Annotated in this window: 47 protein-coding genes (2 of these 47 running past the window's edge); 22 read left to right on the forward strand and 25 right to left on the reverse strand. The window is 73.9% G+C overall.

Annotated elements, in window-relative coordinates; translation table 11 throughout:
- The 4 genes from H505_RS0134110 to H505_RS0134125 all read right to left on the reverse strand — a co-directional run.
- Positions 1–940: the 5' portion of a glycoside hydrolase family 3 protein gene (locus tag H505_RS0134110; RefSeq protein WP_026405522.1), read on the reverse strand. It extends 542 nt beyond the left edge of the window; only the first 940 of its 1,482 coding nucleotides appear in the window; its start codon is at positions 938–940; the stop codon falls past the left edge of the window.
- Complete coding sequence (locus H505_RS0134115) at positions 937–1,854, reverse strand: carbohydrate ABC transporter permease (protein WP_064743769.1); 918 nt, start codon at positions 1,852–1,854, stop codon at positions 937–939. Before H505_RS0134115 ends, H505_RS0134110 begins: the two co-directional genes overlap by 4 nt.
- Entirely contained in the window at positions 1,851–2,822 is a 972-nt protein-coding gene (locus tag H505_RS0134120; RefSeq protein WP_026405524.1) for a carbohydrate ABC transporter permease, read from the reverse strand. The genes H505_RS0134115 and H505_RS0134120 overlap by 4 nt, the downstream gene beginning before the upstream one ends.
- Positions 2,823–2,959: 137 nt before the next feature.
- Positions 2,960–4,207, reverse strand: a complete 1,248-nt coding sequence (locus H505_RS0134125; RefSeq protein ID WP_026405525.1) for an extracellular solute-binding protein — start codon at positions 4,205–4,207, stop codon at positions 2,960–2,962.
- A gap of 255 nt (positions 4,208–4,462) precedes the next feature.
- Between H505_RS0134125 and H505_RS0134130 the strand changes: the two genes are divergently transcribed.
- On the forward strand, positions 4,463–5,683 hold the full coding sequence (locus H505_RS0134130; RefSeq protein WP_026405526.1) for an ROK family transcriptional regulator: 1,221 nt from the start codon (positions 4,463–4,465) through the stop codon (positions 5,681–5,683).
- A 100-nt stretch (positions 5,684–5,783) separates the two neighbouring features.
- Here the strand turns inward: H505_RS0134130 and H505_RS50400 are convergent, their stop codons facing one another.
- Both H505_RS50400 and H505_RS0134140 read right to left on the reverse strand, forming a co-directional pair.
- Positions 5,784–5,921: a hypothetical protein gene (locus H505_RS50400; RefSeq protein WP_157433243.1), complete on the reverse strand. Its 138-nt coding sequence runs from the start codon at positions 5,919–5,921 to the stop codon at positions 5,784–5,786.
- Positions 5,922–6,031: 110 nt separating this feature from the next.
- Positions 6,032–6,670 carry a TetR/AcrR family transcriptional regulator gene (locus H505_RS0134140; protein ID WP_051301483.1) on the reverse strand — a complete coding sequence of 213 codons (639 nt, stop codon included), beginning with the start codon at positions 6,668–6,670 and terminating at the stop codon, positions 6,032–6,034.
- A gap of 105 nt (positions 6,671–6,775) precedes the next feature.
- Here H505_RS0134140 and H505_RS46250 point away from each other — a divergent pair, with 105 nt between their 5' ends.
- Complete coding sequence (locus tag H505_RS46250; protein WP_051301484.1) at positions 6,776–7,753, forward strand: DMT family transporter; 978 nt, start codon at positions 6,776–6,778, stop codon at positions 7,751–7,753.
- On the opposite strand, the gene H505_RS0134150 is transcribed toward H505_RS46250, so the two are convergent.
- Positions 7,742–12,325 carry an ATP-dependent helicase gene (locus tag H505_RS0134150; protein ID WP_026405528.1) on the reverse strand — a complete coding sequence of 1,528 codons (4,584 nt, stop codon included), beginning with the start codon at positions 12,323–12,325 and terminating at the stop codon, positions 7,742–7,744. The two genes, H505_RS46250 and H505_RS0134150, sit on opposite strands and share 12 nt — an antisense overlap.
- A gap of 113 nt (positions 12,326–12,438) precedes the next feature.
- Between H505_RS0134150 and H505_RS46255 the strand changes: the two genes are divergently transcribed.
- Both H505_RS46255 and H505_RS0134160 read left to right on the forward strand, forming a co-directional pair.
- On the forward strand, positions 12,439–13,746 hold the full coding sequence (locus H505_RS46255; RefSeq protein WP_051301485.1) for an alpha/beta hydrolase: 1,308 nt from the start codon (positions 12,439–12,441) through the stop codon (positions 13,744–13,746).
- A 10-nt stretch (positions 13,747–13,756) separates the two neighbouring features.
- The gene (locus tag H505_RS0134160; RefSeq protein ID WP_026405529.1) at positions 13,757–13,951 is read left to right on the forward strand and encodes a DUF3046 domain-containing protein; all 195 of its coding nucleotides are present in this window, start codon (positions 13,757–13,759) and stop codon (positions 13,949–13,951) included.
- 50 nt (positions 13,952–14,001) lie between these two features.
- On the opposite strand, the gene H505_RS46260 is transcribed toward H505_RS0134160, so the two are convergent.
- The 3 genes from H505_RS46260 to H505_RS0134175 all read right to left on the reverse strand — a co-directional run bounded on the left by H505_RS46260 (position 14,002) and on the right by H505_RS0134175 (position 16,521).
- Positions 14,002–15,207: a glutathionylspermidine synthase family protein gene (locus H505_RS46260; RefSeq protein ID WP_199748181.1), complete on the reverse strand. Its 1,206-nt coding sequence runs from the start codon at positions 15,205–15,207 to the stop codon at positions 14,002–14,004.
- Positions 15,208–15,211: 4 nt separating this feature from the next.
- Positions 15,212–15,520 (reverse strand): hypothetical protein, encoded by a 309-nt coding sequence (locus tag H505_RS0134170; protein ID WP_245592707.1) that lies wholly within the window; start codon positions 15,518–15,520, stop codon positions 15,212–15,214.
- Positions 15,521–15,651: 131 nt separating this feature from the next.
- Complete coding sequence (locus tag H505_RS0134175; RefSeq protein ID WP_026405531.1) at positions 15,652–16,521, reverse strand: ATP-grasp domain-containing protein; 870 nt, start codon at positions 16,519–16,521, stop codon at positions 15,652–15,654.
- A 245-nt stretch (positions 16,522–16,766) separates the two neighbouring features.
- Between H505_RS0134175 and recA the strand changes: the two genes are divergently transcribed.
- From recA to H505_RS48345, 4 genes are all read left to right on the forward strand, one after another.
- Positions 16,767–17,885 carry a recombinase RecA gene (recA, locus tag H505_RS0134185; protein WP_026405532.1) on the forward strand — a complete coding sequence of 373 codons (1,119 nt, stop codon included), beginning with the start codon at positions 16,767–16,769 and terminating at the stop codon, positions 17,883–17,885.
- Positions 17,886–18,018: 133 nt separating this feature from the next.
- The gene (gene recX / locus H505_RS0134190; RefSeq protein WP_051301487.1) at positions 18,019–18,564 is read left to right on the forward strand and encodes a recombination regulator RecX; all 546 of its coding nucleotides are present in this window, start codon (positions 18,019–18,021) and stop codon (positions 18,562–18,564) included.
- Positions 18,565–19,284: 720 nt separating this feature from the next.
- Entirely contained in the window at positions 19,285–20,844 is a 1,560-nt protein-coding gene (gene rny, locus H505_RS0134195; RefSeq protein WP_425248282.1) for a ribonuclease Y, read from the forward strand.
- Positions 20,845–20,943: 99 nt separating this feature from the next.
- Complete coding sequence (locus tag H505_RS48345; protein ID WP_051301488.1) at positions 20,944–22,185, forward strand: glycerophosphodiester phosphodiesterase family protein; 1,242 nt, start codon at positions 20,944–20,946, stop codon at positions 22,183–22,185.
- On the opposite strand, the gene H505_RS46270 is transcribed toward H505_RS48345, so the two are convergent.
- The 5 genes from H505_RS46270 to H505_RS0134225 form a co-directional block, all read right to left on the reverse strand.
- The gene (locus tag H505_RS46270) at positions 22,153–24,240 is read right to left on the reverse strand and encodes a S9 family peptidase (protein WP_084551145.1); all 2,088 of its coding nucleotides are present in this window, start codon (positions 24,238–24,240) and stop codon (positions 22,153–22,155) included. The genes H505_RS48345 and H505_RS46270 overlap by 33 nt on opposite strands.
- Before the next feature lie 189 nt (positions 24,241–24,429).
- On the reverse strand, positions 24,430–25,416 hold the full coding sequence (locus H505_RS0134210) for an amino acid ABC transporter permease (protein WP_026405535.1): 987 nt from the start codon (positions 25,414–25,416) through the stop codon (positions 24,430–24,432).
- The gene (locus H505_RS0134215) at positions 25,413–26,114 is read right to left on the reverse strand and encodes an amino acid ABC transporter permease (RefSeq protein WP_051301489.1); all 702 of its coding nucleotides are present in this window, start codon (positions 26,112–26,114) and stop codon (positions 25,413–25,415) included. The genes H505_RS0134210 and H505_RS0134215 overlap by 4 nt, the downstream gene beginning before the upstream one ends.
- 77 nt (positions 26,115–26,191) lie before the next feature.
- Positions 26,192–27,058, reverse strand: coding sequence for a glutamate ABC transporter substrate-binding protein (locus H505_RS0134220; RefSeq protein ID WP_026405537.1), 867 nt, complete (start codon positions 27,056–27,058; stop codon positions 26,192–26,194).
- 62 nt (positions 27,059–27,120) lie between these two features.
- The gene (locus tag H505_RS0134225) at positions 27,121–27,840 is read right to left on the reverse strand and encodes an amino acid ABC transporter ATP-binding protein (protein WP_064743780.1); all 720 of its coding nucleotides are present in this window, start codon (positions 27,838–27,840) and stop codon (positions 27,121–27,123) included.
- A 311-nt stretch (positions 27,841–28,151) separates the two neighbouring features.
- On the opposite strand from H505_RS0134225, the gene miaB reads away from it, so the two are divergent.
- Positions 28,152–29,696, forward strand: coding sequence for a tRNA (N6-isopentenyl adenosine(37)-C2)-methylthiotransferase MiaB (gene miaB, locus H505_RS0134230; RefSeq protein WP_157433244.1), 1,545 nt, complete (start codon positions 28,152–28,154; stop codon positions 29,694–29,696).
- 14 nt (positions 29,697–29,710) lie between these two features.
- Entirely contained in the window at positions 29,711–30,439 is a 729-nt protein-coding gene (locus tag H505_RS0134235; RefSeq protein WP_026405540.1) for a class III extradiol ring-cleavage dioxygenase family protein, read from the forward strand.
- A 16-nt stretch (positions 30,440–30,455) separates the two neighbouring features.
- Here H505_RS0134235 and H505_RS46275 read toward each other — a convergent pair whose 3' ends face one another.
- Complete coding sequence (locus H505_RS46275; RefSeq protein ID WP_034521261.1) at positions 30,456–30,764, reverse strand: antitoxin; 309 nt, start codon at positions 30,762–30,764, stop codon at positions 30,456–30,458.
- Between the two features lie 119 nt (positions 30,765–30,883).
- Here H505_RS46275 and miaA point away from each other — a divergent pair, with 119 nt between their 5' ends.
- Positions 30,884–31,777, forward strand: a complete 894-nt coding sequence (gene miaA / locus H505_RS0134245) for a tRNA (adenosine(37)-N6)-dimethylallyltransferase MiaA (RefSeq protein ID WP_026405541.1) — start codon at positions 30,884–30,886, stop codon at positions 31,775–31,777.
- Between the two features lie 249 nt (positions 31,778–32,026).
- Here the strand turns inward: miaA and H505_RS0134250 are convergent, their stop codons facing one another.
- On the reverse strand, positions 32,027–34,003 hold the full coding sequence (locus tag H505_RS0134250; protein ID WP_026405542.1) for a sensor histidine kinase: 1,977 nt from the start codon (positions 34,001–34,003) through the stop codon (positions 32,027–32,029).
- Positions 34,004–34,344: 341 nt separating this feature from the next.
- On the reverse strand, positions 34,345–34,962 hold the full coding sequence (locus tag H505_RS0134255; RefSeq protein WP_026405543.1) for a TetR/AcrR family transcriptional regulator: 618 nt from the start codon (positions 34,960–34,962) through the stop codon (positions 34,345–34,347).
- Between the two features lie 99 nt (positions 34,963–35,061).
- Between H505_RS0134255 and H505_RS0134260 the strand changes: the two genes are divergently transcribed.
- From H505_RS0134260 to H505_RS0134280, 5 genes are all read left to right on the forward strand, one after another.
- Positions 35,062–36,036, forward strand: a complete 975-nt coding sequence (locus H505_RS0134260; protein WP_026405544.1) for a hypothetical protein — start codon at positions 35,062–35,064, stop codon at positions 36,034–36,036.
- An 86-nt stretch (positions 36,037–36,122) separates the two neighbouring features.
- Positions 36,123–37,055, forward strand: a complete 933-nt coding sequence (locus H505_RS0134265; protein ID WP_026405545.1) for an ABC transporter permease subunit — start codon at positions 36,123–36,125, stop codon at positions 37,053–37,055.
- Positions 37,052–37,837 carry an ABC transporter permease gene (locus tag H505_RS0134270; RefSeq protein WP_026405546.1) on the forward strand — a complete coding sequence of 262 codons (786 nt, stop codon included), beginning with the start codon at positions 37,052–37,054 and terminating at the stop codon, positions 37,835–37,837. Before H505_RS0134265 ends, H505_RS0134270 begins: the two co-directional genes overlap by 4 nt.
- Positions 37,834–39,612 (forward strand): dipeptide ABC transporter ATP-binding protein, encoded by a 1,779-nt coding sequence (locus tag H505_RS46280; protein ID WP_064743770.1) that lies wholly within the window; start codon positions 37,834–37,836, stop codon positions 39,610–39,612. Before H505_RS0134270 ends, H505_RS46280 begins: the two co-directional genes overlap by 4 nt.
- Positions 39,613–40,322: 710 nt before the next feature.
- Positions 40,323–41,726, forward strand: coding sequence for an ABC transporter family substrate-binding protein (locus H505_RS0134280; protein WP_245592708.1), 1,404 nt, complete (start codon positions 40,323–40,325; stop codon positions 41,724–41,726).
- On the opposite strand, the gene H505_RS0134285 is transcribed toward H505_RS0134280, so the two are convergent.
- The 5 genes from H505_RS0134285 to aceB form a co-directional block, all read right to left on the reverse strand.
- A complete protein-coding gene (locus H505_RS0134285; protein WP_026405548.1) occupies positions 41,702–42,445 on the reverse strand; it encodes a hypothetical protein in 744 nt (247 codons plus the stop codon). The two genes, H505_RS0134280 and H505_RS0134285, sit on opposite strands and share 25 nt — an antisense overlap.
- 145 nt (positions 42,446–42,590) lie before the next feature.
- A complete protein-coding gene (locus tag H505_RS0134290) occupies positions 42,591–43,934 on the reverse strand; it encodes a (Fe-S)-binding protein (protein ID WP_084551153.1) in 1,344 nt (447 codons plus the stop codon).
- Positions 43,934–45,169, reverse strand: a complete 1,236-nt coding sequence (locus tag H505_RS0134295; RefSeq protein ID WP_026405550.1) for an FAD-binding oxidoreductase — start codon at positions 45,167–45,169, stop codon at positions 43,934–43,936. The genes H505_RS0134290 and H505_RS0134295 overlap by 1 nt, the downstream gene beginning before the upstream one ends.
- A complete protein-coding gene (locus H505_RS0134300; protein ID WP_026405551.1) occupies positions 45,169–46,617 on the reverse strand; it encodes an FAD-linked oxidase C-terminal domain-containing protein in 1,449 nt (482 codons plus the stop codon). The genes H505_RS0134295 and H505_RS0134300 overlap by 1 nt, the downstream gene beginning before the upstream one ends.
- Positions 46,618–46,721: 104 nt before the next feature.
- Positions 46,722–48,329, reverse strand: coding sequence for a malate synthase A (gene aceB, locus H505_RS0134305; protein ID WP_026405552.1), 1,608 nt, complete (start codon positions 48,327–48,329; stop codon positions 46,722–46,724).
- Between the two features lie 246 nt (positions 48,330–48,575).
- Here aceB and hflX point away from each other — a divergent pair, with 246 nt between their 5' ends.
- The 6 genes from hflX (at position 48,576) to H505_RS46285 (ending at position 57,105) form a co-directional block, all read left to right on the forward strand.
- Positions 48,576–49,994: a GTPase HflX gene (gene hflX, locus H505_RS0134315; RefSeq protein WP_026405553.1), complete on the forward strand. Its 1,419-nt coding sequence runs from the start codon at positions 48,576–48,578 to the stop codon at positions 49,992–49,994.
- A 389-nt stretch (positions 49,995–50,383) separates the two neighbouring features.
- The gene (gene hutI / locus H505_RS0134320) at positions 50,384–51,598 is read left to right on the forward strand and encodes an imidazolonepropionase (RefSeq protein ID WP_026405554.1); all 1,215 of its coding nucleotides are present in this window, start codon (positions 50,384–50,386) and stop codon (positions 51,596–51,598) included.
- A 71-nt stretch (positions 51,599–51,669) separates the two neighbouring features.
- On the forward strand, positions 51,670–52,410 hold the full coding sequence (locus tag H505_RS0134325; RefSeq protein WP_026405555.1) for a ComEA family DNA-binding protein: 741 nt from the start codon (positions 51,670–51,672) through the stop codon (positions 52,408–52,410).
- 354 nt (positions 52,411–52,764) lie between these two features.
- Positions 52,765–55,023 carry a ComEC/Rec2 family competence protein gene (locus tag H505_RS0134330; protein WP_026405556.1) on the forward strand — a complete coding sequence of 753 codons (2,259 nt, stop codon included), beginning with the start codon at positions 52,765–52,767 and terminating at the stop codon, positions 55,021–55,023.
- A gap of 53 nt (positions 55,024–55,076) precedes the next feature.
- Positions 55,077–56,030, forward strand: a complete 954-nt coding sequence (gene holA, locus H505_RS0134335; protein ID WP_026405557.1) for a DNA polymerase III subunit delta — start codon at positions 55,077–55,079, stop codon at positions 56,028–56,030.
- 328 nt (positions 56,031–56,358) lie between these two features.
- Positions 56,359–57,105, forward strand: coding sequence for a carotenoid oxygenase family protein (locus tag H505_RS46285; RefSeq protein WP_084551156.1), 747 nt, complete (start codon positions 56,359–56,361; stop codon positions 57,103–57,105).
- Here H505_RS46285 and H505_RS0134345 read toward each other — a convergent pair.
- Positions 57,102–57,518 (reverse strand): SRPBCC family protein, encoded by a 417-nt coding sequence (locus H505_RS0134345; protein WP_026405558.1) that lies wholly within the window; start codon positions 57,516–57,518, stop codon positions 57,102–57,104. The genes H505_RS46285 and H505_RS0134345 overlap by 4 nt on opposite strands.
- A protein-coding gene (locus tag H505_RS0134350) for a LysR family transcriptional regulator (protein WP_026405559.1) crosses the window boundary here: on the reverse strand, positions 57,518–57,671 show its final stretch. It continues 701 nt past the right edge of the window; only the last 154 of its 855 coding nucleotides appear in the window; its start codon lies beyond the right edge, outside the window — the gene reads right to left on this strand; the stop codon is at positions 57,518–57,520. The genes H505_RS0134345 and H505_RS0134350 overlap by 1 nt, the downstream gene beginning before the upstream one ends.

Consider the following 57,671-nt stretch of genomic DNA (forward strand, 5'->3'; position numbering starts at 1 on the left):
GGACCGCCGCCTCCACGGCCGCGAGCGTCGCGCGCACCGTGTCGGCGTGCTCGTTCGGCCCGAGGCACAGCAGGTCGGCGCCCGCGATGAGGGCCCGCACGGACGCCTCGGGGATGCCGATCGCGCCGCTCGCGCCCCGCATGTCGAGCGCGTCGGTGACGATCACGCCGTCGTAGCCGAGCCGCTCGCGCAGCAGGCCGGTGATCGCGGCGGGGGACAGGGTGGCGGGCAGCCCCTCGGTGATGTCCGGCACGTTGAGGTGCCCGGTCATCACCGCGCGGGCGCCGGCGTCGATCGCCGCCCGGAACGGGACGAGCTCGCGGCGGTCCAGCAGCGCGAGGTCGGCGTCCACCAGCGGGATCGTCAGGTGCGAGTCGACGACGGTCGCGCCGTGCCCGGGGAAGTGCTTGGCGCACGCGGCGACGCCCGCCTCCTGCAGCCCGGCGACGGCCGCGGCGGCGTGCCGCGCGACCAGCGCGGCGTCCGCCCCGAACGAGCGGGTGCCGATCACCGGGTTGTCGTCGGCGGTGTTGACGTCCACGGACGGCGCGAAGTCGAGGTTGACGCCCACCTCGGCCAGCTCGGCGCCCATCGACCGGTAGATCCGGCGGGTCAGCTCCGGGTCGTCGACGGCGCCGAGCGCGGCGTTGCCCGGGTACGGGCTGCCGGTCGCGTGCCCGCCGAGGCGGGTGACGTCCCCGCCCTCCTCGTCGATGCTGATCAGGGGGGCGCCGGCGGCGCGCATCCGCGCGGTGAGCGCGGCCAGCGACTCGGGGCTCGGCACGTTGCCGGTGAGGGCGAACAGGGTGACCCCGCCGAGCCCCCGCTCCAGCTCGTCCAGCAGCCAGCCCGGCGCGGTGGGCCCGGGGAAGGACGGGGAGAGCGCCGCGCGCGCGAGCCGGGTGATCTCCCCGGTGGTGGCGATGTCGTCGGTCGTCACCCCTTCACCGCCCCGGCGGTCAGCCCGGTCACCATGCGGCGCTGGACGATGAGGAAGAAGATGATGACGGGAATCGTGAGCAGCGTCGACGCCGCCATGATGGGCCCCCAGGAGTTGCCGCTGCGGCCGAAGAAGAACTGCAGCATGATCGGCAGGGTGTACTTGTCCTGGTCGTCCAGGAAAGTGAAAGCGAAGATGAACTCGTTCCACGCGGTGATGAACGAGAAGATGCTGGTCGCGACCAGTCCGGGCGCGACGAGCGGGAGCATGACCGTGAAGAACGTCCGGACCGGTCCGGCGCCGTCGATGGCCGCGGCCTCCTCCAGCTCGCGCGGCACCGCGGCGACGAAGCCCCGCAGCATCCAGATCGCGAACGGCACCGCGAACCCGATGTAGACGACGAGCAGGCCCCACATGCTGTTCAGCATGTTGAGCTGCTTGAGGTCCAGGAACAGCGGGATGACCAGGGCCTCCAGCGGGACCATCTGGACGATCAGCAGCATCACCAGGAAGGTCGTGCGGAACCGGAAGCGGAACCGCGCGACGGCGGTGGCCGCCAGCAGCGCCAGCAGCCCGGAGACCAGGACGGTGCCGAGCGCGAGGAGCGCGCTGTTGGAGAAGTACTTCCAGAACGAGACCTCGGCGACCGAGCCGTTGACGATGACGTCGAAGTGCTCCAGCGTCGGGTCGGTCGGCAGCGGCTTCGGCGTCGAGCTGAAGATGTCCTCGTTCGGCTTGAACGCGGTGGACGCCATCCAGAACACGGGGAAGACCGCCAGGACGAACACCGCCACGCCGACGGTGTTCCAGGTGATCTTCGACAGCAGCTTCTTGCGGCCGGGCCGGCGGGCGCGCGCGGAAGCCCCCGCGGTGCCGCGCTCGCGGAGGGACGGCGCGTTGAGCGGCGCGGTCATCGTGTCTCCCCCTGACGCACCATGACCCGCACGTACAGGGCCGTGACGATGAGCAGGATCAGCGTGAGCACCAGCGCGATCGCCGAGCCGTCGCCGAGTTTCGGATTCATCGAGCCGAACGCCTCCGAGTACGCGTACAGCGAGAGGTTGAAGGCGTCCCGGTTGGCCATCCCGGCCATGATGAACAGCTGGGTGAACACCTTGAAGTCCCAGATGATCGACATGACCAGCACGACCAGGAAGATCGGCTTGAGCATCGGGTAGGTGATGCTCCAGAACGTCCGCCACGGGCCGGAGCCGTCGACGCGGGCGGCCTCGTACAGCTCGCGCGGGACGCTCTTGAGCCCGGCGAGCACGGACACGGCCACGAACGGGCACGCCTGCCACACCACGCAGATGGTGAGGACGGTGTAGGTGGGCAGCGGCTTGGAGAACCAGTTGTAGCCGAGCCAGTCGCCCCCGACGAGGAAGTCGGGGAGCAGGTCCAGGGTCCAGTTGACCAGGCCGCCGGTCGTCCCGAACAGCCAGGTGAAGATGATCGCCGCGGTGACCGGCGGGGTCGCCCAGGCGACCATGACGCCGCCCGCGACGAGGTTCGACATCTTCTTGCCGAGCTTGTTGAGCAGGAGCCCCACCAGGGTCCCGACCACCATGGTCAGCGTCACGGCCACGACGGCGAACAGCACCGTGTGCCGGAGGGTCGTCCAGAAGAACGGGTCCCCGAGGATGTCCTTGAAGTTCTGGAGCCCGACCGATTCGGCCGGCTCGCCGCGCAACTGGCGGTTGCCGACCTTCTGGAACGACATGATCCCGATCTGGATCATCGGCCAGAACATCAGCAGAGCGATCACGACCACGGTGGGCGCGATCAGCAGGTACGGCCCGAAGCGGGGCCGGCGGCGCGGGCGCCCGCGGCCGGCGGATCTGCGGCCGGGCGGCGTGCGCACCGCGGGGGCGGTGTCGAGCATGGGCGGTTCCGTTCAGGAGGGACGGGCGGCCGTGTGTCGTCCGGAGGGAGCCTCGCGGGCGCGCCGGGACGGGCGCGCCCCGAGCGCGGCCCCCCGCCGCCGCGGCGCCGGGCGCGCGGCGGCGGGGAGCCCCGGTGTCACGGGTTGAGCAGCGTGTTGGCCTGCTCGTTGGCCTTCTTCATCTCGGCCGCGGCGTCGCCGCCCTGCATGATCGCCTTCAGCGTGTTCGGCAGCACCTTCTTGGCCTGCTCGAACTCGGCCCAGCCGGCGGTCATCGGCGGGAACTTGGTGTTCGTGGCGATGTCGGTGAAGACGGCGAGCTTCGGGTCGGAGAACGACACGTCCGAGCGCATGGACGAGAAGCCGCTGTAGTCGGCCCACGCCTTGGCGTTCTTCGCGTTGTTCAGGACCTTGATGTAGTCGAACGAGACCTTCTTGTTCGCGGTGTCGCGCCAGACGGCGACGTCCGAGCCGCCCGCCATGACCGGGGCGTTGCCGCCGCTCTTGGCCGGGATCGGGAAGACGGCCCACGTGTCGGCGTTGTCGGGCGCGATCTCCTTGAGCTGCTTCAGCGCCCAGCTGCCGTCGAAGTACATGCCCAGCTTGCCGAGCGCGAAGTCGCGCTGCGGGCCCTCCAGCTCGTTCTTGCCGACGTACTTACCGGAGTCGTCCAGGCTCGCGTAGAACTCGGCGGCCTCGACCGCCTGCGGCTGGTCGAGCCTGCCGGTCCACTTCTCGCCCTCCTGGGCCGCGACCTCGCCGCCGTTGCCCCAGACGAAGCTGATGATCGCGTTGGTGTGGTCGCTCGCGACGCCGATGCCGGGGACGTCCTTCTCCTCCTCGACCTTCTTGGCGGCGGCGGACAGCTCGGCCCAGTTCTTGGGCACGGCGATGTCGAGCTCCTCGAACCAGTCCTGGCGGTACCAGACGCCCCGGACGCCGCCGTACCACGGCACCGCGTAGGTCTTGCCGTCCGCCTGGTCGTTCCCGAGCGCGGTCTTGTTGAGGGTCTTGGCGTCGGCCCAGTCGCCGAACAGGTCGCTGATGTCCGCGAGGTTGCCCTGCTCGATGTGGGACTGGACGTCGGTGTTGCCGAGCTCGGTGACGTCCGGGCCCTCGCCGCTCGCGGCGGCCTTCTGGAACTGGGTGGCGACCTGCGGCCACGGGACGTACTTGATCTTGACGTCGGTGTCGGGATGGGTCTTCTTGAACTCGGTCTCGACGCCGTCCAGGAACTTCGTCTGCTCGGGCGTGCCCTCGCCCATCATCCAGACCTCGAGCTCGGCGGGGACCTCGTCGCTCCCGCCGTCGCCGTCGCCGCCGCCGCAGGCCGATGCGGCCAGGGCGATCGCGGCCGCCGCGGCCGCCATCTTGATGTACTTCACTGGGGGGATCCTTTCCGGCATCGCCTCGCGCGGCCTTGTGGCCTGCGGTGTGAGCCGGGCACCCGGACCCTTTAAGGTCCGGTCATGCCCCGCTCGCAGTCGCATGGTTCGCGGGCGCCCTGCTCGCCGCTCGGCGCTCTGCGCGCGTCCACCGGTCCCGGGTAGGGGCCGGTCGGCGCTTGCGCGTAAACTAACAAGAAACTTTCCTAAACAAAACCGCCCGTTAGCGGATTGAGACATCGAGGGGTGCCAAGCATGGCCAGACGCCCGGGAACGCCGCGGCTGCTGCGTGAGCTGAACGACCGCGCGGCGCTGGACCTGCTCGTGGAGCAGGGGCCGCTGACCCGCGCGCAGATCGGCGAGCACACCGGGCTGTCGAAGGTCACCGCCTCCCAACTGCTGTCCAGGCTCGAGGAGCGGGGGCTGGTGGCGGTGGTCGGGGAGCAGGCCGGGGGGCGCGGCCCGAACGCCGCCCTGTACGCCGTGGTGCCGTCGAGCGCCTACGTCGCGGGCCTCGAAGTGGGGCCGTCCAGCGTCACCGCGGGCGTCGCCGACATCACCGGCCGGATGGTCGCCCAGGTTACCGTCGACCCGAACGGAGCGGACGATCCGGTCAAAACCGTACATAGTGCCGTAGTGAAGGCGTGCCGGTCGGCGAAGGTGGCCCTCGGACGGCTGAGCGCGTTCGTCATCGGCACCCCCGGCGTCGTCGACCCCCGCTCCGGCGACGTCCAGTTCTCCTTCGACCTGCCGTCGTGGCACGAGGGCGTCCTCGCGGGGCTGCGCACCGACCTGCGCCGCCCGGTGACGATCGAGAACGACGTCAACCTCGCCGCGCTGGCCGAGCGCGCGTACGGCGCCGCGCGCGACGCGGACGACTTCGCGCTCATGTGGTTCGACCGCGGCATGGGCCTGTCGGTGATGCTGGGCGGGCGGCTGCACCGCGGCCGCTCCGGCGGCGCGGGCGAGATCGGCTACCTGCCCGTCCCGGGCGTGCCGCTCCCGCTCGGCGCGGCGCGCCGCCTGGAGGGCGAGGGCGTCACCGAGTCGACCACCTGGGGCAAGGCGGCCCTCGCCGGCGGCTACGGGTCGCTCGTCGGGGCGGACGCGGTGCGGGCGCTCGCCCACGAGCACGGGATCACCGAGCCGACCGCCCTGGAGTGCGTGCGCGCCGCCGTCGCCGACGAGGAGCGCGGCGGGCGGTTCCTGGACGAGCTGGCCGTCCGCATCTCCTACGGCGTCACGTCGGTGAACATCGTGCTCGACCCCGGTCTGGTCGTGCTGTCCGGGTACCTCGGGCAGGCGGGCGGCGCGCCGCTGGCCGCCCGCATCGAGCGGGCGGTGGGCCGGCTGAGCCCGACCCGCCCCACGGTCGCGGTGACCGAGGTGGAGGGCAACCCGGTGCTGCGCGGCGCGGTGCACGCGGCCCTGGAGCAGGCGCGCGACGACGTGTTCTCCGCCGAGACCGAAGACTGAGCGCGTGCCGCGCCGGCCCCGGAGACGCCGACGCCCCCGCCGACCGTCCGGCGGGGGCGTTCGCGTGTTCCGGTGCGCGGCGCGCCGCGCGGGCGCGCCGCTACTTGGCCGTGGCGACCGGCGCGTCGGCCGGTTCCTCGTGGCGCCGCGGGTCGTTCAGCGCGCGGTCGATGACCGTCTGGCTGATGATCTGGCGCCTGCGCCGCAGCGCGGCGGCCCTCCGAGCGGTAGGTGTCATGCGATTCCCCGTTCCGCGGCGAGCCCTTCCCCGACTCCCCGCATCCCCGTACCCCTTCATCATCCCAGAGAAAGGGGCCCGGGGTATCCGCCGGAAGGAGGAATCCGCCATCAGACTTCCCGCGTAGGCGGGGTCGAACGGGAAAGGATCGCGTCCGCCGCGGCGCGCGCGAGAGAGGCCGCGTCCCGTACGCCGCCGACGCTGTAGGCGACGTTCGCGCCCTCGTGGACGATCGCGAGCTGCTCGGCCAGTGTGCCCGCGGCGTCCTCCCCGGGGAGGGCCCGGACGAGCCGGGCGTACAGCTCGCGCGTCCACGCCTTCTGCTCGGCGGCGAGCCCGTGCACGGGGTGGGACGGGTCGGGCAGCTCGGCGCAGGCGTTGACCATCGAGCAGCCGCGCTCCGCCCCCGCGGCGAGCCATTCGCCGAGGACGTCGAACGAGGCGAGGACGCGCTCGCGCGGGTCGGCGACGGCCGCGAGCCGCTCGTCCACGAAGGCGCGCCAGCGCTCGTCCCGGCGGCGCAGGTACGCCATGACCAGCGCGTCCTTCGAGCCGAACCGGTCGTAGACGGTCTTCTTCGTGACGCCGGCCTCGGCCGCGACGAGCTCCATCCCGACGGCGGTGATGCCGCGCTCGTAGAAGAGGTCGCTCGCGACCTCGAGCACCCGGCGGGCGGCGGGCGTCAGGGGGCGGTCCCGGGCTGTGGCCTGCGGCGTGGCGGGTGGTGTGGCGGGTGGTGTGGCGGGCATCGCGGCGGCTCCTTCGCGTGACGTACACCACGAGTATACCCACCGGTATGGGTAGTGTAGCTATACCGGTATGTATACCTCGATCGTCCGAGGAAGGACCCCCGCATGGCACCGCACCGCACGGACGCCCTGCTCGGCGCCGGATTCGTCGTCCTGTGGAGCTCGGGCTTCATCGGCGCCGAACTCGGCGCGCAGAGCGCGCCCACGAGCACCCTGCTCGCCTGGCGGTTCATCACCGCGCTCCCGGTCCTCGCGCTGTGGTTCGCCTGGCGGCGGCCGCGCATCCCGCGCCGCGACCTCGCCCTGCACGTGCTGATCGGCCTCCTCGGGCAGGTCGGCTACCTGTACGGCGTCTTCGAGGCGTCCCAGCAGGGGGTCGACGCGGGCGTCAGCAGCCTGGTCGCCGCGTTGCAGCCGCTCGTCGCGGTCGCCCTCGCCGTCCCGCTGCTCGGCGAGACGATCGGCCGGTGGCAGGCCGCCGGGTTCGTCGGCGGGCTCGGCGGCGTCGCGCTCGTGGTCGGCGGGGAGCTGGGCGGCGGCGCGCCCGCCTGGGCGTACCTGCTGCCGTTCGGCGCGATGCTGAGCCTGGTCGCCGCCACCCTCGTCGAGCGCCGCGCCCGCCCGGCCGCCGGCGTCATGGAGGCGCTGACGATCCAGGCCGCGGTGAGCGCCGTCCTGTTCTCGGGCCTCGCGGCGGCCGAAGGCGCGCTCGTCCCGCCCGCCGAGCCGGACTTCTGGGGCGCCGTCGCCGTCCTGGTGGTGCTCGCGATGTTCGGCGGCTACGGCCTGTACTGGGTCAACGTCCGCCGGACGGGCGTGGCCCGGGTGTCGGCGCTGCTCTACCTGACGCCGCCCACCACGATGATCGGCGGCTGGGCGCTGTTCGGCAGCACCCTGCCGCCGCTCTCGCTGCTGGGCGTCCTGGTGTGCGCCGCCGCCGTGACCGTGGCGCTCCGCGGAGCCCCGCTGCGCCGACGGGATCAGGCGGCTCCTCGTGGGGAGACGACCCCCCGCACCCCCCGGACCGACCCCGTGGGCTCCGCTCCGCGGAGCTCCGCTGCGCGAACGGGATCAGGCGCGTAGCCGCAGGCCCTTGGGCGTCGGGTGGAAACCGGCCGACTCCAGCGCGGCGGCGAGCGGCGACCCGGCGATCGCGGCGCCGTCCGCCCGTTCCACGGTGAGCTTGCCGAGCGCGCCCTCCCGGACGGCGAGCGCCAGCGCGTCCACCGCCGGCTGCAGGACTTCGGCGTCGCCGTCCCAGGTCAGCAGCGTGCGCCCGCCGCGCTCCACGTAGAGGACCAGCCGGCCCTCGACCAGCACGACCAGCGCCCCGGCCTTGCGGCCCGGCTTGTGCCCGCTGATCGCCTCGTCGTCGCGCGGCGGCCACGGCAGCGCGGCGCCGTACGGGTTGGCGGGGTCGGCGGCGGCCAGGACGAGCGCCCGGTCGGCCCGCTCCCGCCGGGAGCCCGGATGCGGAGCGGGCGCCTCCCACAGCGCGGACAGGTCGTCCGGCGCCGCGGGCGCGGCGGGGCGCAGCGCGCGGAGCCGGTCGACGGCGCCCGGCAGCGCGAACTGCGCGGCGCCGAGCCCCTCGACGAAGTAGCCCCGGCGGCACCGCCCGCTCTCCTCGAACGCGCGCAGCACCGGGTAGACGCCGGCGAACCCGCCGGGCGTCCGCTCCGCCGCCACCGCGCCCCGGATGACGATGCCGTACCGCTCCAGCAGCGCCTCCGCCAGCGCGGTCGACCGCAGCGTCGCGGTCCCCTCCCGGTCCGGCAGCGGCCACCAGCGGCCCGCGACCGTCGGCGGGCCGGTCCGCGACGGGAGCACCGGACGGCCCCGCCGCGCCGTCCGCGACCGGTGCGTCGGCCGTCCCGACCCGAGCGCGGCGCGCAGCGGAGCCAGCGTGTCGTTGGTGAGCACCCCCGCCCACACGAGGTCCCAGACGGCGGTGACCAGGTCGGCGTCGGCGGCGGTGACGTCACGGTTCACCCGGTCGGACAGCGTGCGGAAGAACAGCGCGCCGCCGTCGCCGAGCGCCGCCAGCACCGCCTCGTGCACCGGCGTGATCGTGATCTCCGCCGGCTCCGGCATGAGCAGCGGCGCCGTGTCGGCCAGGTACAGCGCGATCCAGCCGTCCCCGCCGGGCAGGCCGCCCTGCCCCGCCCAGACGACCTCGCCCGCCGACGTCAGCTCGTCCAGCATGGCGGGGGAGTAGCCGGGCACCCGCGCCGGCAGGACGAGCGTCTCCAGCGCGGACGCCGGGACGGCCGCGCCCTGCAGCTGCTCGATCGCCTGGACGAGCGCGTCGACGCCGCGCAGCCGCGACCCGCCGGTCACGCCGTGCCACGCGGGCAGGAACCTCCCCAGCGACTCGGGCGGGGACGGCTCGACCTCCGCGCGCAGCCGCGCGAGGGAGCGGCGCCGCAGCGTCCGCAGCACCCCGGCGTCGCACCACTCGTTCGTCAGCGGCCCGGACACCGCCCCGACCGGCAGGAACTCGCCCTCCGCGACGCGGCCGGCGGCGGCGAGCCGCCGCAGGGTCTCCACGACCACGGCGGGGCCGAGCCCGAACCGCGCCGCGGCGTCGCCCGCCCGGAACGGGCCGTGCGTCCGCGCGTACCGGGAGACCAGGTCGCCGAGGGGGTCGTCCACCGGCTCCAGGAACGCCTCCGGCACCCCGACGGGCAGCGGCGCGCCGAGCGCGTCGCGGAGCCGCCCCGCGTCCTCGATCGCGGCCCAGTGCTCGGTGCCCGCGACGCGCACCCGGATCGTCCGCCGGGTCGCCTCCAGCTCCGCCAGCCAGTGCGCCGACCCGGTGCCGAGTGACCGGTCGGCGACCTCGGCGGTCGTCAGCGGGCCGAGCGCGCGCAGCAGGTCGGCGACGCCCTCCAGGTCGCGGGCGCGCCGGTCCTCGGCGAGGCGCTGCAGCTCGCGTTCGGTGTCGGCGACGACCTCCGGGTCGAGCAGCTCGCGCAGGTCGGCCTGGCCCAGCAGCTCCGCCAGCAGCGAGGTGTCGAGCGCGAGCGCCTGCGCGCGGCGCTCCGCGAGCGGCGAGTCGCCCTCGTACATGAACGCGCCGACGTAGTGGAAGAGCAGGGACCGCGCGTACGGGGACGGCTGCGGCGTCTCGACCTCCACGAGCCGGACCCGCCGCCCCGACACGTCCCGCATGAGCTGGACGAACCCGGGGACGTCGAACACGTCCTGCAGGCACTCGCGCATCGTCTCCAGGACGATCGGGAACGACGGGTACTTGCTCGCCACCGACAGCAGCTGCGCCGCCCGCTGCCGCTGCTGCCACAGCGGCATCCGCTTGCCGGGCCGGTTGCGGGGCAGCAGCAGCGAGCGCGCCGCGCACTCCCGGAACCGGGCCGCGAACAGCGCCGACCCGCCCAGCTCGTCGACGACGATCCGCTCGACGTCGTCCGGGTCGAACACGGCGACGTCCAGGCCGGGCGGGTCCTCCATGTCGGGGACGCGGATGACGATGCCGTCGTCGGCGTGCATCGCCTGCGCGTCGACCCCGTACCGCTCGCGCAGCCGCCCCGCGATGGCGAGCGCCCACGGCGCGTGGACGCGCGCGCCCAGCGGCGAGTGCACCACCATCCGCCAGTCGCCCAGCTCGTCGCGGAACCGCTCCACGACCATCGTCCGGTCGTCGGGCAGGTGGCCGGTCGACTCCCGCTGCTCCGCGAGGTACGACACGAGGTTCGCGGCGGCGAACCCGTCCAGCCCGGCGGCCGACACCCGCCCGCGCGCGTCGTCCTCGGGCAGCCCGGACAGCTCGCGGGTGAACGAGCCGAGAGCGCGGCCCAGCTCGGCGGGGCGGCCGAGCGCGTCGCCGTGCCAGAACGGCAGCTTGCCCGGCTGCCCCGGCGCCGGCGACACCAGCACCCGGTCGGGCGTGATGTCCTCGATGCGCCACGAGCTGGCGCCGAGCACGAACACGTCGCCGACGCGCGACTCGTAGACCATCTCCTCGTCCAGTTCCCCGACCCGCGACGCCTTCTCGCCGACGAGGAACACGCCGAACAGGCCGCGGTCGGGGATCGTCCCGCCGCTGGTCACCGCGAGCCGCTGCGCGCCGGGACGGGCGTTGAGCGTGCCGTTCACCCGGTCCCACACGAGGCGGGGCCGCAGCTCGCCGAACTCGTCGCCCGGGTAGCGGCCCGCGAGCATGTCGAGGGTCGCCTCGAGCGCCGAGCGCGGCAGCGTCGCGTACGGGGCGGCCCGCTTGACCAGCGCCTCCAAATCGTCGACCGGCCACTCGTCCATCGCCGTCATCGCGACGACCTGCTGCGCCAGGACGTCCAGGGGGTTGCGGGGGTACCGCAGCTCCTCGATCTCGCCGCCGCGCATCCGCTCGGCCACCACGGCCGTCTGCACCAGGTCGCCGCGGTACTTCGGGAAGATCACGCCTTTGGAGACGGCGCCGACCTGGTGGCCGGCGCGCCCGACGCGCTGCAGCCCGTTCGCCACCGACGGCGGCGACTCGACCTGGACGACCAGGTCGACCGAGCCCATGTCGATGCCCAGCTCCAGGCTGGACGTCGCCACGACCGCGGGCAGCCGCCCCTCCTTCAGCGCGTTCTCGATCGCGGCCCGCTCCTCCTTCGACACCGACCCGTGGTGCGCGCGGGCGATCTCCCCGGGGGCGCCCTTCGCGGCCCCGGCCTGCGCCATCGCCTCGGCGGGGGTGTGGTCCCCGGGGAGCGCCTCGCCGGTCGCGCGCTCGTACGCCAGCTCGTTGAGCCGCCCGCAGAGCCGTTCGGCGAGCCGCCGCGAGTTGGCGAAGACGAGCGTCGAGCGGTGCGCCTCGATCAGGTCGAGGAGGCGGTCCTCCACGTGGGGCCAGATGCTCCGCTGCCGCGGGTCGGCGGCGCCCGCGTCGTCGACGAACCGGCCGACCTCGCCCATGTCCTCGACGGGGACGACGATGTCGAGGTCGAAGACCTTGTCGGACGGGGGCTGCACGACCCGCGCGGGCCGCGTCCCGCCGAGGAACGCCGCGATCTCCTCGGCCGGGCGGACGGTCGCCGACAGCCCGATCCGCTGCGCGGGCCGCTCCAGCAGCGCGTCCAGGCGCTCCAGCGACAGCGCCAGGTGCGCGCCGCGCTTGGTGCCCGCCACCGCGTGCACCTCGTCGACGATGACGGTCTCGACGCCGCGCAGCGACTCGCGCGCCTGCGAGGTGAGCAGGAGGAACAGCGACTCGGGCGTGGTGATCAGGATGTCGGGCGGCTTCGCGGCCAGCCGCCGCCGCTCGTCGGCCGGGGTGTCGCCCGACCGCATGCCGACCCGGACGTCCGGTTCGGGGAGGCCGAGGCGGCGCGCGGCGTGCCGGATGCCGGTCAGCGGCGCCCGCAGGTTGCGCTCCACGTCCACGGCCAGGGCCTTCAGCGGCGACACGTACAGCACGCGGCAGCGGCGCAGCGGGTCGGTGTCGGGCGGGGGACCGGCGGTGAGCCGGTCGAGCGACCACAGGAACGCCGCGAGCGTCTTGCCGGACCCGGTCGGCGCCACCACGAGCGTGTTGTCGCCCCCGGAGACGGAGTCCCAGGCGCCGGCCTGCGCGGCGGTGGGTGCGGCGAACGCCCCCGAGAACCACTCGCGGGTCGCCGGGGAGAAGCGTTCGAGCACGTCACCGCCCATGGCGCCATCTTGCCTCGCGGGTCCGACAGAACGGGAAGCGGGTGGCGCGCGTCACATTGTAAGCAAGCGCTTGTCAGGGCAGTGTGGGCGGCGACCGCCCTCAGGGAGCCGCCATGCCGTACGCCCTCCTGGCCCTCGGGATCCTGTTCGCCGCGCTCGCCGTCAACGCGCACCGCCCCGCCAAGAACCCCGTGCTGCTCGCGCCGAGCTTCTTCGCGGGCTGGTGGGCGATCGAGCTCGCGCCCCACCTGCTCGCCGCCGAGGCCGCCGCGCTCGCCCTCGCGGCATGGAACGGCGGCCTGGCCGGCCGGGCCGGTTGGGCCGGCCTCCTCCTCGGCGTCGCCGGGGCCGCCGGCCTCGCCGGGACCATCGCCGTCTCCCGCCGGACGACCGTCACCCTGCGGGAGAGCGGCGTCCCGTTCGAACTCGACCCCGGGCCCGCGCCCCGCTACCCGCGCTCCCACCTGGTCGTCCCGCCGCTCTGCCTCGTCCCGCGCAAGGGAGTGCGGGTGACGCGCGACATCGCCTTCCACGAGGACGGACGGCTCCGCCTGAAGCTCGACGTGTACCGGCCCTCCGCCCCGAAGGACGAGGGAGACGGGGGAGACGGGGGAGCGCTGCGCCCGGGGCTCATGCAGATCCACGGCGGAGCATGGATCATCGGCGACAAGCGCGAGCAAGGCCTGCCCCTGCTCAACCACATGGCCGTCCAAGGCTGGGTGGGGTTCAACGTCAACTACCGGCTCAGCCCCCGCGCCACCTGGCCCGACCACCTCGTCGACCTGAAACGCTTCCTCGCCTGGTACCGCGAGCACGCGGCGGACTACGGCGCCGATCCCGACTTCCTCTGCGTGACCGGCGGTTCCGCCGGAGGGCACCTCGCCGCCATGGTCGCGCTCACCGCGAACGACCCCGACTTCCAGCCCGGCTTCGAGGACGCGGACACGTCCGTCCAGGGCGCCGTCCCCTTCTACGGCGTGTACGACTTCTGCGAGCCCGGACCCTGGCCCGTCCCCTTCGGCTCCACCAGGCTCGTGGAGCGGTGGATCGTGAAACTGCCGTTCGCCGAGAACCGCGACGTGTACGCGAAGGCGTCACCGGTCACCCATGTCCGCGAGGACGCGCCGCCGTTCCTCGTCGTCCACGGCAGCCACGACTCGCTCATCCCCGCCCCCGAGGCCCGCCGGTTCGTCGAACGGCTCCGCGCGGTCTCGCGCGCGCCCGTCCTGTACGCGGAGATGAAGGGCGGCCAGCACGGGTTCGACGTGTTCCCCTCCTACCGGACCGCGCGCGTCGTCGAAGGCGTCGAGCGGTACCTCACCGGCCTGCACCGCCAGTACCGGCAGGGGACGGGACCGGCCGTGCCCGGCGAGGTCGCCGAGTCCCTCGACAGGTCCGCGCAGGACGGTCCCGTCGGATAGCGTGGGAGGCGTGCGGCTCACGGTGTTCTGGGAACGGATGAACGAACAGTTCGGCAAGGGCTACGCCGAGAGCGTCGCCAAGGACTACGTCATCGCCGACCTGGGCGGACGCACCATCGAGCAGGCGCTCGCCGACGGCGAGTCCGCGAAGCGGGTCTGGCAGGCCGTCGTCGCCACGTTCGACGTCCCCTCCCGGCTCCAGTAGACCCCGGCTTCAGCAGGCCCCGGCTCCGGCGGGCCGCGGCTTCGGGGAGGTCACCCCTTCCGGAGCGACGTCCTCTCCTTCACCAGCGACGTCTTCGCCGGAGCCACGACCCGGTGCGGGACGAACGACGACGTGTCGTCGGTGATGAGCCCCGACGTCTCCCGGATGCCGATCCCGGCCGCCGCGTCCTGCACGACCCACGCGCCCAGCACCGGACGCTCGCCGTCGAAGTCCGGCAGCGGGCAGAACTCCTGGAACACGAACCCCTCCGCGCCGTAGTCGCCCTGCGTGCGCTGCTCGCCGCCGTCCGGCGTCACGATCCGCATGCTCGCGCCCTCCCGGCCCAGCAGCGGCTTCTGCACGTACGACGTCAGGTTCGACGGGGTGTTCAGATACGTCGGCAGCAGGTTCGGGTGGTCGGGGAAGAGCTCCCACAGCAGCACCAAGAGCGCCTTGTTGGACAGCACCATCTTCCAGATGGGCTCGATCCAGGACGTGGACGCGAACCGGATGTTGCGGCCGAACGGCTCGGCGACGATCCACTCCCACGGGTACAGCTTGCAGAGCGTCCGGATCTCCCGCTCGTCGAGGTCGACGAACCGGCGGTTCGCCGCGTCCCAGCCGACGTCCTCCATGGCGATCGCCGTGCCCGGGAGCCCCGCCTCCTCGGCGGTCTCCTGCATGTAGGCGATCGTCATGACCTCCTCGCCGCTCTCGTCGTCCGTCGTCCAGGCGAAGTGCGCCATGTCCCCGTCGACGCTCGGCGCGATGTCCTTCCAGCGCGCGACGAGACGCTCGTGGATCGAGTTCCACTGGTCGTCGTCCGGATAGACGTCCTGCAGCCAGAACCACTGGACGACCGAGCTCTCGACGAGCGCCGTCGGGGTGTCGGCGTTGTACTCCAGCAGCTTCGCGGGGCCCCGCCCGTCGTAGCGCAGGTCGAACCGCCCGTACAGGTGCGGGTCGCGGCGCCGCCAGGACGCCTCGATGAGCGGCGCGACCCACTCGGGGATGCCCAGCACGTGGTAGCGGCCGGTGGACACCACGTGCTCCACCACCTGGAGGCACATGTCGTGCAGTTCCTCGACGACCCGCTCCAGTTCGAGGACCTCGTCCAGATCGAAGACGTAGTGCACCGACTCGTCCCAGTAGGGACGGCTCAGGTGCTCGGGGTGCGCGGTGCGGTGGAACGCGAGCCCGTGCGACTCGACCTTCTCCGCCCAGCCGTCCCGCGGCGTCGAACGCATGCGGCGCACCGGATCAGCCCCCGCCCCCGCCGCGGCCGCCGAACCCGCCCCGGCTCAGCGTCGTCCCGTTCCTGGACTTGATCGTGCCCTTCGGCCGGACCGACGAGCCGCCCGACGCGTAGCCGTTGCGGACGCTGCCGCCGTAGTACCAGTAGTACTGGCCGTACGAGGTGCCGCCGTCGATGTCGTCGCGGTCGCAGTTGAAGTCGGACACCACCTTGCGCCCGCCCGGGTCGTCGCGGTCGACGCAGCGGGCGACCGTCGACTTCGACCCGCAGGCGACCAGGGTCACCGAGAGCGCGCTCACCATCCCGACCTTCACGGCACGGGATCTGAGCCGGCGGGCGGGCTCCTGAGGCGGCATGAAGAGCACATCCCTTCGGTGTACGGAGGTTTTGAGAGAGTGAGACGCGGCGAAACGGAGCCTGGTTCCCGCTGGAGCGAAACAAAGGACTAATCGGGCACCGGGAGGTGGGCGAAAAGGTCCATCGCGTCCACCGTGGAGGGCAGGTCGCTGACCTGGCCGTCGCCGACCTCCACCACGCGCCACCGGCCGTCCGACCGGCGCGCCAGGTCGGTGGTGATGAACCGGCAGCCGAGCGCCCGCACGGCGGGCGCCACGTCCGCGACCTCCGGGACGGGCTCCACGTCGGGGCTGTCGGGATGCGGCCCCACCAGCACCGGCTCGCCGTCCACCCACCACACGCGCGCCTCGCCCGCGCCGGCGTACTCCTCGAACTCCCGCACGACCAGCCCGCCCGCGAGGAAGTCGCCGCGCAGGGCGATCATCTTCGCGGCGACGTCGCGGAGCCGGGCCGCGTTGTGCACGTCGGGCACGAAGCACGCCTCGTCCCACTCGTGCTTGCACGACTTCACGTAGTCCTTCACGACGCCCGGGCCGGGGCTCAGCGGGCGCACCAGCTCCGCCAGCTCGGCCGCCCCGCCCGGGTCGCCGCCCGGCGGCAGCGGCCGCCACACGCTGGGCGGCGTCAGCCCGGCGAACGTGTCGTGCCACCCCGGCAGCTCGTGGGCGCGCCGGTAGTCGTCCGGATGCGTCAGCAGCGTCGCCCCGCGCGCCTTCAGCGCGGCCGCCAGCGCCGCGTACTCGCCGGCCGACAGCATCCAGCCCCGGTACCAGACGGCGCCCAGGCCGTCCGGCACCCGGCGCACCGCCTCGGCGGCGTCGCCGCGCTGCGCCGCGTCGTGGTCGATCAGGGCGATCTCGCCGTAGTGGTCCCGCACGGCCGCGGCCTCGCGGGTGAAATGGGGGTCAACGCGCCGGGGGTGCAGCGGATCGACGCAGAAGAGGACGGTCAGCGTCATGATGGGATACCCCTCCGTGGACGGAGCCAGCGTACGGGGGCCGACCCCGGGCGCGCACGGAGATTCCGGCCGAAACGGCGCACCGGACGATGATCGAACGAGTGTTCGGTAAGCTGGTCCCCGCCCGCGCCGTCGTCCACAGGCGCGCCGGGCGGTCGAAAATGTCGGTGGCCCGCCGTAACGTCGCCCTCGACATCGCAAGCAGCGGCCAGAGAGCCGACAGTCACGACGAATAAGGACATCTCATGGCAGCGAACGACAGGGAGAAGGCTCTCGAGACCGCCCTCGCGCAGATCGAGCGGCAGTTCGGCAAGGGCTCGGTCATGCGGATGGGCGAGGAGGCCCGGGCGCCGGTCGAGGTGATCCCGACCGGCGCGATCTCCCTCGACATCGCGCTCGGCATCGGCGGGCTGCCCCGCGGCCGCGTCGTCGAGGTCTACGGGCCGGAAGGCTCCGGCAAGACCTCGATCGCGCTGCACGCCGTGGCCAGCGTCCAGAAGAAGGGCGGCATCGCCGCGTTCGTGGACGCCGAGCACGCCCTCGACCCCGAGTACGCCAAGAAGCTCGGCGTCGACATCGACGCCCTGCTGGTCTCCCAGCCCGACACCGGCGAGCAGGCCCTCGAGATCACCGACATGCTGATCCGCTCCGGCGCGATCGACATCGTCGTCATCGACTCCGTCGCGGCGCTCGTCCCGCGCGCCGAGATCGAGGGCGAGATGGGCGACAGCCACGTCGGCCTCCAGGCCCGCCTGATGTCGCAGGCGCTGCGCAAGCTCACCGGCGCGATCAACCAGACCAAGACCACCGCGATCTTCATCAACCAGCTCCGCGAGAAGGTCGGCGTCATGTTCGGCTCCCCGGAGACCACCACCGGCGGCCGGGCGCTGAAGTTCTACGCGTCCGTCCGGCTGGACGTGCGCCGCATCGAGACGCTCAAGGACGGCACCGAGGCCGTCGGCAACCGCGTCCGGGTCAAGGTCGTCAAGAACAAGATGGCCCCGCCCTTCCGGGTCGCCGACTTCGACCTGCTGTACGGCCAGGGCATCAGCCGCGAGGGCGGCCTCATCGACCTCGGCGTCGAGCACGGGTTCGTCCGCAAGTCCGGCGCCTGGTACACCTACGACGGCGACCAGCTCGGCCAGGGCAAGGAGAACGCCCGCAACTTCCTCAAGGCCAACCCGGACATGGCCGACGGGATCGAGAAGAAGATCAAGGAGAAGCTCGGCATCGGCCCGAAGGTCGACAAGGAGGCCGAGCCCGTCCCGGCGGACGCCGCCGCGGCGCCCCCGGCCCCCGCCGCCGCGCCCGCCAAGACGACGGCCGCGAAGAAGACCGCCAAGGCCAAGGCCGGTGATTCCTGACGGTGAATCCCGCGATATGGGTGACTCCTGACGAAGAGTAAGCGATGATCTCGTATGTAGGGCGGCGGCGCCTGACCCGGCACCGGCGCGCCGGTGTCCGGACCTTCCCCGGTGGCGCCGCCGCTCGCGCGGCATGAACGGCGACCCGAACGGCGACGCCCCGGCGGCCGAGGCGCGTGACCCGGAGTCCCGGGCCCGCGACATCTGCCTGCGGCTGCTGACCGGCTCCCCGCGGACCCGCGCGCAGCTCGCCGACGCCCTCCGCCGCAAGGACGTCCCGGACGACGTCGCCGAGCGCGTCCTGTCCCGGTTCACCGACGTCGGGCTCATCGACGACGAGGCGTTCGCCCAGGCGTGGGTGCGGTCCCGGCACGCCGGCCGGGGCCTCGCCAAGCGCGCCCTCGCCGCCGAGCTGCGCCGCCGCGGCGTCGCCGACGAGACCGTCAACGACGCCGTGGAGGCCCTCGACCCCGCCCGCGAGGAGGAGACCGCCCGCGCCCTCGTCGCCCGCCGCCTCCCCGCGACCCGCGGCGTCGACCCCGCCAAGCGGATGCGCCGCCTCGTCGGCATGCTCGCCCGCAAGGGCTACCCGCCCGGCCTCGCCTACCGCGTCGTCAAGGACGCCCTCGCCGCCGAAGGCGCCGACCTGGACGACGCGGAAGACCCTCCCTTCGACTGACCCGCCCGCCCCGGGCCCGGCCCCGGCGCCCCGTGCCCGGCTCCGGCTCTGACTCCCGGCCCCGCGCCCTGCGCCCGGTGCTCCGGCGCCGGGCCCCGGGTCCCGGCGCCCGGCCCCGGAGCCGGTCCGGGCGACCGGCAAGGGTGTTTCGCCCGGCGCCCGACTCCGGGTGCCCGGCCGCGGAGTCCTCGCCCGGCGTTCGGTCGTTCGACGGTCCGGGGGTTCGGGCGGGGTTTTGGACTTGGGGGAAGCGGGGCGGGGGTGACCGCAAATGGGGGACGGCGGGGGAATCCGAGGGGCGTTCGGTTTTCCGTCGGGGGCGCCCTCGGGCGGGCCGGCGGCGGGCGCGGCGGCGCTGCCTGCGGTGATGCGGGACACGGGGCGGTAAGGAAGGCATCACGTTCGCGTGCGGTTAGTCCGGATTGCCCCGTGTTTGCTTGCTCATTACCTCCATGCCGCTTACCGTTACGGCAGTGAGGAGTTACTCCGCCTAGTGCGGATTGCCATAGGACCGAACACGTTCGAGCAGCTGAGAGGCATCAGGGACACGTTCGCCGATCTGGACTCGGCCGGATCTCCGGGACGCGCGCGGCGCGGCCCGGTGATGGCGTCGCCGTGTCCTCGGCCGTCCAAAGGGCGCGAGTAAATCCTCGCTAGGCAGGGTTCCGAACTCCGGACGGGACCCGACGGCGAGGAAGGATCTGCCTCATGGAGAGCGTCCTGCTGGGTGCAGCGCTGCTGGTGACCCTGGTCGCTCTCGTCATCGTGATCCTGTGGCGCCCCGGCGCGCCGGGGAAGGCCGCGGCGGAGCTGGCGCTCGCGCGGAGCGAGGCCGACGAGGTGCGGGCAAGCGCCGAGCGGCAGGGCCGCGAGCTCCTGGACCGGGCCGAGGGCGAGGCGCGGCGGCTCGAGTCGGAGTCCCGCGCGGCGGCCGAGCGGGAGGCCGCGGCCGTCCGGGACGAGCTGCGCGCCCTCCGCGAGGACCTCGAGCGCCGCGAGGCGCGGCTGGCCGAGCGGGAGCGGCGGCTGGACGGCGAGGCGCGGCGGCTGGAGACGTGGTCGGGCCGGCTCACCGTCACCGAGCGGACCCTCGAGGAGCGCGGGCGGGAGCTGGACGGCGTCGAGGAGGCGCGGCGGCTGGTCCTGGAGCGGGCGGCGGGGCTCACCGCCGAGCAGGCCAAGGCCGAGCTGGTCGCGACCATGAAGAACCAGGCCAAGCGCGAGGCCGTCCCCCTCACCCGGGAGATCGAGAACGCGGCGCGGCAGGAGGGCGAGAAGCGCGCCCGCAAGATCGTCACGCTGGCGATCCAGCGGATCGCGAGCGAGCAGACCGCCGAGTCGGTCGTGTCGGTCCTGCACCTGCCCGGCGACGAGATGAAGGGCCGGATCATCGGCCGCGAGGGCCGCAACATCCGGGCGTTCGAGACGACCACCGGCGTGAACCTCATCATCGACGACACCCCCGAGGCCGTCCTGCTGAGCTGCTTCGACCCCGTGCGCCGCGAGGTCGGGCGGCTGACGCTGGAGAAGCTCGTCCTGGACGGGCGGATCCACCCGCAGCGCATCGAGGAGGTCTACGAGCGCAGCAAGCGGGACGTCGAGCAGCTGTGCGTGCGGGCCGGCGAGGACGCCCTGGTCGACGTGGGCATCGCCGACATGCATCCGGAGCTGATCGCGCTGCTCGGCCGGCTGCGGTACCGGACGTCCTACGGCCAGAACGTCCTCAAGCACCTGATCGAGTCGGCGCACATCGCCGGGATCATGGCGGGCGAGCTGCGGCTGCCGGTGGACATCGCCAAGCGCGGCACGCTGCTGCACGACATCGGCAAGGCCCTCACGCACGAGGTCGAGGGCAGCCACGCGCTGATCGGCGCGGAGATCGCCCGCCGGTACGGCGAGCCCGAGGACGTGGTGCACGCGATCGAGGCGCACCACAACGAGGTCGAGGTGCGGACGGTGGAGGCGGTCCTCACGCAGGCCGCGGACGCCGTCAGCGGCAGCCGTCCGGGCGCGCGGCGGGAGTCGCTGGAGGCGTACGTCAAGCGGCTGGAGCGGCTCGAGGAGATCGCCCGGGACAAGCACGAGGGCGTGGAGAAGGTGTTCGCGATGCAGGCGGGCCGCGAGGTCCGGGTGATGGTCAAGCCGGACGCGGTCGACGACATCCAGGCGCAGGTGATCGCCCGCGACATCGCCAAGCAGGTCGAGGACGAGCTGACCTACCCGGGGCAGATCCGCGTGACCGTCGTGCGGGAGTCGCGCGCCACCGAGTTCGCCCGCTGACCCGCCCGCCGACTACTTGGGCGGAAGTTCAGATGTAAGACGGATGTCCGCAAGCTCCCGCGATGATCATCGCAGGGTCGGCTCACCGGAAGGACATTCGTGTACAGGGTCTCCATACTCGCGGGCGGCGCCGTGCTCGCCGCCGCACTCGCCGCCACCGGCATCGCCCAGGCCGCCCCCGACCGCCCCGGCGCGGGCGGGAAGACGGACGCGCTGATCCTCGGCCATCGCGGCTCGCCGGGCCAGGCGCCGGAGGAGACGCTCGCCTCCTACCGCGACGCGCTGCGCGAGGGCGCGGACGTCCTGGAGGGCGACGTCCAGCTCACCGCGGACCGCGAGCTCGTGCTCGTGCACGACGACACGCTCGCCCGGACCACGGACGTGGAGGAGGTCTACCCCGACCGGGCGCCCTGGAAGGTCGGCCAGTTCACGCTCGCCGAGATCAAGAGGCTGGACGCCGGGTCGTGGTTCGACCCGCGGTACAAGGGCCAGCGGGTGCCGACCGTCCGGGAGCTGCTGGACGTCGCGGACCGGCGGACCGGCCTCACGCTGGAGCTGAAGTCGCCCGCGAACAGCCCGGGGGTGGCGACGCTGCTCGCCCGCGAGCTGACCGCCGCCGGCCTCGCCGACGGCGCGACGCTGCGGTCGGGGGCCTACCGGGTGCACGTCCACTCGCGGGACAAGGCGGCCCTCGCGGAGTTCCACGCGGCCGCGCCCGAGGTGCAGCTCTCCTACCTGACCGGCGGGAAGATGCTGTCCGACGCCGAACTCGCCGAGCTGGCGGGCTGGACCGTCGGGGTCTACGCGCACCCGCGGGCGACCGGCGCCTCCGATGTGCGGCGCGCGCACGGCGCGGGCCTGAAGGTGATCAGCGACCCGGTGGACTCGCCGGCCGAGGTCTCCATGGCCGCGAACCAGGGGTACGACTGGGTCACGTCGAACTTCCCCGGCACGGCCCGCCGCGTCCTGGAGGGCGCGAAGCGGACGTTCCCCCGCGCGAACGGCGTCGTGGTGGACAGCGTCTTCCCGAACCCGAGCGGGGACGACGTCCAGCCCGAGAACAGCGAGCACGTGGTCCTGCGCAACACCACGTCCCGGCCCGTGGACGTCGGCGGCGGCCGCCTGCGCGACCAGGCCGGCAACCTGCTCAGGATCGGCCCCGGGTACGTGATCCCGCCCGGCAGCCTGCTGCGCGTGCACGTCGGCCCGGGCACCGACCGGGCCGACGCCTACTACAACGGCCTGACCACCGGCTTCCTGAACAACACCGGCGGTGACACGGTGTCGTTCTTCGGGGCCGACCACGCGCTACTCGACATCGCCTCCTACATCGTTCCCTGACCCGGCGGCGTCCCCGGAGCCGTCGCCGGGTCCCGCCTCCTTCGCCGGCGCGGCGCCCATCGTCAGCTCGATCGGCGTCACGCCGTGCGGCTCGAAGCCGAGGACCTGGCCGTAGAAGGCCAGCTCCGACTCCAGGCACGTGACGATCGTGGCGCTCCGGCGGAAGCCGTGCGCCTCGCCCTCGAACGTCAGGTACGCGTACGGCGTCTCGCCGGCGCCGAGTTCCATCGCGAACCGCTCGGACTGGTCGGGCGGGACGATCGGGTCGTCGAGCCCCTGCAGCAGCAGGACGGGGCACGCGGCGTCGCGGGCCCGGTTCAGCGGCGAGCGCTCCTCGTAGGCGCGCTCGAAGCCGGGCAGCGGCCCGATCAGGCCGAACAGGTAGCGCGACTCGAAGTCGTGGGTGCCCTCGGCGAAGCTCTGCAGGTCGGTGACGCCGAAGTAGGACGTGGCGGCGCTGAACACCCGCGTCTGCGTGACGGCCGCGAGCGTCGTCCAGCCGCCCGCGGAGCCGCCGCGGATGGCGAGCCGCTCGGGGTCGGCCTCGCCGCGCTCCACGAGCGCCTGGGCGGCCGCCACGGCGTCCTCCACGTCGACGACCCCCCACTGGCGGCTGAGCCGCTCGCGGTAGGTGCGGCCGTAGCCGGTGGACCCGCCGTAGTTGACGTCGACGACGCCGACGCCGCGGCTGGTGAAGTACGCCCGCTCCAGGTCGAGCGCCGTGGAGACGCGGCTGGTCGGGCCGCCGTGGACGAACACGACGTACGGCGCGCGCTCGTCCGCGGGCCCGCCCGCCAGCGGGTTCGCGGGCGGGAACACGTACGCGTGGACGGGCCGTCCGAACGGGCCCTCGAGCCGCTCGGCGCGCGGCGCCGGCAGGTACGCGGCGTCCGGGACGTTCTCCAGTTCGGCCCGCAGCTCCTCGGCGCGGCCCGTCGCGGTGTCGATCCGCACGACGGTGCGGGGGGTGTCGGGGGCGCCGCCGATGCCGACGACCGCGGTGCCGTCCGCGGAGAGCTGCGGCAGCCAGTCCGTGTAGGGGAGGTCGAGGTCCTCGAGGTCGAGGGTCTCGGGGTCGTAGATCCCGAGGCGCAGGTCGCCCTCGCCGTGCAGGACGGCCAGGCGCCCGTCGCCCAGCAGCGCGTACGGCATGCCGCCGAGCTGCCACAGGGGGCCCGCGAACTCCTCCTCGGCGGGGTAGAGCGCCTGGGCGGACTCCCCGTGCAGGCCCACCTGGTAGATGTTCCACCAGCCGGGCCAGTCCGAGACGACGTACAGGGTCTCGTCGTCCGCCCACAGCGGCGCCAGGACCGACTCCTTGAGCCCGCCCTTGACCGTGCGGGGCGACACCGCGGCGCCGTCCTCGATCGCCGCGACGCGCAGCTCCGTCCCGTCCCAGGGCATGCGGGGGTGGTTCCACTGGACCCAGGCGAGATGACCGCCGCCGGGGGAGGGGGAGGGCGAGGCGTAGAAGTCCGCGCCGGACACCAGCTCGCGGATCGCGCCGGGGTCGTCCGCGGCGCTCCCGTCGAGCGGCACGGCGACGATGGCGCGCCGGATGCCGGGGCCGGGCTCGTCCGCGCCGTCCCCGTCGCCGCCCTGGCCGGCGATGTGGCCCTCGCAGACGCACCAGACCTCGGCGCCGTCGGGGGAGAGCACGTAGTCGGCGTAGCGCAGCCCGCCCGGGACGGCCGGTTCCGGGGTGAGCGGGTACGGCTTCGCGTCGCCCTCGTCGAGGCGGTGCAGCCGCTGGTCCTCGTAGTTGGAGAACACGATCGAGGTGCCCTCGGCGGTCGGTACCGGCAGGTAGGACCGCCCGCCGTACTCGTGGACGCGCGTGCGCGCGTCCCACGGCGCGTGCAGCAGTTCCGTGCGGCGTCCGTCCTTCAGGCGGACCACCGTGTTCCGCCCGCCCTCCTCGGGGCGGGTCTCCTGCCACCACACGTCGTCGCCCGCGACGGAGGGGTAGGCGAGACGCAGCCGAGCGCGGGCGACGTCGGCCGCGGAGATGGGAGACGGCCAGGAGCCGTGGGGAAGGGTCGCACGAGCGGTCATACCCGAATCGTCCCGCATACGGGGATGCGGTGGGGCCATGACGGTCGGTTTGACTTCGGAAAGATACGCACCGTCGACCGGGTGATCACACCCCGGAACCCGGCCCCACGTGCGAAGGGGCGCCGTCGGACGGGCCGGCGGCGCCCCTTCGGCCGCGCGCGGAGCTTTCGCGGACGCGCGCGGGGGACGCTACTTCTTCTCGACGTCCTCCGGTTCCATCCCGGGCGCCGCGGGGACCCCCGCGGTGGGCGCGACCGAGTGCCCGGACGTCCGGCGGTTGCGCCGCAGCCGCCCCTCCAGCCAGGTCGCGACCGCGCTCAGCGACATGTTGATCCCGATGTAGATCACCGAGACGACGATCGCGGCGGCGAGCAGGTTCTGGTAGTTCGGGCCGACCACCTTGAAGCCAGCGTGCAGCAGGTCCTCGAAGGCGATGATGAACCCGAGCGCGGTGTCCTTCAGCAGCACGACGAGCTGGCTGACGATCGCGGGCATCATCGCCGTGACCGCCTGGGGGAGCAGCACCAGCCGCATGACCCCGTTCTTGCGCAGCCCGATCGAGTAGGCGGCCTCGGACTGCCCCTTGGGGATGGACAGCACGCCGGCGCGGATCACCTCGGCCAGGACGGACCCGTTGTACATCGTCAGCCCGAACACCAGCGCGGCGAACGCCGGGACGGTCACCACGCCGTAGTTGATCTCGACGCCGAAGAGGAACAGGAAGTTGTCCACCACGACCCGCTGCGCCTGCCCGAGCGGCGACTCGGCGATGACCGGGCTGACCAGCGGCGGCGCGAAGAACGCCAGGAAGATCAGGATCAGCAGCGGGATGGCGCGGAAGAACTCCACCACCGCCCCCGCCGGACCGCGGATCCACCAGTGGTCCGACAGGCGGGCGAGGCCGAAGACCGCGCCGAACAGCAGCGCGAGCACCGAGGCCACCGCGGCGGCCTTCAGGGTGTTCCACAGCCCCGGCAGGATCAGGTTCGTCCAGACGTCGCCCCGCAGGAACGGCTCCCACAGCGCGGACCGGAACTGCTCGCGGTCGTTGAGCTTCCAGACGACCGCGGCGAGGACGCCCAGCAGGAGGACGACCGAGACGACCGTCAGGATCCGGTTGCGCGCCTCGGCCCTGGGGCCGGGTGCGTCGAAGAGGACGTTCGCCTCCCGGCTCATCGCGCCACCGCCATTCGCTTGGCCAGCCAGCCGAAGAAGAACCCGGTCGGCAGGGTGAGGACCATGAAGCCCGCCGCGATCGCGATGAACAGGGGGATCGCGGGCGGCTGGCTGTTCGGGTCGTCGAACAGTTCGTACATCGCCAGTGCGGCCTCGGCGTACCCGGCCGCCATCACCACGGTCGTGTTCTTGATCATGGCGATGAGCGTGCTGCCGAGCGGTGCGATCACCGTCCGGAACGCCTGCGGCAGGATGATCATCCGCAGCGACTGGGTGAAGGTCAGCCCGATCGACCGGGCGGCCTCCGCCTGCCCGAGCGGCACCGTGTTGATCCCCGAGCGCAGCACCTCGCAGACGAACGCCCCGGTGTAGAACGAGAGCCCGATGACCGCCCACCAGTAGGCGTCCACGGTGTTCGTATCGGAGAACTTGAGCTGCAGGGTTGTGGAGATGCCCAGGCTGCACAGCAGCAGGACCAGTGTCAGCGGCGTGTTGCGCACCACGTTGACGTAGACGGTCCCCACCACCCGCAGCAGCGGGATGGGCGCGACCCGGAACGACACGGCGATCGTCCCGATGACCATCGACAGCAGCGCCGACATCAGCGCCAGCCGGATGGTCCCCCAGAAGCCTTCGAGGATGCGGTCGCCGTTCTCGAAGACCGGGCCGAAGTCGAGGAGGCCGAGCAGGTCTTCCATGACACTCCAGCGTGTTCAGGGCCGCGCCGGCGCCCCGAGCGGACGGGACGCCGGCGCGACGCGGCCGGTCGGAACGGTCAGGCGCAGCCCTCGAACTGCGGAACCGTCGTCGTCGGCTTCAGGCCGGTGCCCGAGAACCACTTGTCCAGCAGCTTGGCGGCGGTGCCGTCCTCGTACATCTTCGTGACGGCGGCGTTGACGGCCTCGCACGTCTCGGTGTCGCCCTTGCGCATGCCGACGCCGTACTTCTCGTCGGTGAAGGGGTCGTTGATGACCGAGAACTCGCCCTCCTGCTGCTTCGCGAAGCCCGCGAGGATCAGGTCGTCGGTGGTCACCGCGTCCAGGTCGCCGGCCTTCAGCTTCGCCACGCACTCGGAGTAGCTGGAGGCGGGGACCGGGGTCGCGTCGATGTCGAGCTGGCCGTCCGGCGGCGGGTCGATCACGCGCTTGTAGGAGTTCGAGCCCGCGGCCTGGCAGAGCTTCTTGCCCTTGAGGTCCGTGGTCTTCTTGATCGACTTGTCGTCGGCGCGGATCATCGTGTCCTGGTGCGCGACGTAGTACGGGCCGCCGAAGGTGACCTGCTTCTTGCGGGAGTCCGTGATCGAGTAGGTGGCGAAGATCAGGTCGACCTGGCCGCCGGTGATGAAGGTCTCCCGGTTGGCGGACCGGGTCTCCTTGAACGTGATGCCGTCCTCGGGGACGCCCAGCTCCTTGGCGACGTACTTGGCGACGTCGACGTCGAAGCCCTCGACGCCGCCGCTCGGCGTCTTCAGGCCCAGCGCCGGCTGGTCGTACTTGACGCCGATCGTGATCTTCTTGCTCTCCTTGACCCGCTCCACGATGCTCTGCGCATCGGTGGCCTCGGTGTCGCTGCCGCAGGCGCTCAGCACCAGCGAGAGCGCGGCCGCCGCGCCGATGGCGCCGCTGAAACGACGTACTCGCATGTCTCTTCCTCTGCTTCTTTCGGGGCCGGTGGGCTCGGTGCTTGCTGTTCGCGGAGCCGGACTCAGTGGGTCAGGATCTTGGACAGGAAGTCCTTCGCGCGGTCGGTTCGCGCGTTGGTGAAGAACTCGTCCGGGGTGTTCTCCTCCACGATCTGGCCGTCCGCCATGAACACGACCTTGCGCGCGGCCTTGCGGGCGAACCCCATCTCGTGGGTGACGACGATCATCGTCATCCCCTCGCGGGCCAGGCCCGTCATGACGTCGAGGACCTCGTTGACCATCTCCGGGTCGAGCGCCGAGGTCGGCTCGTCGAAGAGCATCACCTTCGGCTTCATCGCGAGGGAGCGCGCGATCGCCGCGCGCTGCTGCTGCCCGCCGGAGAGCTGCGCCGGGTACTTGTGGGCCTGGTTGGCGATGCCGACCCGGTCCAGCAGTTCCAGCGCGTGCTTCTCGGACTCCTGCTTGCCCTGCTTGCGGACCTTGAGCGGTCCGAGCGTGACGTTCTCCAGGATGGTCTTGTGGGCGAACAGGTTGAACGACTGGAACACCATGCCGACGTCCGAGCGGAGCTTCGCCAGCTCCTTGCCCTCCTTCGGCAGCTCCTTGCCGTCCACCTTGATCGTGCCGCCGTCGATGGGCTCCAGCCGGTTGATGGACCGGCACAGGGTCGACTTGCCGCCGCCGGACGGGCCGATGACGACGACGACCTCGCCGCGGTCCACGGTGAGGTTGATGTCGCGGAGAACGTGCAGATCGCCGAAGTGCTTGTTGACGTTCTCCATCACGACGAGGGGCCCGCCGCCCTGGGTCTTCCCCTGCGGGGCGGAGTCGTCCGGCCCGTCGCCCTTGGTGAGCTCGGGCCCGCCTTCGCTGTCCGTCATGGGCTCGGACTTTACGACATGGAATTCGCAGAGCAAGTTTCCGCGTGGTACCGATACGATCACGAAAACCCATGTCCGCGTAGGGTTGCGGGCCAGTCGGGTGTAACCGGTGAGATGCGCGTGACCACGGCGGCGTCCCGTTCCGTGATGCGACGGTTACCGCCATGAGACCCGGGGCGGCGCGTACCCTTGGGGACGTCATGAGTGCGCCTATGGAGACAGGCCCCCGCACGTACGAGATCCGTACCTACGGGTGCCAGATGAACGTCCACGACTCCGAGCGGCTGTCCGGCCTTCTGGAGGACGCCGGATATGTCCGTGCCGGCGATTCCGAGCCCGACGTGGTCGTGTTCAACACCTGCGCCGTCCGGGAGAACGCCGACAACCGCCTGTACGGCAACCTGGGCCATTTGCGCCCGGTGAAGGACGGCCACCCGGGCATGCAGATCGCCGTGGGCGGCTGCCTCGCCCAGAAGGACCGCGACACGATCGTCAAGCGCGCCCCCTGGGTGGACGTCGTGTTCGGCACCCACAACATCGGGTCGCTTCCCGCGCTGCTGGAACGGTCGCGCGTGCAGAGCGAGGCGCAGGTCGAGATCGAAGAGTCCCTGGTGACGTTCCCGTCGACGCTGCCGACGCGCCGGGAGTCCCCCTACGCCGCCTGGGTGTCGATCTCCGTGGGCTGCAACAACACGTGCACGTTCTGCATCGTGCCGTCCCTGCGCGGCAAGGAGAAGGACCGCCGGCCCGGCGAGATCCTCGCCGAGGTCGAGGCGCTGGTCGGCGAGGGCGTCCTGGAGGTCACCCTCCTCGGGCAGAACGTCAACGCCTACGGCTCGGGCTTCGGCGCGCCGGCGGCCGTCGCGGGCGACGTCCGCGACGAGGTGGGCGCGCTGACGTCCGGCGGCGGTTCGGCGTTCGCGGGGCTGCTGCGCGCCGCCGGACGGGTCGAGGGCCTGGAGCGCGTCCGGTTCACCTCGCCGCACCCCAAGGACTTCACCGACGACGTCATCGCCGCGATGGCCGAGACCCCGAACGTGATGCCGTCGCTGCACATGCCTTTGCAGTCCGGTTCGGACGCGGTGCTGCGCGCCATGCGCCGCTCCTACCGGCAGGAGCGCTTCCTGAAGATCATCGACAAGGTCCGGGCGGCGATCCCCGACGCGGCGATCACCACCGACATCATCGTGGGCTTCCCCGGCGAGACCGACGCCGACTTCGAGGAGACGCTCCACGTCGTCCGCGAGGCCCGGTTCGCGTCGGCGTTCACGTTCCAGTACTCCAAGCGGCCCGGCACCCCGGCGGCCACCATGGACGGCCAGCTCCCGAAGGAGGTCGTGCAGGAGCGGTACGAGCGGCTCGTCGCCCTCCAGGAGGAGGTCTCCTGGGCGGAGAACAAGAAGCAGCTCGGCCGCACGCTCGAGGTCCTGGTCGCCGAGGGGGAGGGCCGCAAGGACGGCGAGACGCGCCGGCTGTCCGGCCGCGCCCCCGACAACCGCCTCGTGCACTTCCGGGCGCCCGGCGAGCGCGTCCGTCCCGGCGACATGGTCACCGTCGAGGTCACCTACGCCGCGCCGCACCACCTCGTCGCCGACGGCGACGTCCGCTCCGTGCGGCGCACCCGCGCGGGCGACGCGTGGGAGGCGCGGCAGGACGGCGGCGACGCGCCCAAGGGCGTCGTGCTCGGAATGCCGTCCATCGGCCGTCCCGCCCCGGCCGCCGCGCCGTCCGGGCCCGGCTGCGCCACCCGCCCCTGAGGAGGCCCGGCGACGTGCTCATCTCGGCGGCGGTGTGCCCGCACCCGCCTCTCCTGGTGCCCGCCATGGCGGGGGGAGCGGCACCGGAACTCGACGGTCTCCGCGCGGCCTGCGACGAGGCCGTCGGCCGCCTGGCCGCCGCCCGTCCGGACGTCCTGGCCGTCGTGGGCGGCGCCCCGGACGGCGTCGCGTACGGGGACGGCGCCTACGCGACGCTCCGCCCGTACGGGCTGCCGTGGACGAGCCCCGAGGTCCCGGACGACGGCGCGGCGCCGCTGCCGCTGTCGCTGACGATCGGGCGGTGGCTGGTCGAGCGCGCCGCCGCCCCGGACGCGCGGGGGACGGGCGTGCGGGTGCGGTACCGCTCGGTGGCGTTCGACGCGCCGCCCGCGGAGTGCCTGGCCCTGGGGCGCGAACTCGCCGGGTCCGCCGAACGTGTCGCCCTGCTGGTGATGGGCGACGGTTCGGCGTGCCGTTCCGAGAAGGCCCCGGGGTATCTCGACGAACGCGCGGGGCCGTACGACGAGGCCGTGGGCCGCGCGCTGGGGGCGGCCGACGCCGCCGCCCTGGCCGCGCTCGATCCCGGGACGTCCGGGGAACTGCGGGCGGCCGGGCGCGCGGCGTGGCAGGTGCTCGCGGGCGCCGCCGCCGCGGGCCGGTTCGCCGGCGAGCTCCTCGCCGACGAGGCCCCTTACGGAGTCGGCTACCTCGTCGCGTCGTGGGCGGCGGCCCCCGGCCGGTAGCCGGCGCGGGCGCCGGTCAGGCGCGGCCTCCGGGCTCGCCCGGACCGGGCTCGTCCATGCCGTGGCGCTGCGACTCGCCCTGACCCATGTCGCCCTGACGCATGTCGCCCTGGTTCATGTCGGGCTGTCCCATGTCGCGCTGTCCCATGTCGCCCTGGCCCTGCCGGTCGACGTAGTCGCCGGCCTTGCTCTGGGCCTTGTCGACCTTGTCGGCGTACTTGCCGCCGGTGCGCTGGTCGAACGCGTCCCCGGCCTTCTCCACGCCCTGCTTCACCTTGTCGGGGTTCTGCCCGAGCATCTGCTTGAACCTGTCGACGATGGACATTGGAAAATCCCCCCGGATCCCTCGTCCCGGACGGCGCCGCACGATGTTCCGGCGCGGCACCCGTACAACCCGGCTATACCCGTTCTCTTGCCACAATTAAGCCCGTGACCTCTCCTGATGTGATCGCGGTCGTGGGCGCGACCGCCGCCGGCAAGAGCGACCTCGCCGTGGAACTGGCCCTGCGGCTCGGCGGCGAGGCGGTCAACGCCGACTCGATGCAGCTCTACCGGGGCATGGACATCGGTACCGCCAAGCTCGCGCGCGCCGAGATGCGCGGCGTCCCGCACCACCTCCTGGACGTCTGGGACGTGACCGCCACCGCGAGCGTCGCCGAGTACCAGCGGCTCGGCGCCGAGGCGATCGCCGAGATCCGGGGGCGCGGCCGCGTGCCGATCCTCGTCGGCGGGTCCGGCCTGTACGTGCGGGCCGCCGTCGACGAGATGGAGTTCCCGGGGACGGACCCGGCCGTCCGGGCGCGCCTCGAGGACGAGCTCGCGCGCGTGGGCTCCGCCGTCCTGCACGAACGCCTCCGCGAGGTCGACCCGGCGGCGGCGGAGGCGATCCTGCCGAGCAACGGGCGCCGCATAGTCCGGGCCCTGGAGGTCATCGAGATCTCGGGGCGCCCGTTCACCGCCACCCTGCCCGAGCACCGGTACCGCTACGGCGCGGTCGTGCAGATAGGTCTGAGCGTGCCCAGGGACGAGCTGGACGAGCGCATCGCCGTACGGGTGCAGCGGATGTGGGACGCGGGCCTGGTCGACGAGGTGCGGGCTCTGGAGAAGCGCGGGCTGCGCGACGGACTGACCGCCGGGCGCGCGCTCGGGTACGCGCAGGTGCTGCGTTACCTGGCGGGGGAGTGGACCGAAGAGCAGGCCAAGGAGGACACGATCCGCACCACGCGGCGGTTCGCGCGCAGGCAGGAGTCGTGGTTCCGCCGCGACCCGCGCGTCCAGTGGCTCCCTTACGACGCGCCGGACCTCGTGGCGCGCGCGCTTGCGCTCGTCCAAGGCTGAGCACCTGCGTCTCGTCCCGGATCGATCGGGACAACTGTCCCTCTGCACCGGGACCGGTTGCGGCGTAATTTCTTTCTTGCACACCCTCTGGTGAATGGCCCGTACGGACCGAGATGGGAGCCTCGGTCCAGTGCGGTGCCAGAGGGCCGGTGGCGACCTTCTTGGCGGGGGGCGGTCACCGGCCCTCCCACCGGGTGCGGCGCCCCTCGAACAGACCTCCGGACGACCGGGGCCGATCGCGTGCCGGGATCAGGCCGCGTCGAGGGGCTGGACCCCGTTGACCGGGAGGCGGGCGCGGACGAGCGTGCCGCCCTTCGGGCCCGGCCCGACGGTGCAGGAGCCGCCGAGTTCCGTCGCGCGCTCGCGCATCGAGGCCATGCCGATCCCCGACCGCATCCGCTCGGGCAGCCCGACGCCGTCGTCGTCCACCGTGACGTGCAGATCCCCGTTCAGGCACAGCCGCACCTCGGCCGACCGCGCGCGGGCGTGCCGGTGCACGTTGGTGAGGGCCTCCTGGACGATCCGGTACGCGGCGACCTCGGCGGCGGCGGGCAGGCACTCGACCTTCCCCTCGACGTGCACGTCCACCTTGGGGCCGTCCCCGGAGGCGACGACGCCGCCGAGCGCGCGGATCGCCTCGGCCAGGCCCAGGTCGTCCAGCGCGGGCGGCCGCAGGCCCTGCACGAGCTCGCGGATGTCGCCGATCGTGCGGCCCATGGTCGTCCGCAGGTCCTCCAGCAGCGCGTCCGCGGCCTCCGGGTCGGTCCTGAGCGTGATGCGGGCGGCGTCCACGGTCATCGCGAGGCTGGCCAGCGTCGGCCCGAGCCCGTCGTGCAGGTCGCGCCGCAGCCGGCGCCGCTCGTCCTCCCGCGCCCGCAGGATGCGCTCCTTGGAGCGTTGCACGTCGGCGGCCAGCCGCGCCGCGTTCGCCAGCTCCGCGAGGTTGCGCGCCAGGATGCCGGACAGGCGGGCGTCCGGCATCCGGGTGACGCCGAACCGCAGCCGCCCGACCGGCTCCCCGTGCCACACCAGCGGGATCAGGTGCGGGCGCTCGCCGGGCACGCCGTCCTCCGCCGAGATCGTCCGGCCGTCGCGGTCCAGGACCTCGATGACCACGCCCGTCGCGTGCAGCGCCGCCCGCGCCACCTCGGCGCCGACGGCCAGCGCCGCGCCGGGGTCGGCGGCGGTCTGCAGCCGCCGGTTGAGCCGGTCGGCGATCCGGTACGGGTCGCGCTCGCCGTGCACCACCCGGTCCACCGTCCGCTGGAGGCGCCGCCGCGCCGGCTCGAACAGCGCGCCCGCCGCGATCGCGCCCACCAGCCCGGCGAGGGCGCCGTGCCCCGCGACGAGCACGCTCGTCATGCCGAGCAGCGCGAAGTACACGCCCGTGATGAGCACGGCGAGCCCCGCGTACACCAGCGTCCGGCTGACCACGAGGTCGATGTCGTACAGGCGGTACCGGGTGATGGCGATCGCGATGCAGATCGGGACGGCCACGATCGTCAGGTTGCGCAGCGGGTCGCCGATCGCCGTGTTCTCCCCGGCGTAGATGACCGCCTCGGCCAGCAGGCCCGGGTACACGACCCACGCGATCTGCCGCCGCACGTCCGGCGCCGACCGGGCGAACCGGACCCCCACCGACAGCAGCGACCCCGCCAGCGTCGCGAGGATCAGCACGGCGATGGGCGGCGGGATGTCCGTGAACGGGTAGATCGACACACCGTTGTGGAAGCGGCGCGCGTCCGGATCGAGCGTCAGGTGCGCGCAGACGACGGCCGGGACCAGCAACGCCATGGCCAGGACCGGCCGGAACCGCGCCGAGACCAGCCGCCCGTCCGGGAAGATCAGCGGCAGCACCAGCGTGAGGACGAACGTGTCGACCGCCCACAGCCAGGTGCCGAGCCACAGGAAGAACCCGGCGAGGGCCCATCCCCGCAGCTCCAGCCACGGCCCGAGGTTCAGCGCCAGCACGTACACGGCCGCGCTGACCCCCGCGCCCATCATCAGCCAGCCGACCCGCAGGCGGGGCCGGTGCTGGAGCAGGACCGCGGCCACGGCCGTCCAGCACAGCGCCACGAGGATCTCCGGGTGCCACCAGACCATCCGCGCGTCGGCGGGCAGCAGGCCGCCCACGGCGAGCGAGGCGACGACCAGCAGGACCGCCCCGCAGGCGAGCAGGCCCGCCGTGCGCCCCGCACCGCGGCCCGTCCCGTGACTCTGGGCCACCGTCACCATCCTGGGCTCCCGGGTCAGAAAAGTAATGGAATGTTAAAGCGTCCGAGTCTCGGTCCTGCACTCATCAGGGCGTCCGCGTGCGGACAGCGTGGCCGGAACCGGCCGTGACCGGTCGGCGGGCACCGGGTGTGCGGAGATATTAACCAGGCAAAACGGAAACTGGCCAAGAAAAGGCATGTCAGGGGCTCATCCGGAACCTGACGGACATCCGTGAGAGAGCGCCCTCCCGGCCCCTCCGGGCGGTGGCGCGGGGCGGGGCGGGAGCGGGCGAGGACGTCCCCGGGCGGGACGGTGCGGGCGCGGGCGCGGGGAGGACGGGGAAGGGGAAAGCGTCAGTCCCCGGCGTGGGCGGCCGGCGTGAGGTCGGTCAGCATGGCGCGCGTGCCGCGGGCGAACTCGGCCGGGTCGACGTCGTCGAGCACGAGGCGCTGCAGGAGGAAGCCGGGGACCAGGCTGAACATGACCTTGCCGATCTCCACCGCGTCGGTGCCGGCGGGCAGGCGGCCGGCCTCGATCAGCCGGGCCGCGTAGCGGGTCCAGGTGTCGCGGAGACTGACCATGGTGGCGGAGACGTAGGTGCGGATCTCCGGGTCGAACATCGCCAGGGCCCAGCCCTGCGGGGCGAGGCGGAGGACGCCGTCGTCCCGTGACCTGTCCATGGCGCGCTCGGCGATCCGCTCGATCAGTTCCTCGGGCGCCGGGAGGGGGTCGGCCTCCACGAGTTCGTCCAGGTACGTGTGGAGGTCGCCGACCACGGTCGACAGGATCGCCTCGATGATCTCGTTCTTGCTCTTGAAGTAGCGGTAGACGGCGCCGGCCGAGAGTCCGGCCTCCGCGAAGATGTCCTGCATCGACGTCGCGTGGACGCCCTGGCGGATGAAGCACGCGCGGGCGGCGTCCAGGATCTGGCGGCGCCGCCGCTCCAGGTGCTCTTCGCTCACTCTCGGCATGCCCCCAATCTAAAACGGACGTTCGTTCTTGACAACACGGCGCGGCCGGTGTGACTCTCCTAAAGAGAACGGACATCCGCTTTTTTTAGGAGCAAGGTCGTGCAGTCCTCACTCGCCGTGCGCAGCGCCGGGGTCGCCCTCGGCGCCGCGCTCCTGCAGCTCTTGATGATCTGCGCCTTCACCTGGCCCGCCGCCCGCACCGAGCCGCGCGACGTCCCGATCGTCGTGGCGGGTCCGGGCGCGGCCGCGACGGCCGAACGGCTCGAGCGGACGCTGCCCGGCGCGTTCGACGTCGAGGCGGTGCCCGCCGCCGACGACGCCCGCGCCGCGATCGCCGACCGGCGGGCGTACGGCGCGATCGTCGCGACCCCGGAGGGCCCGCGCGTGCTCACCGCGTCCGCCGCCTCGCCGGTGATCGCGCAGCAGCTCACCGCGCTCGCCGGGAACCTCGCGGGCGCCCCGCGCGGCGCGCCCGTCCAGGACGTCGTCGCCGCCGACCCGGACGATCCGCGCGGCGCCGGCCTCGCGGCGATCATCCTGCCGCTGATCATGTCGTCGCTCGCCGCCGCGGTGCTGCTGACGTTCGCGGTGCCGAGCCCGGCGTGGCGGGCCGCCGGGGCGCTGCTGTTCGCCGTGCTCGGCGGCCTGGGCGTCGCGGGCCTCGCCTACGGGTGGCTGTCGCTCTTCCCCGGCCCCTACCTCGTGGTCGCCGGCGTCGCCGCGCTCGCCATCCTGGCGGTGACCGGGACCGTCGCGGGCCTGGCCGCTGCGGTCGGACGGTCCGGGCTCGGCATCGGCGCGCTCACGTTCCTGCTGCTCGGAAACCCGCTGTCCGGGGTCACCGCGGCGCCGGAGATGCTGCCGGAGCCCTTGGGGGCGGTCGGGCAGCTCCTCCCGCCCGGCGCCGCGGGCACGCTCATGCGCTCGGCCACGTTCTTCGACGGCGCGGGCGCGGGCGCCCCGCTCGCGGTGCTGCTGACCTGGGCCGCCGCCGGGTTCGCCCTGCTGGGCGCGGCGGCGCTGCGGGCGCCCCGCGAGAAGCCCGCCCGCGAGAAGGAGGCCGTACCCGCCTGAACCGGAGACGGAAGTCGCCGTTCGCCCGTCCCGGTGCGTAGCCGGTCAGTAGCCTTAAGTGACCTCATCGCATCGGAAGGGCGGACATGGCGGCGTTCCTGCTGCGCCGGACGGTACGGGCCGCGCTGCAGGCCGCGCTCGGCGCGAGCCTCGTCTACCTGCTGGCCGCCGCCGCGCTCGACCCCCGCGCCCACCCGGCGGACCGGGCCGCGCGCCCGCCGGACGCCGTCGTCGACGCCCGCCTCGCCCGGCTCAACCTCGACCCCCGCGTCCCGCCGTCCGCCCGCTACCGGGTCTGGGCGGCGGGCGTCCTGCGCGGCGACCTCGGCCGCACCCTCGACGGCCGGCCCGTCGGACCCGAACTGCGCCGCCGCCTCGGGGTCGGCGTCCGGCTCGTCCTCCCCGGCGCGCTGCTCGGCTCCGTTCTCGGCGTCGCCCTCGGCGCGTGGGCGGCGGCACGGCGGGCCGCGGACCGGCTCGTCTCCCCGCTCACCTACGTGCTCGCCGCCGTCCCGGTGTTCGTGCTCGCCGTCCTCGCGCAGATCGCCGCGGCCGCCGCCAACGACGCCGCGGGCGTCCGGGCCGTCACCTGGACCGGCGGCACGGCGTCCGGGCCGCTGCTCCCGACCCTCGTGATCGCGCTCGCGCAGGCGGCCCTCGTCGCCCGCTACCAGCGGGTCGCGACGCTGGACGTGCTGGACGCCGCGTTCGTCCGGGCGGCCCGCGCGAAGGGGCTGCGGCGCCGCGGAGCCCTGCTCCGGCACGCGCTGCGGCCCGCGCTCGTCCCGCTCGCCGCCCGCCTCCCGCACACCGCCGCGATGCTGCTGCTCGGCGGCATGCTCGTCGAGCAGGTCTTCGGGCGGCACGGCCCCGGCGCGTGGCTGGCCGCGTCGGTCGCGCGCGGCGACGTCAACGCGGTCGCCGCCGTCGGCGGCCTCGCCGCCTGCGCGGTGCCGGCGGCCGCGCTCGCCGCGGACGTCCTGCACGGGCTCCTCGACCCGCGCGTCCGGCCGGCGTGACGCGCGTCGCCGCCGGCCTGGTCCCGCTCGCCGCGCTCGTGCTGCTCGCCGCCGCCGGACCGGCCCTCGCACCGTGGGCGTGGGACGAGATCGACTTCACCGCGTTCGGCGAGGGGCCGTCGCGGCGGCACTGGCTCGGCACCACGCAGAACGGGCGCGACGTGTTCGCCGTGACCGTCCACGCCCTCCGCAGGTCCCTCCTGATCGGCGCCGCCGTCGCCGCCCTCGCGACGTTCCTGGCGGCCCTCGCCGGCACCGTCGCGGGCTACGCGGGCGGGCGCGCCGACCGGGCGCTGACCTGGTGCGTCGACCTGCTGTCCGTCCTGCCGCCGTTCCTCCTCGCGGCCGTCCTCGCCCCGGACGCGGGCACGCTCGCGCTCGTCGCCGTCCTCGCCGGGACGATGTGGACGCCGACGGCCCGGACCGTGCGGGCCGCGGTCCGCTCGCTGCGCGCCCGCGAGCACGTCCTGGCCGCCCGGCTCGCCGGGGTGGGCGCGCCGCGCACGATCGTCCGGCACGTCCTGCCGGCGCTCGCGCCGCTGCTCGCGGTCGACGCGGGCCTCACCGTCGGCGCCGCGGTCATCGCCGAGAGCGGGCTCGCCCACCTCGGGTTCGGCGTCCGCCCGCCCGGCGTGTCGCTCGGCTCGCTGGTCGCCGACGGCGGCCCGGCCGTCCTCGCGTTCCCCTGGCGGTTCGGCTTCCCCGCCGCGCTCCTGGTCCTGATCGCCGTCGCCGCGAACCTGCTCGCCGACGGCCTCCGCGACGCCCTCGACCCGCGGTGACGGCGCTGGCGGTCGCGGACCTGCGGGTCCGCTGGGCGGCGGGCGCCCCGGCCGTGCGGGGCGCGGGATTCGACCTGCGCGCGGGGGAGACGCTGGGCGTCGTCGGCGCGTCGGGCTCCGGCAAGACCGCCCTCGCCCTCGCCGTCCTCGGCCTGCTCCCGGACGGCGCGCGCGCCGACGGGTCGGTGCGCCTGCACGGCAGGGAACTCCTCGGCCGCTCCGACGCCGAACTCTCCCGGATCCGCGGCAAGGACCTGGCGATGGTGTTCCAGGACCTCGCCTCTCTCAATCCCGTCCGCACCGTGGGCGCCCAGATCGCCGAAGCCGTCCGCGTCCATCGGCGCACCAGCCGCGCGGCGGCGCGCGCGCAGGCCGTCGAACTGCTCGGCCTCGTCGGCATCCCGCACGCACCCCGGCGCGCGCGGGCCTACCCCCACGAATACTCGGGCGGGATGCAGAGGCGCGCGCTGATCGCGATGGCGATGGCGCACGACCCGTCCGTCCTCATCGCGGACGAGCCGACCGCGGGCCTCGACGTCACCGTCCAGGCGCAGATCCTCGACGTGCTGCGCACCGCGCGGGCGTCCGGGACCGCGACCGTCCTCATCGCGCACGACCTCGGCGTCGTCGCGGGCATCGCCGACCGCGTCCTCGTCATGCACGACGGGCGCGCGGTCGAGCAGGGCCCGGCCGAGGAGGTCTACCGGCGCCCCCGCACGCCCCGCACGGCCGCGCTCCTGCGTGCGGCGCCGCGCATCGCCCCGCGCCCCGCGCGCGCCCGGCCGCCCGGCCCCGCGGTCCTCGCCGTCGACGCGCTCGTCCGCCACCACGGCGCCGTGCGAGCGGTGGACGGCGTCACGTTCGACGTCCGGCGAGGCGAGACCCTCGCGCTGGTGGGCGAGTCGGGCTGCGGCAAGACGACCGCCCTCATGGAGATCGTCCGCCTGGCCCGGCCCCCGCGCGGCAGGATCACCGTCCTCGGCGAGGACACCGCGACCCTCCGCCGCGCCCGCCGCAGAACCCTGCGCCGCGACGTCCAACTCGTCTTCCAGGACCCCTGTTCATCGCTCAACCCCCGGATGCGCGTCCGCGACATCATCGCCGAGCCGCTCACCGCCCACGGCATGCCCGCATCCGAGCGCGTCCGGGACCTCCTCGGCCTCGTGGGCCTCGAACCCCGCCACGCGGACCGCCGCCCACACGAACTGTCGGGCGGGCAGAAACAACGAGTCGGCATCGCCAGGGCGCTCGCTCTGGAACCACGCCTACTCCTCCTGGACGAACCCGTCGCGTCACTGGACGCGACCACACAAGCCGGGGTGCTGAACCTCCTGCAAGAACTCCAGTCCCGGCTCGGCCTCGCGTGCGTGTTCGTCGCCCACGACCTCGCGGTCGTCCACCGGATCGCCGATCGCGTCGCCGTCATGCACGCGGGCCGCATCGTCGAACTGGGCCCGGCCGACGAGGTCTATGCGGCGCCTGCACACCCGTACACGCGCGCGCTCCTGGACGCGGTCCCGATCCCCGATCCCGTCCTCGAGCGCGCGCGCCCCCGCGTCGTCCTGCACGGCGAGGCGCCCGACCCCGCGAACCCGCCCGACGGCTGCCGCTTCCGCGCCCGATGCCCGATCCACCCCGCGCTCCCGCCCGCCGCGCGCGCCCGGTGCGCCGCATCGGACCCCGAGCCACGCCCCACCGGCCGTCAGGCCCACGAGGTCGCCTGCCACCACCCCTTGCCCCAGCCCGCCCCCTCGACCCCCCGGAGCACCACATGAACCCGAGCAGCAGCCGCGCCACACACCCCGCCGTACCCGCCCACGACTCGCCGCTTCACCCGGTGACGGCCCCGTCCGCCTTCGCGACGGGCGGGGCGGAGCCGGTCGGCCGGTCCGCCTCGCCGGATGTCGCCGGTCTGGCGATCACTGGGGAGGGGCGGCCCGGCGGGCAGCGCGACCGCGCCGACCGGGCCGGTGGGCTTCCGCTTCACCCGGTGACGGCCCCGTCCGCCTTCGCGACGGGCGGGGCGGAGCCGGTAGGCCGGTCCGCCTCGCCGGACGTCGCCGGCCTGGCGATCACCGGGGAGGAGCGGTCCGGCGGGCAGCGCGACCGCGCCGACCGGGCCGGTGGGCTTCCGCCGGGCCTTCGCGGCCGGTGCGGTGCCGGCGGTCGTGACGGCGTTGCTCGGGCGCCGGGGAAGGGGGTGTGGCGGGTGGTGGTTGCCGGGGTTGTTGTGGTGCCCGTGGCATTGGGCGGGGCTGGATGTACGGGGGGTGCGGCACGGGGAACCGGGGTGAGTGCCGTGTTGCCTCGGTCGGACGTCAATCCGATGCCGCGCGAGCGTGTGCGGGACGGAGGCACTCTGCAATGGGCGCTGCCGGAATTCCCGGCGCAGTGGAACTTCCACCACGTGAACGGGAAAACGGGCTCGGTCGATCGGGTCGTCCAAGCAGCTTTGCCTCGCCTCATGCGGGCGGACGAGAAAGGCGTGGTGCATCGCGTTCCCGAGTACCTTCATTCGGCCGAGGTAAAGCGCACGGGACGCGGGCAGACGGTCGTCTACCGGCTCAACCCGGAGGCGCGATGGTCGGACGGGCGGGCCATCGGGTACCGGGACTTCGCAGTGCAGGCGCGCGCGCTGTCCGGGCGGGATCCGCGGTATGAGATCGCCGACGACACGGGTTACCGGCGCATCGCACGGGTCGAGCGGGGTGCGGACGAGCAGGTCGTGAAGGTCGTGTTCGCGCGGCGTTACGCGGACTGGCGCCGCCTGTTCAGCCCGCTGTATCCGGCGGCGGCGTACGGCGATCCCCGGGCGTTCAACACCGGGTGGCTCGAGCGGCCGCCCGTCACCGCGGGGCCGTTCCGGGTCGGGCGGGTGGACCGGACGGCGAAGACGATCACGCTCGTGCGGGACCCGGGCTGGTGGGGCAGGCCCGCGAAGCTCGACCGGATCGTCTACCGGGCGATGGATCCGATGGCGATGCCGGGGGCGTTCGCCAACGGGGAGGTCGGCCTGATGGAGGTCGGGCTGGACGCGGGCGCGCTGCGGCGGGTGCGGGCGGCCGACGGCGGCGAGGTGCGGCGGGCGGGCGGCCCGGACTCGCGGGTGTTCACGCTCAACGCGGCGGGGGCGGTCCTGTCGGACGTGCGGGTGCGGCGCGCGGTGATGCTCGGCCTGGACCGGGACGCGATCGCCCGGTCCGACCTCGTGGGGCTCGGCGTCCCCGCGCGGACGCTCGGCAACCACTTCTACGTCGGCACCCAGCCGGGCTATCGCGACAACTCGGGTGTCCACGGACGGTACGACCCCGCGGCGGCGGCGCGGCTCCTCGACGCCGCGGGCTGGGCGAAACGGGGCCGCCACCGCGCGAAGGACGGGCGGACGCTCGCGCTCCGGTTCGTCGTCGCGGCCGGGCAGCCCATCGGCGGGCGGGAAGGGGAACTGGCGCGCGCGCTGCTCGAACGCATCGGCGTTCGGGTGGACATCGAACCGGTTCCGGCCGACGACCTGTTCGGGCGCATCACGCGGGGGGACTTCGACATCGCGCCGTTCTCCTGGTTCGGCACACCGTTCCCCGTGTCGTCGATGCGGGCGGTCTACGCGCGCCCACGGGAGGGGGAGGTCCGGCAGAACTACTCAGGAGGCGGTACCGCGACGATCGACGCGACGCTCGAGAAAGCGGTCACGGCGGGGGATCCGGCTGAGGTCCACACCCTTGTGAACCGGGCCGATCGACTCGTCTGGCAGGAAGCGCTCGTCCTGCCGCTGTACCAGCGTCCTCAACTGGTGGCCGCGCGCGTGGACCTGGCCAACATCGGCGCCTGCGGCTTCCACCAGCCCGCTTACGAGGACATCGGTTTCGCTCAGGACGCCTCGGAGGACGGGTAGGGGAGTTCGATGCCCTTGCGGTCGCTGGTGTAGCGGGCGCTCCACACGTAGAGCTTCAGGTCGTCCGCGGACACGCCGTCCTTGACGGGGAGGTCGGAGGCGATCCGCACCACGTAGGACGCGCCCGCGGGGATCATCCGGGTGCCGGCCTCCTCGAACGGGGGCTCGGCCCGGTCGACGCGGGCGATGATCTCGCTTCGGTTGGGCAGCGTGCACATGTCCTTGGGGACGCCGACCTGCGGCATGCACCGCTCCCGCGCGTCCTTCGGCACCTCCGCCTCGGGCATGAACAGGTCGGCGGGGAAGTCCAGCATGACCGGACGGCGCTGCGTGTTCGTCAGGACGTAGTCGGCGTAGGCGTACGTGGTTCCGGACGGCGGCGCCTGGGTGGAGCCGAGCGGTTCGGCGTCCGTGCCGGAACCGACGGCCGCGAGGCTGTAGCCGTAGCCCTCGGGGGTGGTGAACGGGACGGCGGCGCCCGTCCGGGGCGCGGGCTGCGAGCTCAGCGAGGGCGAGGCGCCCGATCCGCTCGCGCGGGACGGCGGCGCCCCGGCGTCCCCGGCGTCCGGCCCCGGCCGCAGGACGACGATGCCCGCGGCGATCGCGGCGATGCCGACGGCGCCCGTGAGCGCGCCCGCGAGGCCGAGCCGTCCGGCGCCGGTCCGCCGGGGCTTGCGCCGCCGGCCTCCCGCGGACCGCGGCTGGTTGCTGTACGACATGGTCTCCGTGCTCCCCTCAGCCCGTTGCGTCCGAATCGGTAAGCGCGTGCTGCCGGTGGGTGGCTGGTCACGATACCGGACACCCGGATCAGCGCCGGACAGGCCACCATTGACGGGAGAAACACCGAACCACTAGGGCGAACGCCTACGAACCGCGTTCGAGGAGGGCGTCGCGGCCGAGGCCCCGCAGGGACGCGTCGAGCACCTGCGCGGTGTGCGCGATCGCGATGGCGTCGCCCCGGCGGCGCAGCGCGCCCGCGATCTGCATCGTGCATCCCGGGTTGGCGGCGACCAGCAGCTCGGCGCCGGTCGCGGCCACGCCGGCCGCCTTGCGGTCGCCCAGCTCCCCGGCCGCCTCCGGCTGGAACACGTTGTACGTGCCGGCCGAGCCGCAGCAGATGTCGGGGTCGGCGATCTCCCGGACGGTCAGTTCGGGGATCTGCGCGAGCAGCGCCCGCGGCTGCGCCCGCACGCCCTGCGCGTGGGACAGGTGGCAGGCGTCGTGGTAGGCGACGGTGACCGGAAGCGGCCCGCGCTCCGCGCGGGGCCCCAGCTCGGCGAGGAACTCCGCGAGGTCGCGGGTGCGCTCCGCCAGCCCCTCCGCCCGGCGCGCCCACGCGGGATCGTCCGCCAGCAGCGCCCCGTACTCCTTCATCGACGACCCGCAGCCCGCCGAGTTCACCACGATGACGTCCACGCGCTCGAACGCCTCGATCGTCCGGCGGGCGAACGCGCGCGCCTCGTCCGCGCGTCCCGCGTGCATCGACAGGGCGCCGCAGCAGCCCTGCCCGCGCGGGATGAGGACGTCGCACCCCTCCATCGCCAGCACGCGGGCCGTCGCCGCGTTGACGCCCGGGAAGAACTCGCCCTGCACGCAGCCGACCAGCATGCCCACCGTGGCGCGCCGGCCGCCGCGCGCGGCGACCCGCTCCGGCAGCCGCGGCGCCCGGCCGAGCGGCGGCGCGAGCCGCTCCATCGCCGCCAGCGACGGCGACACCCGCTCCAGCAGGCCCGAGCGGCGGACGAACCGGTCCAGGCCCGACCGCTGGTAGGCGCGCAGCGGCCCGCGCAGCGCCCGCAGCCGCCGCCGGTACGGGAACAGCCGGAAGACCAGCTCGCGGACGGCCCGCTCCCGCAGCGGCCGCGGGTGGTCGCGCTCGACCTCGGCCCGCGTCAGCTCGATCAGCCGGTCGTACTGGACGCCCGACGGGCACGCCGTCACGCACGCCATGCAGCCGAGGCAGCGGTCGAAGTGCTCGACCATCGGACCGCCGAGCGGCTCGCCCTTCGCGTGCTGGTCCATCAGGTGGATGCGCCCGCGCGGCGAGTCCGCCTCCTCGCCCCACAGGACGTACGTCGGGCACGTCGGCAGGCAGAACCCGCAGTGCACGCAGTCGCCGAGCAGGTTCGCCACCTCGCCGGGGGAGCCGGGCGGCACCGGCCCTTGCGGCACCGGCTCGTGCGGCGGTCCGGTCTGCGAAGCGCTCATCAGATACCTCCCGTGAAACGGCCGGGGGACAGCCGGTGGTCGGGGTCGAACTGGTCCTTGACGCGCCGCATCAGCCGCAGGGCCGGGACCGGGCCCCACACGTCGACGGCGCCGCGCACGTCCTCCGGCGCGTAGCGGACGACCGCGCCGCCCTTGTGCCGGGCCAGCGCGTCCCGCACGTCGGCGACGACGTCCGCGACGGTCCCGGACGGGACGCCGACGGGGGAGTCGCCCAGGGACAGGCCCACGTACCCGTGCCCGTCGCCGTTCCACGTCACGGCCGTCCCGGTCGCGGGCAGCGCGGCGAGCAGGTCGCGGAGCGCGGGCGGGGGTGCGGCGACGTCGAGCAGGACGGTGCCGTCCGGGTAGCGGCCCCAGCCGTCGGGGGCGTCCTCCGAGACCTGCGCTTCTCGCCCCAGGAGTTCGACCGTCTGCTGTGCGCGCGCGCCGACACCGTCGGGGACGCCCTCCAGCAGGACGGCCACCACCCCGGGGGAGAGGTACTCGACGGCACTCGGCACCACGGGCGAATGCAGGACGGCCTGCACCGCCTCGTGCGCCTCCTCCGGCCCGTCCACGGGACGCGCGACGTACGCGCGCCCGGTGGGCGTCGGGTGCAGGCGGAACGTGGCCTCGACGATGAGTCCCAGCGTTCCGTACGAGCCGCAGAACAGCCGTCCCAGGTCGTATCCGGCGACGTTCTTGACGACCTTGCCGCCCGACTTCGCCACCTGACCGTCCGCCCGGACGATCGTGAGCCCGATGACCAGATTCCGTGGCGTTCCGTAAAGGGTCCGGAGCGGACCGGACGCGCCCGTCGCGATCGTCCCGCCGACCGTGGAGCCGGGGAGGGGCGCGTCCAGGGCGAGCCGCTGCCCCTCGCCCGCGAGCTCCGCGCCCAGCCGTTCCAACGGCAGCCCCGCCTGCGCGGTGGCCACGAGGTCGCCGGCGGCGTGCTCGACGAGGCGGTCCAGCCGCCGGGTGTCCACGATCAGGTCGCAGCGCCGCGGGGGCGTCCCCCAGTCCAGCCGCGTCTCGCCGCCGCGCGGGACGACCGCCAGCCCGTGCTCGGCGGCGACCCGCATCACCTCCGCGGCCTCGCCGACCGTGGCGGGCGCGGCGACGGCGGCGGGCTCGACGCCCAGCACGCCCTCCTCCGGTTCGCCGGGGCGGACGTCGCCGCAGACCTTCGCGAGGGCGCCGAGCGCGTCGCCGGATGCATCGGGGGGCCGCATCAGAACAGGTCCGCCTTTCCCTCGAACGGGTGGGGTCCCTTGCGCACGCCCGGGACCTCACCGCACAGGCGCGGCGTCGGGAACACCTTCCCGGGGTTGCACAGGCCCGCCGGATCGAACCCGCACCGCACCATCTGCATGGTGTCCAGATCGGCTTCGGTGAACATGCGCGGCATGTACCGGGACTTGTCCACGCCCACACCGTGCTCGCCCGTGATGGAGCCGCCGTGCTCGATGCAGAGATCCAGGATCGCGCCCGACACCTCCTCTGCGCGCGCGCCCGCACCTTCTTCGGCGTCGTCGAACAGCACCAGCGGATGCAGGTTGCCGTCCCCCGCGTGGAAGACGTTCGCGACCCGCACCCCCGACTCGGCCGACAGCTCGTCGATGCGCGCCAGCACCCGCGGCAGGGCCGTCCGCGGGATCACGCCGTCCTGGACGATGTAGGCGGGGCTGATCCGCCCCACCGCGGCGAACGCCGACTTGCGCCCCGTCCAGATCAGCGCCCGCTCCGCGTCGTCGGTCGCGACCCGGATCTCGAACGCGCCCGCGTCCCGGCACATCCGTTCGACCTGCGCGAACTGCGCCGCGACCTCCGCCTCCGGGCCGTCCAGCTCCACGATCAGCACCGCGCCGGCGCCCGGCGGGTACGCGCACTGCACCGCCGCCTCGGCCGCCTCGATCGACAGCGCGTCCATCATCTCGATCGCCGCCGGGACGACCCCCGCGCCGATGATCGCCGACACCGCGGTGCCGCCCGCCTCGATCGACCCGAACGCCGCGAGCAGCGTCTGCACGGTCTCCGGCACCCGCGTCAGCCGCACGGTGATCTTGGTGGTGATGCCGAGGGTGCCCTCCGCGCCGACGAACACCCCGAGCAGGTCGTAGCCCGGACCGTCCGCCGAGAGCTCCACCAGCTCGCCGTCCGGCGTGACGACCTCGCAGGCCAGCACGTGGTGCGCGGTGAACCCGTACTTGAGGCAGTGCGCGCCGCCGGAGTTCTCCGCGACGTTCCCGCCGACCGAGCAGATCTGCTGGCTGGACGGGTCGGGCGCGAAGTAGTACCCGTACGGCCGCACGGCCCGCGTCACGTCCAGGTTGATCACCCCGGGCTCCACCACCGCCCGCTGCCCCGGGATGTCGATCTCCAGGATCCGCCGCATCCGCGACGTCACGATCAGGACGCCGTCCGCGCGGGGGAGCGCCCCGCCCGACAGGCCCGTCCCCGACCCGCGCGCCACGTACGGGACGCCCGCCGCCGCGCACTCCCGGACGATCGCCGCGACCTGCTCGGCGGTGTCGGGCAGGACGGCGACGGCGGGCGTGCACCGATGGTTCGTCAGCCCGTCGCACTCGTACGTCCGCAGCCGCACGGGGTCGGTGATGACGCGTTCCGGCCCCAGCAGCGCGTCCAGGCGCCGCGCGAGCGCCTCCAGCTCCGGCTCCATCCTCGAACGATCCTCCCTGCCCCCGTCCGCGCGCAATGCATGGACGGCCGCGGCGGCCCGGGACGCGTCCCGGGCCGCCGCGGCCGGTCCGGCCGTCGGCCGGATCAGCCCATCCGCTCGTAGGCGGGGGTGGTGAGGAACTCGGAGTACGCGTCGGCGAGCGTGACCTCCTTGAACAGCGCCACGGCCTCGTTGTAGCGGGGCTCGTTGAACGCGTCGCCCAGCTCGGCGCGGATCTTGCCCAGCTCCTCCTCCAGCAGCCGCTCCACCCACTCCTTGGTGATCTTCTGGCCCTCGGCGGTGGAGACGCCGTTGTAGATCCACTGCCACACCTGCGAGCGGGAGATCTCCGCGGTGGCCGCGTCCTCCATCAGGTTGTGGATGGCGACCGCGCCCGCGCCGTCCAGCCAGGTGGCCAGGTAGCGCAGCGCCACGTCGATGTTGTTGCGCAGCCCCGCCTCGGTGATGTCGCCCGGGGTGGCCTTGACGTTGAGCAGGTCGGCCGCCGTGACGTCCACGTCCTCGCGGAGCCGGTCGCGCTGGTTCGGCTTGTCGCCCAGCACGCCGTCGAAGACCTCGCGGCAGACCGGGACGAGGTCGGGGTGCGCGACCCACGAACCGTCGAAGCCGTCGCCGGACTCGCGCGTCTTGTCCGCCCGCACCTTCTCCAGCGCGACCTTGTTGACCTCCTCGTCCCGGCGGGACGGGATGAACGCCGCCATGCCGCCGATCGCGTGCGCGCCGCGCTTGTGGCAGCTGCGCACCAGCAGCTCGGTGTAGGCGCGCATGAACGGCGCGGTCATCGTGATCGCGTTGCGCTCGGGCAGGACGAACTCGGCGCCGCGGTCCCGGAACTTCTTGATCACCGAGAAGAGGTAGTCCCAGCGGCCCGCGTTCAGCCCGGCGGAGTGGTCGCGCAGTTCGTAGAGGATCTCCTCCATCTCGAACGCGGCCGGGATCGTCTCGATCAGGACGGTCGCCCGGATCGTCCCGCGCGGAACGCCCAGGCGGTCCTGGGCCAGGTTGAACGCGTCGTTCCAGAGCCGCGCCTCCTGGTGCGCCTCCATCTTCGGCAGGTAGAAGTACGGGCCCCGGCCCTTGTCGATCTGCCGCTGCGCGCAGTGGAAGAAGTACAGGCCGAAGTCGAACAGCGACCCGGACATGGGCTCGCCGTCGATCAGCAGGTGCTTCTCCTCCATGTGCCAGCCGCGCGGCCGGACGACGATGGTCGCCAGCTCGGCGTCGTCCTTGAGCGCGTACGACTTGCCGCTCTTGGCGTCGGTGAAGTCGATCGTGCGGTCGAGGGCGTCCCGCAGGTTGAGCTGCCCCTCGACCATGTTGTTCCACAGCGGGGTGTTGGCGTCCTCGAAGTCGGCCAGCCACACCTTCGCGCCCGAGTTCAGCGCGTTGATCGTCATCTTCCGGTCCGTCGGGCCGGTGATCTCGACGCGGCGGTCCTCGAGCCCCGGCGCCGGGTCGGCGACGCGCCACGAGTCGTCCGCCCGGATCTCCGCCGTCTCGGGGAGGAAGTCGAGCGTGCCGCCCTCCGACAGCCGCCGCTGCCGCTCCGCGCGGGCCGCGAGCAGCTCCTTGCGCCGCCCGCCCAGCTCGCGCTGGAGCGCGGCGAGCAGACCGAGCGCCTCCGGCGTCAGGATCTCCTCGTACCGGTCGCCGAGCGGCCCGGTGATCTCGATGCCGTCCTGGTTGCCCATCTGCCCGCCCTTTCGTATAGCGAAATTCCGTTTCTGTTACGTGGAGAACGTTACTCGGCGGTTCGCGCGCCGGTCAAAGCGGGTGCGCCCCCGGCCGCCCCCCTCCCGATCTCCCCGCCGCCGCCCGCGGCAACCGTCGCGCGGAAGCGGCCCATAAGGCGGCCCATAAGCAGGTGACGCGCGGGACGGCCCGTGAGACGATCGTCGGGAAGACACAGCCGCGCCGCGGCGTTCTACCGAGGACATATGACTCAACCTTTCACCGCAGACCAGACCATGGACGAGCTCGAGCCGATGACCGGCGAGCTCGACCTCGAAGACCGGCGGGCACTGCGCCGCGTCGCCGGACTCTCCACCGAGCTGACCGACGTCACCGAGGTCGAATACCGTTCCCTGCGACTGGAGCGGGTCGTCCTGGTGGGCGTCTGGACCGAAGGCACCGCCGAGGCCGCCGAGAACTCGCTGCGCGAGCTCGCGCTGCTCGCCGAGACGGCCGGCTCCGAAGTGCTGGAGGGCCTCGTGCAGCGGCGCTCCCGCCCCGACCCCGCCACCTACATCGGATCCGGCAAGGCCGCCGAACTGCGCGACGTCGTCATCGCGACCGGCGCCGACACCGTCATCTGCGACGGCGAGCTCGCCCCGAGCCAGCTCCGCCACCTGGAGGACACCGTCCAGGTCAAGGTCATCGACCGGACGGCCCTGATCCTCGACATCTTCGCCCAGCACGCCAAGAGCCGCGAGGGCAAGGCGCAGGTCGAGCTGGCGCAGCTCGACTACCTCCTGCCCCGCCTGCGCGGCTGGGGCGGCAACCTGTCCCGGCAGGTCGGCGGCCGCGCCGCCGGCGGCGTCGGGATCGGCGGCCGCGGCCCCGGCGAGACCAAGATCGAGCTGGACCGGCGGCGGATCCGCACCCGGATGGCCAAGCTGCGCCGGCAGATCGCCGAGATGTCCAAGTCGCGCGACACCAAGCGCGGCGGCCGGCGCCGCCACGAAGTGCCGGCGGTCGCCATCGCCGGCTACACCAACGCGGGCAAGTCGTCCCTGCTCAACCGGCTCACCGGCGCCGGGGTGCTGGTGGAGAACGCGCTGTTCGCCACCCTCGACCCCACCGTCCGGCGCGCTGAGACCCCCGGCGGCCGCGCCTACACGCTGGCCGACACCGTCGGGTTCGTCCGGCACCTGCCGCACCAGCTCGTCGAGGCGTTCCGCTCGACGCTGGAGGAGGTCTCCGACGCGGGCCTGATCCTGCACGTCGTGGACGGCTCCGACCCCGAACCGGAGGCGCAGATCGCCGCCGTCCGCGAGGTCCTGCGCGAGATCGACGCCCACGGCATCCCCGAGCTCATCGTCATCAACAAGGCGGACGCCGCCGACGGGCTCGCGCTCGCCCGGCTCCAGCGCCGCGAGCCGAACAGCGTCGTCGTCTCCGCCCGCACCGGGTTCGGCATCGACGAACTGCGCGCCGCGATCGAGGCCGGGCTGCCCGGCCTCGAGGCCGAACTGCACGTGCTCGTCCCGTACGAGCGCGGCGACCTGGTCGCGCAGGTGCACGAGCGCGGCGAAGTCCTCAAGCAGGAGCACGTCGCCGAGGGCACGCTGCTGCACGCGCGGGTCCCCGACGACCTCGCCGCCGACCTCGCCCGCTTCGAGGCCGCGCCCGCCTGACCCCGCGCCCGCACCGCGTACGCGAACCCCGCCGGACACCGTCCGGCGGGGTTTTCGGTCGAGAAACCGCTGAATTGAGGCCATTCCAGAATGGACGCACGGTCGCCGTACGGTGACAGGTTCGCCAATCGACTTGACGGTGCGGTCGAATTCCGTACGGTCATAGGGCTATGGGCGAGGCGACGTGCCGTCGATGAAAGGTTGTCTGACGGGCCTTCGGTGCACTACCGTGACGGAACCGATATCTCCGGTCTCGTTGCCTGTGGTGGCCGCACGGCCACCCGACCCTCCAGCGGTGAATCGCCGGCACCCAGTCGGCGTTTCGGATCGAGAGCAGGTGGACCACTTCATGGCGTCCGGTACGTCGTCTCATCAGGGCCGGTGAACCAATGACGGTACGGCTGTTGACGAACATCGGCAGGCTCTGGACGGGCACCGACGTCTGCAGCAACGCCGCCGTGCTCATCCACGACGACCGGATCGTCTGGGCCGGCCCGGCGTCCGACCTCCCGCAGAGCGTCCCCGGCGTCATCGACGACATCGTCGACGTCGACCACGTGGAGAACCTCGGTGGCGGCCTCGTCACCCCCGGGCTCATCGACGCCCACGCCCACCCCGTCTACGCGGGGAACCGCTGGGCCGAACTCGCCATGCGCACCAGCGGCTCGTCCCACTCGGCCATCGCGGCCGCCGGCGGCGGCGTCAACTCGACCGTCACCGTCACCCGCGGCACCGACCCCTGGACCCTGTGCAACGGCGTCCGCGAACGCCTCCGCCAGTGGATCATCGGCGGGACCACCACCGTCGAGGCCAAGACCGGCTACCACCTCACCCGCGACGGCGAACTCGCCGACATCCGGATGCTGCGCTCCCTCGAGTCCGAGCCCTCGATGCCCCGCATCCACGCGACGTTCCTCGCGGCCCACATCCTCCCGCCCGAGTTCTTCGGCCGCCGCCGCGACTACATCGAAGCCGTCCGCCTCTGGGCCGGCGACGCCGCCGTCGCGGGCGCCGACAGCATCGACGTCTACTGCGACGAGGGCCACTTCACCGCCGAGGAGGCCCGCGCCCTCCTGCTCACCGGCAAGCGCGCCGGCCTGAAGGCCCGCATGCACGCCTGCGCCAACGAGCGCGTCGGCGCCGCCCAGGTCGCCGCCGAGGTCGGCTGCGCCTCCGCCGACCTGCTCACCCAGGCCAACGACGACGACATCAAGGCCCTCGCCCACGCCGGCGTCACCGCCACCGTCTGCCCCGGCAGCGCGCTCAACAGCAGCCGCGCCCCCGCGCCCGTCCGGCAGATGCTCGACCGCGGCGTCACCGTCGCCCTCGGCACCGACCACAACCCGGGCCAGTGCGGCATCACCTCCATGCCGCTGGTCATCGGCCTCGCCGTCGCCATGTTCGGCCTCAGCGTCACCGAGGCGCTCCGCGCCGCCACCCTCGGCGGCGCCGCCGCCCTCCGCTACGGCGACCGCGGCTCCCTCGCCCCCGGCATGCTCGCCGACATCGTGCTCTGGGACGCCGACCACGAGGGCGCCTTCGCCTGGGCCTTCGGCCTCCGCGCCCAGCGCGTGTGGCGCGGCGGCGTCCCCGTCCAGCCCTGACCCCCGACGAAGTTATCCACAGCCCCTGATTCCCGGACGGCGTCCCGCCGCGGGCTCCTAACGTCGGCGGCATGAAGGCCACCGACCGCCTCCAGGCACTCGTCGCCCCCGTGCGGGACGCGCCCCCGCGAGACCCGCCCCCGCCCGACCCGCCCGCCGCCCGCTTACGCGCGGCACCCGACCGCCCGGGCGTCCGCGCGCTCGTCCTCCTCGCCGTGATCGCCGCCGTGGTCGCCGCCGGCTACCTGTGGGCCTCCCGGCCCCGCCCCGACGCCGCACCCGCCCCCGACGCGGGCGTCGCGTCCCTCGCCGCCGGACCCGCCGCCCCGGAGCCGTCCGCCGGCCCCGGCCCGTCCACGCCCCCCACCGGCACGGTCGTCGTGCACGTCCTCGGGAAGGTGCGGAAGCCGGGCGTGATCACCCTCCCGGCCGACTCCCGCGTCGCCGAAGCGATCAAAGCGGCGGGCGGGGTGCGCCGGGGCGCCGAGACCGGCCCGCTCAACCTCGCCCGCAAAGTGGTGGACGGCGAGCAGATCCCGGTGGGCGTCCCCGCCCCCACCCCGCCGCCCGGCGCCCCGGCCCCCGGGGCCCCGGCCCCCGGCGCGCCGTCGCCCGGCGGCGCGCCGGTGAACCTCAACACCGCCACCGTCGACCAGCTCGACGACCTCCCCGGCGTGGGTCCCGTCCTGGCCGCCCGCATCATCGAGTACCGCACCCGGAACGGCGGCTTCCGCTCCGTGGACCAGCTCCAGGACGTCAACGGCATCGGCGCAAGCCGCTTCGCCGACCTCGAACCCAAGGTCAGCGTATGACCGACCACAAAGCCCCACCGCCCCGTCCCCGCACACGCCCGAGGCGAGACCACGAGGAGACAGGGGCGCCCCCGCTGCCATCCACCGACGCTCGTCGCCTCCCACACCTGGACGATCCCGCGCCGCACGCCGCGATGAGGCAATCGGCGAGAGCCGTCGGGCGCGCGTTGGGTTGGCGGCCGTACGGCGGGGTTCGTTCTTGTGGCTCGCGTCTGGGCGGTTCTGTGGCGGGCGCGGCGATAAGGCATTCGGCAGGAACCGTCGGGGGCGCGTCGCGGTTTGGCGGACGCGGGCGGTCGGGGCTTGTCGCCGCACGCCGGGAGCTGGGGAGCGGCGGGAACCGGGGGGAGCGGGATGACGCATGATGTGCGGCTCGTCGTCCCGGCCCTGGCGGCGTGGCTCACCGCCGCGGTGGCCATCGGGTTCGCGCCGGCGGTGTCCTACGCCCTTGCGGCCGGCGCGGCGCTCGCGGCCGTCGCCGTTCTCGTCCCGCGCCGGCCCGGGGCGCGCCCTCTCTTCCTCGGAGCGGTGCTCGCCTGCGCCGCGGCGGCCGCGGCCGGGGTCGCGTTGCGCGCCACGGCGGTCGGCACCGGCCCGGTGCCCGACCTGGCCCGCGCCGGACGCACCGCGACCGCCGAGGCCGTCGTCACCGGCGACCCGCAGGCCACCGGCGGGACACGGCGGACGATCACGATCCGGGCGCGCGTGGAGCGCGTGCGGGGCACCGACGTCCGCGTCCCGGTCCTGCTCATCGTGCACGGCCACCGCCGGCTCGACCTCGTGCCCAGCCAGCGGGTGCGGTTCACCGGCAGGTTCCGCGAGCCCCGCGACGACCGGCTCCTGGCGGCCGTGGTGCTCGTCCGCGGGGCGCCGTCCGTGCTGTCGCCGCCGTCCGGGGTGCAGCGGGCCGCCGAGGCCGTCCGCGCCGAGCTGCGCGCCACCACGGACGTCCTTCCGCCGGGGCAGCGCGGAGTGCTGCCCGCGATGGTCGTCGGCGACACGTCCCGCATCCCGCCCGACCTCGCCGACGACTTCCGCACGGCCGGTCTCACGCACCTCCTCGTCGTGTCCGGCGCGAACCTCGCGATCGTGATCGGCGCGGTCGTGGGCCTGTGCCGCCTCGTGGGGCTCGGCCGCCGCGCGCCGCCCCTCGCCGTCGTCGCCGTCTGCGCGTTCGTCATCGTGGCGCGGCCGGACCCGAGCGTCCTGCGCGCGGCCGTCATGGGCGTCGTGGGGCTGCTCGCCCTGCTCGCCGGGCGCCGCCGCCAGGGACTGCCCGCCCTCGGCGCCGCGGTGCTGCTGCTCGTCCTGATCGACCCCGCGCTGGCGCGCTCGTACGGGTTCGCGCTGTCGGTCGCGGCGACCGCGGGGCTGCTCGTGCTCGCGCCGCCCTGGCGGGAGCGGCTCGCCCGCCGCCTCCCCGGGCCGCTGGCGGACGCCCTGGCGGTCGCCGCGGCGGCGCAGACGGCCGTCGCCCCGATCCTCGTCACGCTGTCCGGAGAGGTCGGTGTCGTGTCGGTGCTCGCCAACCTGCTGGCCGCGCCCGCCGTGGCGCCCGCCACGCTGCTCGGTGCGCTCGCCGCCGTGGTCGCGCCGCTCTCGCCGCCGCTCGCCCGGCTGCTCGTCCGCCCCGCGGGCCTCGCCGTCGGCTGGATCATCGGGGTCGCGCGCGTCACCGCCGACCTCCCGTACGCCACGGTGCCCTGGCTCGCGGGCGGGCTCGGCGCCGCGAGCCTGCTGGCGGCGGCGGCCGCGGTCGTGCTCGTCCTGCGCAGCTCCCGCGCACGGCTCGTCGTGGCCGCCCTCCTGACCGGGATCCTCGTCGCGGTGATCGCCCTGCGGGTCACGGCGCCCGGATGGCCCCCGCCCGGCTGGCGGATGGTGGCCTGCGACGTCGGGCAGGGCGACGCCGTCGTCCTCGCGGCCGGGCCCGGCCGCGCGGTCGTGGTCGACGCGGGTCCCGAACCGGGCCCGGTCGACGCCTGCCTCGACCGCCTGCGGATCTCCGACGTCCCGCTCCTGGTCATCACCCACCCGCACGCCGACCACGTGGACGGGACGCCCGGCGTCCGCGACGGCCGCACGGTCCGGCGGGTCCTGACGACCCCGCGCACGTCCGGCCGCGCCGCCCGCACGGCCCGCGGCGTCCCCGCCCGCCCCGCCCTGCCCGGCCAGACCTGGCGCGTCGGCGACCTCGCCCTCGCGGTCATCGCGCCCCTCGCGACCGGCCCGCCGCTGTCCCGGGGCGACGACGGCAGCACCATCAACAACGCGAGCGTCGTGCTGGTGGCGCGCGGCCCGGGGTTCAGCGCCCTGCTCGCGGGCGACATCGAGGCCGACGCCCAGCGCGTCCTCGCGGGCGCCGTGCCGCCCGTCCAGGTCCTGAAGGTCCCGCACCACGGGTCCCGCAGCCAGGACCGCCGCTTCCTGGCGGCGGCGCGGGCGTCCGTCGCGCTCATCTCCGTCGGCCGCGGCAACGACTACGGCCACCCGTCGCCCGCGACCCTCGCCCTCCTGCGCGACCTGCGCGTCCGCGTCCACCGCACCGACCGCGAAGGAGACATCGCCGTCGTCCCCACCGCCGCCGGCGTCGCCACCGTCTCCCGGAAATGACCCGTCGCGTGCGTCTGGCGCGGGCGGGTGCGGGGGCGTGGCATGCTGCTGGTGTGTCGGTTGAGCCCATCATCCTGGTCGTCGGTGACGAAGAGCTGCTGGTCGAGCGCGCGGTCGGCGACATCGTCGCGTCCGCGCGGGCGGGGGACCCGGACACCGAGGTGATCGATCTCGCGCCCGGCGGGCTGGAACCCGGACGGATCTCGGAGCTGACGTCGCCGTCGCTGTTCGGCGGCGGCAAGGTGCTCGTCATCCGCTCGGCGCAGGACCTCGGCAAGGACCTCACCGCGGAGGTGCTGAAGTACGCCAAGACGCCCGCCGACGACGTGGTGCTCGTGGCCCTGCACCCCGGGGGCGCCAAGGGCAAGGCGCTGGTGGACGGGCTGACGAAGCTCAAGGCACGCAAGATCACGTGCCCGAAGGTGACCAAGGTCGGCGAACGGGTCGACTTCGTCCGTGCCGAGATCCGCGACGCGGGCGGCAAGATCTCGGCGGACGGCGCGCGCGGGCTGATCGACGCCGTCGGGAACGACCTGCGGGAGCTGGCGGCGGCGTGCAGCCAGCTCGTCGCCGACACGGGCGGGAAGATCGACGACGCCGCGGTGGCCCGGTACTACCGGGGACGGGCGGAGGTCAGCGGCTTCACCGTCGCGGACAAGGCCATCGAGGGCCGGCTCGCCGACGCGCTCGAGCAGCTCCGGTGGGCGCTCGCGACGGGCGTCCCCCCGGTGCTGATCGTGAGCGCGCTGGCGCAGGGCGTCCGCGGGCTCGCCAAGGTGGGCGGCGCACCGCGAGGCGCCCGCGGCGCGGCCCTCGCCAAGGACCTGGGCATGCCCCCGTGGAAGATCGACCGCGTGCAGAAGCAGCTCCGGGCCTGGTCCGCGGACGGCGTCGCGCAGGCGATGACGGCCGTCGCCGAGGCCGACGCGGCCGTCAAGGGCGCCGCCGCCGACCCCGCATACGCGCTGGAGCGAACGGTCGCGAAAATCGTCGCCGCCCGCGGCTGACGGCCCGGCCGGGCTCTCGATAGGGCCCCGCCTGCTGCCCGCCCGTGCGCCGCGCGCGAGGAACGTCCGCTCGGCAGAACCGACGCCGACTCCGCCTGGACGAGCGCGGCCTGGCATCGCGCCGTCCGAGGCCGGTGCCCGCATCACGTGGCTGCTGGCGTCCGGCTCATGAAGCGGATGCGGCTTCCGCTTGCAGCACGCGGCGGGGCATCGCGCCGCGCGGGCCGGTGGTGCGCCGCGCGCGTTGGTGTGGACGGCTATGGAGATCGTCGCCGCCCGTGGCTGACGGCCGGCCGGGCTTTCCGCCGGACGTCGCCCGGGGTGGTGGGTGCTTGGAGCGCGCCCGCGGCTGGTTCGTGCGCGGTGCGCTGGGGCGTCCGGTTGGTGGGGTGGGTGCGGTTCCGTCTGGACGAGTGCGGGCCTGGACTGGCGGCCCGGGCGGGGCACGCGGATCGCGCTCATCCCGCGCGACGGCGGTCCCGTGCGGTGGGCGCACGACGACGCCTTCTGGGTGTGGCACACCGTCAACGCCCACGACGCCGGGGGACGGGTCGTGCTCGACTACGTGCAGTGGCCCGCTCCCGGGCTCGGCCCGCGCCCGGCGGCGCCCGGCGGGGCGCCGCACGGCCTCGCCCGCGCCGTCCTCGACCCGGGCGCCGGGACGGTGCGGCGGGACCTGCTGGACGACGCGTGCGTGGAGTTCCCCCGCGTGGACGACCGGGACCTCACCGGTCCGCACCGCCGGATCGCCGCGGCGGCCGGGAGCGGGCGGGCGCGGGACCTGCCGCCCGGCGAGTACGACGCGCTGCGCTGGTACGACGTGCGGGGCGACGGCCTGGACGTCCGGACGTGGGAGGCGGGGGACCTCGCGGTCGGCGAGCCGGTCTTCGCGCCCGGCGCCGACGGCGGCTACTGGCTGACCTTCGCCACCGACCGCACCGACCTCGCCTCGCTGCTGCTCGTGTTCGCGGACCGGGACCCCGGCGGCGGCCCCGTCGCGCGCGTCCGCGTCCCGGTGCGCGTGCCGCTGGAGCTGCACGGGGCGTGGCTGCCCACGGAGGAGCGTCCGGGCTAGGCCGTTTCGGCGGCTTTCTTCACGCCGTTCGCCTCCATCGTGACGTAGGCGCGGGCGCGGCGGCCGAAGAGCAGGCCGAGCACGGGGGCGAGCGGGCCCGACTGGACGAGCGTGAGGTGCAGGGTCGCGCCGTCCGCGGCGGGTCGGACCAGGTGCCCGCCGGTGGTGGTCACGCCCGGGGCGCGCGACTCCCAGGTGAACGACTCGCCGTCGGTGACCTCGGTGACCGTCCACACGGCCCGGGCGAGGCGCGGCTGCCGGACGCGGGCGCGCGCGCCGGCCCGGAGAGGGCCGTCGAGCAGTTCGACGCTCTCCATCGACGGGGTCAGGGCGGGCAGCCGTTCGACGTCGGACAGGAGGTTCCAGACCCGTTCGGGTGGAGCGGCGACGTCGACGATGATCTCGAAACGCATCAGGGACTCCGGAGGCCGGCGCGGATGGCCGACAGCAGGTCGGTGACGAGCGGGTCGTCGGCGCGGGACGGCAGGTGCAGGGCGTGGTAGGCGACGGCGGGGAGGTCGATGATCTCGCGGGCGACCAGTCCGGGGGAAGGGGCGACGCAGCCG

Origin of the sequence: Actinomadura rifamycini DSM 43936, assembly GCF_000425065.1 — a bacterium.
In the GTDB taxonomy this organism is placed as follows: domain Bacteria; phylum Actinomycetota; class Actinomycetes; order Streptosporangiales; family Streptosporangiaceae; genus Spirillospora; species Spirillospora rifamycini.

Coding starts and splice junctions, on each gene's coding strand:
- H505_RS0134115 (WP_064743769.1), bottom strand. CDS start 1,854: ATGACCGCGCCGCTCAACGCGCCGTCCCTCCGCGAGCGCGGCACCGCG.
- H505_RS0134120 (WP_026405524.1), bottom strand. CDS start 2,822: ATGCTCGACACCGCCCCCGCGGTGCGCACGCCGCCCGGCCGCAGATCC.
- H505_RS0134130 (WP_026405526.1), top strand. CDS start 4,463: ATGGCCAGACGCCCGGGAACGCCGCGGCTGCTGCGTGAGCTGAACGAC.
- H505_RS50400 (WP_157433243.1), bottom strand. CDS start 5,921: ATGACACCTACCGCTCGGAGGGCCGCCGCGCTGCGGCGCAGGCGCCAG.
- H505_RS0134140 (WP_051301483.1), bottom strand. CDS start 6,670: ATGCCCGCCACACCACCCGCCACACCACCCGCCACGCCGCAGGCCACA.
- H505_RS46250 (WP_051301484.1), top strand. CDS start 6,776: ATGGCACCGCACCGCACGGACGCCCTGCTCGGCGCCGGATTCGTCGTC.
- H505_RS0134150 (WP_026405528.1), bottom strand. CDS start 12,325: ATGGGCGGTGACGTGCTCGAACGCTTCTCCCCGGCGACCCGCGAGTGG.
- H505_RS46255 (WP_051301485.1), top strand. CDS start 12,439: ATGCCGTACGCCCTCCTGGCCCTCGGGATCCTGTTCGCCGCGCTCGCC.
- H505_RS0134175 (WP_026405531.1), bottom strand. CDS start 16,521: ATGACGCTGACCGTCCTCTTCTGCGTCGATCCGCTGCACCCCCGGCGC.
- recA (WP_026405532.1), top strand. CDS start 16,767: ATGGCAGCGAACGACAGGGAGAAGGCTCTCGAGACCGCCCTCGCGCAG.
- recX (WP_051301487.1), top strand. CDS start 18,019: ATGAACGGCGACCCGAACGGCGACGCCCCGGCGGCCGAGGCGCGTGAC.
- H505_RS46270 (WP_084551145.1), bottom strand. CDS start 24,240: ATGACCGCTCGTGCGACCCTTCCCCACGGCTCCTGGCCGTCTCCCATC.
- H505_RS0134210 (WP_026405535.1), bottom strand. CDS start 25,416: ATGAGCCGGGAGGCGAACGTCCTCTTCGACGCACCCGGCCCCAGGGCC.
- H505_RS0134215 (WP_051301489.1), bottom strand. CDS start 26,114: ATGGAAGACCTGCTCGGCCTCCTCGACTTCGGCCCGGTCTTCGAGAAC.
- H505_RS0134220 (WP_026405537.1), bottom strand. CDS start 27,058: ATGCGAGTACGTCGTTTCAGCGGCGCCATCGGCGCGGCGGCCGCGCTC.
- H505_RS0134225 (WP_064743780.1), bottom strand. CDS start 27,840: ATGGAGAACGTCAACAAGCACTTCGGCGATCTGCACGTTCTCCGCGAC.
- miaB (WP_157433244.1), top strand. CDS start 28,152: ATGGAGACAGGCCCCCGCACGTACGAGATCCGTACCTACGGGTGCCAG.
- H505_RS46275 (WP_034521261.1), bottom strand. CDS start 30,764: ATGTCCATCGTCGACAGGTTCAAGCAGATGCTCGGGCAGAACCCCGAC.
- H505_RS0134255 (WP_026405543.1), bottom strand. CDS start 34,962: ATGCCGAGAGTGAGCGAAGAGCACCTGGAGCGGCGGCGCCGCCAGATC.
- H505_RS0134265 (WP_026405545.1), top strand. CDS start 36,123: ATGGCGGCGTTCCTGCTGCGCCGGACGGTACGGGCCGCGCTGCAGGCC.
- H505_RS0134285 (WP_026405548.1), bottom strand. CDS start 42,445: ATGTCGTACAGCAACCAGCCGCGGTCCGCGGGAGGCCGGCGGCGCAAG.
- H505_RS0134290 (WP_084551153.1), bottom strand. CDS start 43,934: ATGAGCGCTTCGCAGACCGGACCGCCGCACGAGCCGGTGCCGCAAGGG.
- H505_RS0134295 (WP_026405550.1), bottom strand. CDS start 45,169: ATGCGGCCCCCCGATGCATCCGGCGACGCGCTCGGCGCCCTCGCGAAG.
- H505_RS0134300 (WP_026405551.1), bottom strand. CDS start 46,617: ATGGAGCCGGAGCTGGAGGCGCTCGCGCGGCGCCTGGACGCGCTGCTG.
- aceB (WP_026405552.1), bottom strand. CDS start 48,329: ATGGGCAACCAGGACGGCATCGAGATCACCGGGCCGCTCGGCGACCGG.
- hflX (WP_026405553.1), top strand. CDS start 48,576: ATGACTCAACCTTTCACCGCAGACCAGACCATGGACGAGCTCGAGCCG.
- hutI (WP_026405554.1), top strand. CDS start 50,384: ATGACGGTACGGCTGTTGACGAACATCGGCAGGCTCTGGACGGGCACC.
- H505_RS0134325 (WP_026405555.1), top strand. CDS start 51,670: ATGAAGGCCACCGACCGCCTCCAGGCACTCGTCGCCCCCGTGCGGGAC.
- H505_RS0134330 (WP_026405556.1), top strand. CDS start 52,765: ATGACGCATGATGTGCGGCTCGTCGTCCCGGCCCTGGCGGCGTGGCTC.
- H505_RS0134345 (WP_026405558.1), bottom strand. CDS start 57,518: ATGCGTTTCGAGATCATCGTCGACGTCGCCGCTCCACCCGAACGGGTC.